The sequence below is a fragment of the Capnocytophaga felis genome (assembly GCF_009684755.1).
Classification (GTDB): Bacteria; Bacteroidota; Bacteroidia; order Flavobacteriales; family Flavobacteriaceae; genus Capnocytophaga; species Capnocytophaga felis.
This window is the reverse complement of record NZ_BLBC01000005.1, coordinates 346030-403700: the sequence shown is the minus strand read 5'-3', so window position 1 is coordinate 403700 and position 57671 is coordinate 346030. Positions and strand designations below refer to the sequence as shown.

The window sequence follows — 57671 nt, the reverse complement described above, 5'->3', positions numbered from 1 at the left end:
TGTTTTTGGATTATCAAAAAGATTATTTAAGGTATAGATTAAGCTCTCAACCTCATTTTTTCCTTTTGTACCATATATATTAATTACACCTAATGACTTATAATTATCCATTTGTACATTTTCGCCTTCGGTAAAAAATTCTTCGTAAGGTTTTTCACCCGTTGTATCACTTTTTGAAAAATATACTGGATATTTTTTAGCGTTTTTTGGTAATTTTTTTGCTTTTTCTAAGGCTTCTTCCTCACTTTGGCACTCTTCTACTGTATACCCCATTTCTTTTAGAAGTAGTGCTGCAATTTCTGAGAAGGTCATTACTTGCTCTTTTTTGAGTTTGGGGAAGTAAATCTGTCCCGTTTTTCCGAGTATACACGCCATCAGACAAATTTGTCCGCTTTCCTGAGGAGAAACAAAATACCTTGTAACATCACTCGGAGCGGAAATAGGTTGTTCTTTGGCTATACGTTCCAAAAATCCTGCTGGCAACGATCCGTTTGAAAAAGCAACGTTAGCAAAACGAGCTGTAGTCACGGGAAACTTGTCAGAATATGCCATAATCATATCTTCCATTATTTTTTTGCTCCCTCCCATAATATTGACGGGATTTGCCGCTTTATCGGTTGAAACACAGAAAAAATGCTTAGGTGGATATTTCTCTAATAAATCCAATAATATTTTGGCGTTAATAACATTATTTTTAAGAAGGGCTTCTACTGAAAATTTATCTTTTTCGCTGCGTACGTGTTTGTGAGCCGAAAAATTAGCCACAATATCAAAACCGCCACGGTAAATAAACATCTTGGTAAAAACACTGTCAGCATAACTCATTGGATACGTTATATAATCCTCTGGTAAAGTCCATTGGTTAGTACTTCGTAGCTCACGAGTAAGTTCTGTAAGTCCGTTTTCGTTGATGTCAACTACGACCAAAGAACTGGGCTTGAAAGGCAACAAAGCTTTGATAAAAGAACTCCCTATGGAACCAGCTCCTCCAATTACCAAAACTGTTTTTGCAGTAATCTTTTGCCGTAGTTCTTCCGAATGCTCAACAATATCTTGCTTGAACATACTTTCGGTCCGTTTTGTTACGTGTTTTGCTATAAATGACTCAATATTTATCATAAGTTTTTTGACTCTTCTAAAAATTTGCTTTTTGTACTTATCTTTTGTTAGTGGATTCAAAAAAATGTACTCTTTTACTTTTACTATAGGGAGTAGCTTTTAAATATCAATATTTTCAACTATCTTCTTGATATAATCCCTCACGCACTTTTTTGCTTTCCATCCTAAAGCTTCGGTTTTTTCGGTGATTACTTCGGAGGTCATTCGGTTGCCTTTGCGTGCCGGAAGCATTTCTATTTTTCCGCCGAACATTTCCGCAATTTCTAACACGGTGTAAGTTTCTGAATTTCCAATGCCAAACTCGTCTCCAAAACCTTTTTCTCCAACCAACAGCAAGCCCTCAACAATATCGTCAATGTGTGTGAAATTCCTTTGTTGCGTTCCGGGCGAAACCACTGTTAAAGGTTCTCCTTTTTTCATTTTTTCTGAAAATAGGGCAATAAGAGTGGCGTATTTTCCTTCACTGATTTCTCGCTTGCCGTACACGTTGTAAAAATATACAATGGCATATTTCAATCCGTACCATTCGCCGTAATTCTTAATTAATTCAGTATTAGAGGCTTTTGACCAAGCATATGGGCTTTGATTTCTTCCGATGCCACCATCTCCAAATTTTGTGCTACTGCCTGCATAAACCAGTTTACACTTGTGTCTTCGGCAGAATTCCAATACTTTTGACGTTCCTATTTTGTTGAATAAAAGAACTTTGTCAATGTCTTCGAAACTTTGCTCCACACGTGAGTATTCTCCCAAATGATAAACCAAATCGGGTGCAAAGGTAATCAATTCAAAGATATATTCTGTACTTCCTTCAATATATGTTACACCTTTAATGTGATTTTCGCGACTTCCGGTGAAATAATTATCAAGTGAAAATACCTCATTATTAGGGTTTTTGACTAAAGATTCACATAAATTAGAGCCTACAAATCCCGCTCCTCCGGTAACTAATATTTTTGTTTTTAATACTGATTGACAATCGTTATTGTTCATTTTTTCTCAAAAAGGAATTATTTTGACTGTTAATTTTGTTGTAGTTTTGTTAATAATCTACTTCTGAATTACATTTTTCTCAATTCACAACCAATCTGAATATATTCAAAACCTCTACTTGGCAAATCAAATGAATTGTATTGATTTCGTCCGTCAAAAATGATTTTTTCTTTCAGAAGTTTGGCGATTTCATCAAAGTCGGGTGAACGGAACTCTTTCCATTCGGTGAGAAGAAGCATTGCGTCGGCTCCTTTCAAAGCTTCATATTTGCTTTCAAAATACGAAATGTTAGGCAAATCTTTCAAATAACAAGCCTTTGCCTCGTTGATTGCTTTCGGGTCGTAAGCTCTGATTTTTGCTCCGTGTTTTATGAGTTCCTTGATGATGTAAATCGCGGGAGCTTCACGCATATCGTCGGTTTCGGGCTTGAAAGAAAGTCCCCAAATAGCGAAAGTTCTGTCGGATAAATCATTGCCATATTTTTTGATGATTTTCTGTGCAATGATGTATTTCTGTCTGTTATTTACATTGTCCACAGATGTGATAAGTTCGGCATTGTAGCCAACCTCTTCCGATAGTTTTTTCAGAGCCAAAACATCTTTAGGGAAACAAGACCCTCCGTAGCCACAACCCGGATAGATGAAGCTATAACCGATGCGTGAATCCGAACCCACTCCCAAACGCACTTTGTTTACATCGGCTCCTACTCGCTCGCAAATATTGGCTATTTCATTCATAAATGAAATTTTGGTGGCAAGCATTGCGTTAGAGGCGTATTTCGTCATTTCGGCAGAACGAACGTCCATTGTTATGAAGCGTTCGTGTTGCATAAAAAATGAAGAATAAAGGCTTTTCATTTTACGCAAAGCATATTCACTTTCTGCACCGATTACCACGCGGTCAGGCTTCATAAAATCTTGAATAGCCTTTCCTTCTTTTAAGAATTCAGGATTTGAAACTACATCAAATTTGATGGAAACATTTCTTTTTTGCAAGGCTTCTGAAATGGTGTTTTTTATCTTATCAACTGTCCCTACGGGAACGGTGGATTTGTTTACAATAATTAATTGTTTTTGCATTGATTCGCCGATTGATTTGGCAACGGAAAGCACATATTGTAAATCTGCCGAGCCATCATCTCCCATAGGAGTTCCTACTGCGATGAACACAATTTCAACATCTTCAATGGCTTGAGGCAAGTTCGTTGTAAAAGCTAAATTCTTGCTTGCTACATTACGTGTAACCATTGCTTCAAGTCCGGGTTCATAAATGGGGATAATTCCTTTTTTTAATTTGTCGATTTTTTCTGAATTGATGTCAACACAGGTTACGTGATTTCCTACTTCGGCAAAGCAAGTGCCTGAAACTAAACCTACATATCCTGTTCCTACTACGGCTATTTTCATTTATGTTTTAAATGTTTAAAAAAATGAAATAAAAGGTTATTATTTTTTTACTTTTTGCAAAGGTACATTTTAATTGTTAAATTTTAATCTTTAGGCTGAATTTTCTTTACAAAATGCAAAAAAAACGAATAATATGAGATGTAAGAAGAAAATTTTTATTTAACTTTGTAGGGATAATTTTTTCAAATTTTTTGTTATGCGAATGAAAGCTCGAAAAACAGTAATTATTGTATTTGCAATAGTTTTGGCGTTGTTGCTCAATTATTTTCTTCCTTATGAAGAAAAGGTAAATAAAGGTCTGGCATTGTTGTCGTTAGTTGCGATTTTATGGCTTACGGAAGTGATTCATATTACGGTTACGGCATTGTTAATTCCTGTTTTGGCAATCTTTTTTGGTCTTGAACAAACCAAACCGGCATTGCAGGCGTTTGCCAATCCTACCATTTTTCTATTTTTTGGAGGTTTTGCCATTGCAACAGCTTTGAGCGTCCAGAAGTTAGACCAATACATAGCCAATAGAGTAATTTCATTAGCTCGAGGAAATTTTACAGTAGCAATTCTGTTGTTGCTTTCTGTTACGGTTTTGCTTTCAATGGGGATTAGCAATACGGCAACTGCAGCGATGATGATTCCGCTTGGAATTGGAATGCTCAAGAATTTAGATTATGACTCCAATAAAGGAACTTATATGTTTGTTATTCTGGGGATTGCATACAGCTCCAGCATTGGTGGAATGGGGACTTTAGTAGGTTCACCACCCAACGCCATTGTAGCTTCGCAGTTGAATTTGACGTTTTCAGATTGGTTGAAATACGGAATTCCTGCAGTGGCCGGATTGATGCCTTTGTTTTTACTTGCTATGTATTTCATTTTCAAGCCGAAATTAAATATCAAAATAGATTCAAATACGCAAGTAGAAAAGCTAAATAAAAAACAATACATTACTATTGCTATTTTTGCGGTAACAGCTATTTGCTGGATTTTGGGAGAATATTTAAATAATTCAATTTCAGTGCTTTTAGGGATTGATAAAATAGGTTCTTTTGATGCCGTTGTGGCGATAGCAGCTTCGGTATTGGTTTGCCTTTCAGGAGTTGTGAGTTGGAAACAAATACAAGAAAATACCGATTGGGGAGTTTTGATGCTTTTCGGTGGAGGACTTACATTGAGTGCTATCTTGACCAATTCAGGAGCTAATAAAGCAATGGTAGATGCCGTTGTATTTCTTGTAGAAGGCAAGCATTTTTTCTTAATTGGGTTGCTCGTGGCTACATTCATAATTTTCCTTACGGAATTTACCTCAAACACCGCCAGTGCAGCTTTGTTAGTACCTATTTTTGTTTCAATTGCCGAAGCCTTGAATATGAATCCGTTAGGGCTTTCTTTGCTTATTGGTATGGGAGCTTCCTGTGCTTTTATGTTACCTGTTGCAACTCCCCCAAATGCAATCGCATACGGAACAGGAATGGTAGGGCAAAAAGATATGGTAAAAGCAGGATTAGTGCTTAATATATTGAGTGTGATATTCTTATCGATAATAGCTTATCTGTTTTGGTTTTGATAATTAACAACTGAAAAAATATTACAAATTTCCCAACGATTTTATTTTGTATGAAAATTCTCCTTCTTTCAGATACGCATTCTTACATAGATGATAAAATTTTGAATTATGCCAAACAAGTTGATGAAATTTGGCATTGTGGTGATTTCGGTTCTATGGAAGTAGTTGAGGCTCTTGAGAAAATAAAGCCGGTTAGGGGAGTATATGGCAACATTGACGGGGCAGAAATAAGGAGTAAATTTCCGGAAGTTAACAGGTTTTGTTGTGAGGGAGTTGAGGTTTTGATGATTCACATTGGCGGATATCCTGACAAATATACTTCTTTGGCTAAAAAAGAAATTATTTCAAAAACGCCTAAAATTTTTATTTCGGGGCATTCGCATATATTAAAAATAATGTATGACAGGAAATTTCAGCTACTGCATTTGAATCCGGGAGCCGTTGGCAAACACGGTTGGCAAACTGTCCGAACGATGATTCGTTTTGAAATTGATGGAGGAGAAATCAAAAATGTTGAAGTAATTGAATTTGAAAGATAGTTTTTGATTTTTTAAACGAGAAATCCAAAGCAGATTTGGGTTTCTCGTTTTTTTATTGTTTCAAAAAACAATCAAATGACCAATTTCATTTTTTGTCACTTTCTTCTTTTTTATGTATTTTTGCCAACATAATTCAGTTATTAGCAAATGTTAAAACAAAATTTACAACTCAAACTTTCACAAAAACTTTCGCCTCAACAAATTCAATTAATGAAATTGGTGCAGTTGCCTACGTTGGCTTTTGAACAGCGTATTAAGCAAGAATTGGAAGAAAATCCAGCTTTGGAATCGGGGCGTGAGGAAGATGAATTCGATGAGTTTGCAGATGAATTTGACAATTCCACAGACGAATATAACGATAGTGAAGTGATTGATATGGAGGATATTAATATTGATGAATACCTCAGTGATGATGAAATTCCCGAGTATCGATTACAAGCAAATAATTATAGTGATGACGATGAAGAAAAAGAAATTCCGTTTAGTGCTGAGGTTTCATTTCATCAATCGCTTTTAAATCAGTTGAATACATTTACACTTTCGGACGAAGATTATTTTATTGCTGAATTTTTAGTTGGTAGTATTGATGATAGCGGTTACATTCGCCGAACAATTCAAGATTTAACGGATGATTTGGCTTTTACTCAAAATATTTATACAGAGGAAGATAAGGTAAAACAAATTCGTGAGCAAGTTATTTTCAAGTTAGACCCTGCCGGAGTAGGTGCTTTTGATTTGCAAGAATGTTTGTTGGTTCAATTGCAACGAAAAAAAGCAACTTCTGCAATAAATTTGGCTATTGAAATTATAGAGAAAGGGTTTGAGCAATTTTCAAAGAAACATTATGCGAAATTGCAACAAAAATTTTCTGTGTCAGAAGATGAACTCAAAGAGGCTATACAAGAAATAGAGAAACTTAATCCCAAGCCGGGAAGTTCGTACTCGGGAAGTAGCGTGCAGGTGGAACAAATCATTCCTGATTTTACAATTCGGGTTGCTGACAATGAGTTGGAACTCAGCCTCAATGGCAGAAATGCTCCCGAATTACACGTGTCGAGGGAATATTCCACAATGTTGGATACGTACAAAAGGTCAAAAGAGAAAAGTGCTTCGCAAAAAGAAGCCGTCTTTTTTATAAAACAGAAACTTGATTCTGCCAAGTGGTTTATTGATGCCATCAAGCAACGCCAACAAACGCTTTTGGTTACGATGGGAGCCATTATGGAACATCAACGTGAATATTTCCTAACAGGAGATGAATTGAAAATAAAACCTTTGATTTTGAAGGATATAGCTGATAAAGTGGGAATGGATATTTCTACGATTTCTCGTGTGGCAAGCAGCAAATATGTTACAACGCCTTACGGAACGAAGTTGATTAAAGATTTCTTCTCCGAATCGATGAAAAACGACCAAGGTGAGGATGTTTCAACACACGAAATAAAACAAATTCTACAAAAAATCATTGCCACCGAAGATAAAGGTAAACCGTATCCTGATGATGAGCTGGCTCAACTTCTTAAAGATGAGGGCTATCCGATTGCTCGCAGAACCGTGGCGAAATATCGTGAACAGCTGGATATTCCCGTGGCAAGACTCAGAAAAGAGCTTTAAAAAATCATATTTTTCAAAGTAAATGAAATACGTTTTTTGGTTTTTCTGGAAAATATGGTTTTACGTGCTGGTAACCATCGTTATACTACTGCTGTCTCCCGTTTTGTTCGTTTTTACATTGCGAGAAAAATGGTATCCGCAATTTTATTGGGTGGCTCGCAATCTTTGGGCAAAACCGATTCTTTACGGAATGGGTTTCTATCCTGAAGTGTGTAAAAATCAATCGATTGATAAAGATGGAAGCTATGTGTTGATCGCAAATCACACCAGCGTGACGGATGTAATGTTGATGTACGTTTGTAGTAAAAATCCATTTGTTTTTGTGGGGAAGAAAGAACTTGCCCGAACTCCCGTTTTTGGTTATTTTTACAAGAGATTTGCTATTTTGGTGGATAGGTCAAATGCAGAAAGCCGGAAACAAGTGTATGCTTCTGCTAAAAAACGACTTAATTCAGGGCTGAGTATCTGTATTTTCCCTGAAGGAGGTGTGCCAGATGAATCTGTAATATTGGATAAATTCAAAGACGGAGCTTTTAGCTTGGCTATTGATTTTCAGATTCCTATTGTTCCGATGACCTTTTTTGATAACAAAAGGCTTTATCCTTTCCGTTTTTTTGCCGGAAGTCCGGGGAAGATGCGTGTGAAAATACATCCATTTGTACAAACAAACGGACTCACTTTCAGAGATAAAAATGCACTAAAGGAAGATGTTAGAAACACGATTCTTCAAGAATTGGAAGCAGATGCTAAGTCAAAATAAATAGTTTTTAACAAATTAAAAATCCTATTAGGCAGATAATGAAATAAATAGCTATTCCTCTGGCTCCGTCGTAATCTTTTGCTAAACGTTGCCCAAACAGAAAACAAAGCAATGTTGAGGACGCAATAACAAGTCCGTAGAAGCCATAATAAATTGATTTTAAACTAAACACTTCAAATATCCCGATTAAAAATAAAATCGTAGAAATTACTTCGGCTACAATGACAAAAAATAGAATCGGAGTGATGTACTTCTTTAAAAAAGTTTTTGAAAGATAATTTCTGTAATAAATTACTGATTCTTTGAAGTTTATGATTTTTTCAAAAGCACTATATCCAAATGTTATAATCAGAAACAGAAATACGAAAAGCAAGGCGAAATCCATAAAAATCAATTTATTTTGTGTGCAACAATCGAGTTAATTTTATGGATAAATCGGTAAAAATAATTTTTGCATTTCCGTTGCGTTCAATATGAAAGAGAGCTTCTTCCAGCTGTTCGTGTATTTGTTGTATGTTATTTCCGTGAACAAACGGAGCAAACTTTTTCAGGTCAAATGTAGGGTCTTTAAATTCGGAATATACCAAACTTCCTGAATTATAGTTCAGTAACAATGCTTGACGAAAAACTTCGATGCAGTACATCAAGAATTGTTTTTGTTTTTCGCGTCCTGTTGCTGCAATTTCCTCGCTCCATTGCAATAATCCGTGAATAGAAGATTTATTTCCTTTGGCTCTGTAAGCGGAACGAACCCAAGTGATGAACCACTTTTCAAAAACATTCTCTTCTTCCGCTTCTTCAAAAAAACGCAACGCTTTGTTGAAATTTCCTTGAGCCCGAACAGCTAATTTGGTTGCATCTCCTTCGGAAATTCCTTTCCGGATAAGTCCTTGTTTTATAGCATTTTCGCTTAAAGGAGGAAATCGTAGAATTTGACAACGCGAACGAATAGTGTCCAGGATAGAAGCCTCATCTTCAGTAATTAACAGAAAGATGGTTTGCTGAGGAGGCTCTTCTAATAATTTCAGTAATTTATTGGAAGATTCGATATTCATTTTCTCTGCCATCCAGATAATCATTACTTTGTATCCGCCCTCGAAAGCCTTTAATGATAGTTTTGAGGTGATATCTTTTGCTTCATTTACTCCAATATTTCCTTGTTTGTTCTCAATTCCGAGTTGTAAATACCAATCAAAGAGGCTTCCGTAGGGTTGTTCCTTGATGAATTTTCTCCATTCATCCAAAAATAACGAACTAATTGGGTCTTTTTTTACTTTTGCGGTAATGGCTGTGGGGAAAACGAAATGTAAATCAGGGTGGGACAGGTTATTACATTTAGTCAGGCAGGAATCATTATCCTCACATAAGATGTAAGAGGCGTAGGCAATAGCCATTGGTAGTGTTCCGCATCCTTCATTCCCCACAAAAAGCTGTGCGTGCGGAATTCGTTTGGCTTCCACGCTGTCTTTCAAGTGCTTTTTTATAGAATCGTATCCAAGTATGTCGTTGAATGTCATATTAGTAAGAAGATGTTTTGTGGTTTGATGTTTCTTTTCAAATTCTCAAAGGAAAGTAAAATTCAAGCCTCAAAGGTAAGAAGAATCACCGGAAGGTTAAAATTTATTTTCAAATCCACGTCGTTTTTTGCTATAAATATTTACAAATTAAGGTAGAAATTTATATTTTGATACAGAAAATCAAGTTAAAAAACACTATTTTTTTGAAGTTACGAAGTAAATTAATTACATTTGTACTTTCAAAAACAACCAAAATTGAATTTAGCGTTATGTATGGAAAAATAAAACAACATTTACAAGCTGAATTAGAGGCTATTAAAGAAGCAGGACTTTATAAAAGAGAAAGAATCATTACCTCAAAGCAAGGGGCAGAAATTAAGATTTCTTCAGGAGAAGAAGTATTGAATTTTTGTGCAAACAACTATTTGGGGCTTTCTGCTCATCCGGAAGTAATACAAGCAGCCAAAGATGCGTTGGATACACACGGATTTGGAATGTCATCAGTGCGTTTCATTTGTGGAACGCAGAATATTCATAAGGAATTAGAGAAAAAAATTGCCGATTTTTACGGGACGGAAGATACCATATTATACGCGGCAGCTTTTGATGCCAATGGAGGGGTTTTTGAACCTTTGTTTACAGATGAAGACGCTATCATTTCCGATTCGTTGAATCACGCCTCAATTATTGATGGAGTTCGTTTGTGTAAAGCTAAACGTTTCCGTTATGAGAATGGCGATATGGCAGATTTGGAAGCCAAATTAAAAGAGGCTAATGCTACCGGAGTTCGTTTTAAAATCATTGTTACAGATGGTGTTTTTTCAATGGACGGATTAGTCGCTCCACTTGATAAAATCTGTGATTTGGCAGAAAAATACGACGCTTTGGTAATGGTAGATGAGTGCCACGCAGCGGGTTTTATCGGGGCAACAGGAAAAGGAACGTTCGAAGCCAAAAAAGTAATGGGACGTGTGGATATCATTACGGGTACTTTGGGGAAAGCATTAGGAGGAGCAATGGGAGGTTATACGACAGGGAAAAAAGAAATTATTGAAATGTTGCGACAACGTTCACGCCCGTATTTGTTTTCCAATTCGTTAGCACCGGCAATTGTTGGAGCTTCGATAAAGGTTTTTGATTTGATATCGAAAGATACTTCACTTCGTGATAAATTAGAGTGGAATGCCGAGTATTTCAAAAAAGGAATGAAAGCCGCTGGTTTTGATATTATTGAGGGAGACAGTGCCATAGTTCCAGTAATGCTCTATGATGCCAAAGTGTCGCAGATAATGGCGGATAAACTTCTTGAAAAAGGTATTTATGTTATAGGGTTCTTTTATCCGGTTGTTCCCAAAAATAAGGCACGCATTCGTGTTCAGCTGTCAGCAGCACATTCTAAACAGCACTTAGACAAGGCAATACAGGCGTTTACCGAAGTAGGAAAGGAGTTGGGGGTTATTAAGTGAAGTTAAAAAAATAAAAAAAAAGAAAGAGATTTTGTAAATATATTAAAATAATATTTATATTTGTCGCAAAAATAAAGTAGTAATCAAAATTCATTTTTAAGTATGAAGAAAATCAAAGTAACTTTTATTGCTTTGGCTTCGGCTCTTACAGTTGGAGCTTATGCACAGGATGCAAATAATCCTTGGAAAATAGGATTTGGAGTTAACTCTGTTGACGTCCGCACACCAAGTGACGAGTTTGGTGAGTTTATGAAAGACTGGGCAGGGCCTAGCGACCTTAACATTCTTCCAGCTGTTTCTCGCCTTTCTGTAGGTAGATACATCGGAAGCGGTTTCTCTGCTGAACTTTCAGGGTCTTTAAACAAAATTGAAAAAGGCTATGGGTACACTAAAGATGTAGCTAAAGTAGATCAATCTTTCTGGGGAGTTGATTTAAGAGCTAAATATCACTTAAATTCTCTTTGGACAGGTGCAAGATGGTTCGATCCATATCTACAATTAGGTGGAGGATATGCAGCTATCGAAGATGAAGGAAAATTCAGAGCCTTAGGAGGTGGAGGATTAAACTTCTGGTTTACAGAAAATATCGGTTTGAACTTACAAACTGCGTTCAACTCTGCTTTCCAAAAAGATGAGAAGAAACAAGATTTCTTCCAACATTCAGTAGGTGTAGCTATCAAATTTGGTGGTAAAGATACTGACGGAGATGGTGTTTTCGATAAAGACGATGAGTGTCCAGAAGTTCCTGGTTTGAAAGAATTCAACGGATGTCCTGATACAGACGGTGACGGAATCGCTGACAAAAACGATGCTTGCCCAGAGGAAGCAGGTTTGAAAGAATTTAACGGATGCCCTGATACAGACGGTGACGGAATCGCTGATAAAGACGATGCTTGCCCTGAAGTAGCTGGTCCGAAAGAACTTAACGGATGCCCTGATACAGACGGTGACGGTGTTGCTGATAAAGATGATAAATGTCCTGAAGTAGCTGGTCCAAAAGAAAATGCAGGATGCCCTTGGCCAGATACAGATGGTGATGGTGTTCTTGACAAAGATGATGAGTGTCCTGAAGTAGCTGGTCCGGCTTCTAACAAAGGTTGCCCTGAGGTTACTGAAGAGGTACAAAAAACTTTGAACGAGTATGCTAAAACTATCTTGTTTGATACAGGTAAGGCTTCAATCAAACCTCAATCAGCTGCTGTGTTAGAGCAAATCGTTAGCGTGTTGAATCAGTATCCTAATTCTAAATTTACTATCGAAGGACATACTGATAGCACAGGAAACAAAGCTAAAAACCTTACACTTTCACAAGAAAGAGCTGATTCAGTAAGACTTTACTTAGTTCAAAGAGGTGTTTCTGACACTCGTTTATCTGCAAAAGGATATGGTGTTGAGAAACCAATTGCAAGCAACAAAAATGCAAAAGGAAGAGCTTTGAACCGTCGTGTTGAAATCAACCTAGTAAAATAATTTTATCAGATAAAGAAATTTAGATGAGAATGAAAGAGGTCACCTCAAGGGTGACCTCTTTTGTTTTTCTATAATGATGAAAATAAAATATTTAGCGTTTTTTTAACTTCTTTATGAATTGTTTTGTAAGTGTCTGATAGTTACTGTTTTATTGGTTGTTGGCTTTGGAAGGAATCTTTCTTATGATTCTAAATACAGATGTCAAAAATTGGTTTACAAAACAAAAATCCATAAATTTGGGCGTTAAAAACATTTCTTTATGAAACAAACAATTTTTTCAATCTCTTTTTTCTTGTTCTTTGCTCAAATTTTACTTGGGCAAGAAACAGAAATTTATACAAATTCTTCTGCTAATTTTGAGAAGGCGATGTCTTTGTATAATAGGAAAATTTACAAACCTGCACAACATTTGTTCAGAACGGAGCAAACGACTTCACTTGATGTAGAAAAACGAATAAAATCTCAGTACTATGTTGCTTCAATTGCGGCTATTTTGGGCGAAACGGGAGCCGATGTATTGATGAAGAAGTTTATTGAACAACATCCTGAATCTCCACTGAGTTCCGGAGCCTTTTTGCGAATGGCAGATTATTACTTTCAGAAAGGGAATTACAAGGAGGCTTTGGGGTGGTATAAGCAAGTGAATGATGCAAGTGTCAGCAGTGAGGAACGCACCAAATTTTATTTCCAAAAAGGATATGCTCTTTTTGCGGGAGGAAACCGAAAGGAGTCCGAAAAATATTTTAATCTGGTGAAAAACTCAAAGCAATTTGGAGCAGATGCTAACTATTATTTGGGTTATATTGCTTATGATTCAGATGATTACAAAAAAGCGGAAAGTTATTTTGAAAAAGTGCAGGCAGATGAAAGTCTGGATAAAAATGTTTCCTATTTTCAGGCAAATATGAAATTTAAACAAGGACTTTTTGAAGAGGCTATCCGTGAAGGACTTAAACAAAAGGATAAAAATAAAAACGCACAGGAACTTTCCGAACTCAATAAAATTATAGGGGAGAGCTATTTTAATTTAGAAAAATACAGCCAAGCAATTCCTTATTTGAAAGAATACAAAGGTAAAAGAGGAAAGTTCTCAAATACAGACTTTTACTATTTAGGATATGCGTATTATAAAAATAAAGATTATACAAACGCCATTGAGCAGTTTAACCAAATCATAAGTGGAAATGATGCAGTAGCTCAGAATGCATATTATCATTTGGCTGAATGTTATTTGAATACAGGGCAAAAACAACAAGCTTTAAATGCTTTCCGTAATGCGTACCAAATGAATTTTGATGCTCAAATTAAAAAAGATGCACATTTGAATTATGCTCGACTAAGCTATGAAATTGGTAATCCGTATGAGAGTGTTCCTTCCGTATTGCTCTCGTATTCAAAAGCATATCCTAATGATAAAAAAGAAGAAATTCAGTCGTTGTTGATTGATTCGTATATTTCATCAGGAAATTATCAGGCGGCTATTAATTTGTTAGAAAAATCAACAGACCCCAAAGACCAAGAGGTTTACAGAAAGGTGTCTTTTTACAGAGGTTTGGAATTATTCAATGAACTTCAATATGAAGAGGCACTCAAATATTTACAGAAATCTACCGAAAGTTCAGATGCAAGTATTTCAGTAAGAGCTTTATATTGGTTAGGAGAAACATCATATCTGTTGAAAGATTTTCAAAATGCTAAAAAATATTATACGCAATTTTTAAGTAAGCCAAATTCTTCAAAAACAAGTGAATATAAAAACATTTATTACAGTTTGGCGTATGCTGATTTCAATTTGAAAGATTATAAATCGGCGATTGAAAATTTTGAAAGATATTTGAAAGAAAAGCCAAAGTCAAATGCTTGGGCAAATGATGCCTTGTTGCGTTTGGCGGATTCTTATTTTGTTGAAGGGAAGTATTGGCCTGCAATGGAAAGATACAACAAACTCATCGCAAGTAACACATCAGACGAGGATTATGCGGCTTACCAAAAGGCAATAAGTTATGGTTTTGTTGACAGAACTTCGAAAAAAATAGAGGAATTGGAGAAATTCATCAAAAAGTACAAAAACTCAAATCTTCGTCCTAATGCTTTGTTTGAGTTAGGAAACACGTATGTTTCGGAAGGAAATACAGCGAAAGGCGTACAATATTACAAACAAATTCAAACAGAATATAAAGGTAATAATTTTGTGCCTCGTGCAATGTTGCGTGAAGGATTGGTGTATTATAACAAAAACCAAAACCAGAATGCATTGCAAGTTTTCAAAACCATCGCCAAAGATTATCCTAAAACGAATGAATCGGCACAAGCAGTAGCAACAGCCAAGCTGATTTACATTGATATGGGGAAAGTGAGCGAGTATGCTTCTTGGGCAAAAGGGCTTGGTTATGTAGAGGTTTCGGATTTGGAGTTGGAAAGTGCAACGTATGAAGCTGCTGAGCGTCAATACATACAACAAAATGAAAAAGAAGCAATTGCAGGGTTTGAAAAATATATCAAAGAGTTTCCTAACGGGATGCGTCATACAAATGCACAGTTTTATTTAGCTCAATTGTATTATGCTTCAAATCAAAAATCGAAGGCAGTTTCGTTGTATGAAAACGTAATCAAAAGTGGTGCTAATGAGTTTACGGAACAATCATTAACGAAGCTCACACAAATTCTATTAGATGCAGGAAGTTATTTGAAAGCCAAACCTTATCTGGAAGAATTGGAGAAAACGGCTACCATTGCTCAAAATAAAGTATATGCACAATCCAACTTAATGCGTGTTTGTTATAACGAAAAGCTTTATGACAAAGCCATTGAATATGCTAATAAAGTATTGATGGAGAAAACAATAGATACACGCATTAAAAACGATGCCTACAATGTGTTGGCTCGTTCGCATATTCAGTTAGGAAACGAAAATGAAGCCAGAAAAGCCTATCAGGAAGTGGGTAAAACAGCCACAGGAAGTTTGGCTGCCGAGGCAATGTACTACGATGCATACTTTAAACACAAAGATGGAAAATTTAAAGAATCAAATGAAGTTATTCAGAAATTGGCAAAAGACTACGGAGGTTATAAAGAGTTTGCAGCCAAAGGATTGGTGGTAATGGCAAAAAATTTCTACGGATTGAAAGATTCGTATCAAGCTACGTATATTCTTGAAAGTGTGATTAATAATTTTAAAGATTATCCTGATGTGGTTACCGAAGCTAAAAAAGAGCTTGAAATAGTAAAAGCCGAAGCTGCGAAAAGTAATTCCTCAGTTAAAATGTAATTTCGTAACCAAAAAATGACGATGATGAATAAAAATATATTTCAATTTAAAGTTTTGTTAATCACTTTTTTAATGTGTTCTTCTGTGTCAATTGCACAAAGCAAGAAAGATAGTTTGACAACAAAGGTGATTGATGTGGTGAAATCGTATGCACCAACCATTGCAGATGCTTATAAAAAAAGGGAAGATGCAAACATCAAAAAAGATTCTTTATCCTTGACAAAGAAGCAGATAACATATTCGATTTATTCCATTCCGGTGGCTTCTACCTTTGTACCCGAAAAAGGAAAGGCTACGACGATGAAAAAAACTATCAAAAGAGAATATTATCCTGATTCATACGTTGGGGGAGCTTTTGGAAATTTGAATACGTTGTACGGTGATGCTTCTGTCAATTTACCTGTTACGGATGAAAGTAATTTGGCTTTTCTGTTTAATCACTTGTCTTCCAACGGAGAAGTGAAAGATGTGATTCTGGATAATGAGTACGCAAAAACCAAAGGCGAGGTGCGTTACGACTATTTGGATAAGGACGTATATTGGGGTGTTAATGCCGATTTCGGAAGACGTGCTCACAATTGGTATGGTATACAAAAGGATTTTTATACAGATGAACAAATCAAGCAGCTAACAAGCCTAAAGCAAGTATATATTGATTACGGATTGGGCGGATATTTGAAACTTCCTGATTCCTATTTTGAGGGTGTAGATGTTTCATTTAGAGGGCTTTCTGATAAATTTAATACCAGTGAAATGAACTTCAGATTAGCTCCGTCACTTCAAGTTCCTATCAGTAAGGGGGAACATAAAATTCACTTGAATCTTCTTTTGGATTATTACTCGGGAACTTTTGAAAGAGGATATTTAACGGCTGTTGAACAAAAAAACAAATGGCTGTTGATGGCTGCAAATCCGTCATATCATTTTACTACTAATGAATTGGAGTTAAAATTAGGAGCAACGATAGCTTATGCGGGAGCCAACCCAACACAGGAAAGCAATTTTAAAGCTTTTCCTGATGTGGAAGTTTTGTACAAATTTTCAGGAGGAAGTACAATTTTGCACGGAGCTATTCGGGGGATGTTTCAGCAAAACACATTTGAGAAATTAACGAAAGTGAATCCGTATTTAGCTCCAACACAAGTGATTAATCCTACAAATGTTAATGTGGATATTTCTGCGTCTATCAAAGGAGAATTAGCAACAGGATTATATTACAAATTGCAAGGAATTTATAAGCAATATGAAAATCTTCCTTTGTTTACAAGCAATTCGGAAGCGGGGACAGCCTCACTAACATTAGCTTATCAACATAATAATTCGTTTAAATTGGTGTATGATGAGGTAAAAGAATTCGGATTTGCAGCAGAAATAGGTGGTAATATAAACGATGTGTTTTTCTTTGATTTGGAAGGAAAAATTAACGGGTATTCAACTAAAAATCAGGAAGAAGCGTGGAATTTACCTCGAACAAGAGTTTCTTTATTTACAGACGTAAAAATTATGGACGGACTATTTGCAGGAGTAGATTTGTTTTATGTAGGAGACCGATATGAGAAGGATTATGTTTCTTCTATACTAACTCCGCCGGGGAAATTGAAGCTCGAAGGATATTTTGACCTAAATCTTCACGCAGATTATACAATCAACAAAAAGTGGATGATTTTTGCAAAAGCAAATAATTTGACATCAAATAGTTATAATCGTTGGGCGTATTATCCTGTTCAAGGACTTCAGATATTTGCCGGAGTGAAGTATTTATTTGGTTTGAGTAAAAAATCAAAGTAAAATCAAAAAAATGTCATTTTTAATTTTTTGAGTAAAAAAAGTTTCTATTTTTGCCGAAAAATTGATTAAAGATGAATGCACTAGAATTACAAAAAATGTTGGATGACCATTGTCGGGAAATGAAGGATAATATGCCGGGTTTCTTGTTCTATGGTATTTTGAGTGTTTCTGACGGGACTACATTGTCTAAGGCACAAGCTGAAGATAATCCGTTGGCAGAAAATATTGAAAGTGGGTCTGCGTTTCATTTGACCATTTTGAACCAAGTAAAAAAGGTGGTTGATAGTAATGCAGAGGCGAATTTGGAAATTGATGATATTATCATTGAAACTAATAAAATAGTGTTTATTATTATGGTTTCAGCCTTAGGTAAATTCTTCTCAGTTACTGCACTTGAACGTGAACACTCAAATTTGGGTATAACACGGGCACTACTTTATCGTTGCAAGGCAGAGTTTGGAACTATGTTAGATGATTATTTTGGTTAAAATAACTTCATCTAAACGGAAGTAAAGAAAAAGCTTATGGTTTTGTTGTAGATTGCCAATTTTTAGAAGGATATTATGAAGAGTTTGAAGATTTTGTTGGTTGATGATGAACCCGATGTTCTGGAAATTGTAGGATACAATTTGGAACGGGAAGGTTTTCGTGTATTTACAGCAAAAAATGGATTGGAAGCCATTAAAAAAGCGGAGAAAGAGCAGCCTCATCTCATTATTATGGATGTGATGATGCCGGAAATGGACGGAATTGAGGCTTGTGAACTTATCCGAAAGCAACCTGAATTGTCAAAAACAGTAATAGCTTTTTTGACAGCCAGAGGTGAAGATTATTCTCAACTTGCTGGTTTTGAAGCAGGAGCTGATGATTATATAACAAAACCGATAAAGCCTAAAGTACTTGTAAGTAAGGTGAAAGCTTTGCTGCGTCGCTTTAATACCGATGAAGAAAATGGTTCAATCCTGAAAATGAATAATCTCATTATTGATAGGGATGAGTACAAAGTAACTTATAAAGGTGAAGAAATGGTTCTGCCACGTAAAGAATTTGAACTTTTATGGTTATTAGCTTCACAGCCGGGGAAAGTCTTTAAGCGAGAGGACATTTTAGATAAAGTTTGGGGCAGTGAAGTTGTTGTTGGAGACAGAACCATTGATGTTCACATCCGTAAGCTGAGAGAGAAGATAGGAGATGATTACTTCAAAACGGTTAAAGGCGTGGGTTACAAGTTTGTAGCATAATAAATGGAATTTTAAAATTGGGGATTAGCTCTTTTGACTAATCCCCTGTCTTTTTTAGAATATGTGGAAATTGAAAAAATCATATCGGTTTGCGTTAAGGTCTTCTTTCTTTGTTACGATTTTTTCCGGCTTTTTGCTCGGGATTGTGATTTTTATATTTGAAAATATCCCTTTTTGGATTGTAATTCCTTATGCTTTAGCTTTGTATGTAGTTTGTTTTTTCATACTGCAGTATCGTGTAGAAAAATTTATGTACAAACGGATTAAGAGAATATACCAAGATGTTTCTCTTCTGGAAAGTTCCGGTGTTGGAAATAAGCCCATTACTGCAGATGTCGCTTCTTTAAGTAAAGAAATAAACAGATTTGCACGTCGGAAAAAACTTGAAATTGAGACGCTTAAAGACCAAGAGAAATATCGAAAAGAATATATTGGGAATATTTCACACGAGTTAAATACGCCACTTTTTACGGTGCAAAGTTACATTTTAACGCTTTTAGATGGGGCAATAGAAGATAAATCTGTTCGTAAAAAGTACCTTTCGCGTGCGGCAAAGGGAGTTGAACGATTAATTTATGTGGTTAAGGACCTTGAAATGATTTCAAAATTAGAAACAGGGAAATTAAATCTTGATTTTGAAGAATTTGATATTATTGAATTGATTCAGAATGTGTTTGAAATGTTTGAGATGCAAGCCACCAAAAGGGAAATATCACTTATTTTCGATAAGAAATATCCTCCGATGTATGTTTATGCTGATCGTGAGCGAATACAGCAAGTGGTTGCAAATTTGATAGTTAATTCTATAAAATACGGAAAATATAACGGAACGACGGAAGTCAGCATTGAAAGTTTGCCAAAAGGAAAAATAATCGTTCGAGTTATGGATAACGGTGAAGGTGTCATTGAAGAAAATCTTTCTCGCTTGTTTGAACGCTTTTACCGAGTTGACAAAAGTGGAAGTCGCAAAGAAGGTGGTTCAGGTTTGGGGCTTTCCATCGTAAAGCACATCATTGAAGCCCATAAACAAAAAGTTTTCGTAGATAGTGTTTATGGGGTAGGTTCCGAATTTTCTTTTACGTTAGATGTTCCAAAAAGAGAAAAATAATATAAAATCAATTGATTAAATCGTTCATTTTTCTTCTCGTACTTCTCCATATTTAGAGAAATTATGTCCGGAAGGTTCTTGAAACAATCTCAGATTGAAAGTCGGTACAATAGCAAGAATATGGTCAAAAATATCCGCCTGTATCTGTTCATAAATAGCAAATTCTTTAACTTTGGAGAACATATAAACTTCAATCGGGATTCCTTTTTCTGTCGGTTGTAATTGTCTGACAACAAACATCATATCTAAATTTACAAAGCCTGATTCTCGAAGATAATTTTCCACATATTTCCGAAAAGTTCCAATATTTGTGAGTCGTCTTTGGTTGAAATGTTCCGTTTCATTAGCATTTACTTCACGGATTATTTTTACTTTTTCTTCAATATAATCTGAAATTAATCGTATTTTTTTGAAAGTTTCGATTTCTTGTTCGGACAGAAAGTGAATTGATTCAATATCAACGTTAACGTGTCTTTTAATTCGCCTTCCTCCCGATAGTTCCATTCCTCGCCAGTTTGTGAATGATTCGGAAGTGAGTTTGTAGGTAGGAATTGTAGTTATGGTTCTGTCCCAATTTTGGACTTTCACGGTGGTCAGCCCAATATCAATTACAGTTCCATCAGCTCCGTCTTTTGGAGATGCTATCCAGTCACCAACGAAAAGCATTTTATTTGCAGATAGCTGAATGCCAGCAACAAATCCCATAATCATATCTTTGTAAACGATTAACAAAATGGTAATCATTGCCCCTAACCCTGTAAGGATATCAATAAAATTTTTTATTTGCAAAAATGGAAATGATGGCAACCGCTCCTAATGAGTAAAGTATGACTTTTGCAAGCTGGATATATATTTTGATAGCTATTTCTGTGCCTTTTATGTGAATATAAAGTTGTTCTATAGCGTTTAGTACGGCATTTAGGAATAATATTAAAACTACAATGAAATAGGTGCTTATCAAGGTTTGAATAAGCCATCGTAATGATTCAGAGGCGATAACATTGTATGAAGAAAGAACTAAAAGTCCGGGTAAGAAATGTGCAAATTTAGCAAAAACCAAGTTCTCCATAAAGATATCGTCCCATTGAGTGGCAGTGTGTCCAACTAATTTTGGCACGGTTCGCCTCATAATAAAGGTTGCCAGCTTGTCTATTAACCAAGCCATAGCCAATATGATGGCAAATGTGATAACAGATTGTACTACAATAGCCCATACATTGCTAAATCCGTATTCTTCAAGTATTTGTACAGTTTGGTTTCTCAAATTTTCCATAGCGTTTCAGTAAGAGATTGGTTGAGTAGGGTTAATCATACAATTCATTTATTTTGTCATAAACCAAATCCGATTCCCATCCACGATAGAGCAGATAATCAGCAAGTTTACGTTTTGTTTTATAAGTATTTTTTTCCTTTATTTCAGTTTGTTTTTTCTCTGCCAAAGCGTCAAAAACTGAGATATATTCCTCATCATCAATCTCTTTTAAAGCTGATTGGATGATATAAGCTGAAAGCCCTCGATGTTTCAGTTCTCGTTGGATGCGGATACGTCCCCACTTTTTGTATCTGAATTTCCCTCGGGCAAAGCTTTTGGCAAAACGTTCTTCATTTAAAAAATTATTTTGGATTAAATGCACTACAATTTCATCAATGGCAATAGGAATCATACGCATTTTTTGGAGCTTATCAATTACTTCTTTGTGATAACGTTCTTGATAAGCACAAAAAGCTTCTAATTTTCGCTTTGCTTCTTCAACGGTGTAAGTTTTGACTGTATCCATAGAAAGCAAAGGTACGAAAATTTTGGATGCAAGTGATAATTTCCGTTAACAAGGGTTGCAACCGTAATTTTTTACTATTTTTGCATCATTATTAACTCAATTGATTTTTTAAAGATGAAGAAAGTAATTTTACTACTATTTGCCACTATTGTAGCTGTTGGATGTTCAAAAAAAGAAGATAACCAAAGTACACCTTTTCCTTTAAATGACTTGTACGGAAAATGGAGAATTACTCACATTCAGCAGGAAAACGGAGGAATGTTTGACATAACTTCCGAAATTGCGGAAAGAATATTCAAGCCAACGTATGCAACATTTAATAGCGACGGGACGTATTCCGGAGAAGGTTATTTTGGGACAGGAACTGGTACTTACAAGACTTCAGGGAGAACGATAACTTGTTACATTCAAGGACAAGAATATTTAAAATATGAAGTCCTTGATTTTTCTAAAACAGAAGCGACGCTGGATATGCGTATGACAGGGGAAAAATCAGCAACCCGAATAAAGGTTAAAAAACAATAATCTAAAAAACACAATCCCTATAACATTGTAGGGATTTTTTTAAAAATCTTCTCTTTGTTTTTTCTTTCCATAAACAAAGATTCCAGCTAAACCTATAATTGTTGTACTTCCCAAAACTTTCGCTACCGATTCGTGTCCTTTCATAGCAAGGTCGTATGAGGCAAATAATACACCCCCAGCAATAAGCAAACCAAAAACCTGTCCTAAAAGACTTTGAAAGTTATTCCAATTGACAACCTTACTTTCTATTTTTCGGCGATGATTGCCTTGCTTTTCTACTTGTTGCATAAGTCTTTCACCGCCATTAGGGATAATTTCATCATATCCTTTAAGTGTTTCTACATCTGGAAGAGGTCCTGAATGCATCTTTGTTACGGACACAACGCCCATATATGCTTGTAATAACTCCTGACGTTTTTTAGGATTAATGTTTTTTAGTGACGGATTTACACTGATAACTTCCTCATCTAATCTTTGAAGTTCTTGCTTAGAGGCTTCTTTGTCCATTACCTGATGTTTAAAACTTTTTTAAAATCATTTCCAACCATTGTCCAATCACAAGTAATAGCTTTTTTGTCTGCTTGTTCAGTAGTTTTGGAATAATTGTAGGTGAAGTATACACCAAAAATATTCAACACACTTCCTACACCAATCCAAAAGTTTTTTTTGGGTAGCAAGAAAGTTGTTTTATCATTTTGTTTTCTTTTTGCTACTTTATTCATAGGTTCATTTCAATTAGAATAATCACAATATATTTGGCACAAAGATACATAACATAAAAAACATATACAAATTTATATTCTATTATTTATTTAATTTCAAACACAAAACATTGAAAATGAATTAAGTTATAATTTTTAAAAATGCACTTTTTTATTTATCAATAACTTGTAAATAACTCTTTCTTTCATTTTACGTGTATTGTAGTAATACAAAATATTTTTGCTGAAAATACAAATAATGAAACTCCAGAATACAGAAAAATCATCATATATCGATAAAAATTAGGATGATTTTCTTTCAAATAGACTTTAATTGTGTCTAACTCGGATTTTTCGAGAATTAAACGTGGAGCTTTAATTACTTTCTTTGGATAAACATCTCTTGTAACATTACTTTCGCAGCATTCATATTCAATAAGTTCACGATATAAGGATGAAACATAGATGACGAACTTATTATAATATTTATCGGGCAATTGTAGCCAGTCAAGCATTTTTTTTAAATCAACCCTTTTTAAATCTTTTATTTTGATGTTTTGCATTTCAAGAGCTTCCGATGCTTTTTGAATGCGATTGACGGCACAACTAATATCATAGAGGTGTCTTTTATTGCTTTTTTTTGAGATAAAGCTCTTTTGAATGCTTCAATAAAGGGTAAATCAGGATGAAGTCCCTCTTTTTGAACACAAGGATATTTTTTTAGAATAGGATTAAATCCCTCATTAAGTTGCTTGGGGAGTTTTTTTAGTAGAAAGGAAATAACAGCCTTACGCTTTTCAATGGTTTTAGGCTTGTTCACTCTCTTTCGGTATGGAAACCCTTTGGGATACTTTTTTTGGAAACGAGGGTCAAAAAAGGCACATTGAACGTACCAATCTTTCTCTAAGTCTTTTTTAGTGGCTTTTTGCCAATTCGGAGGGGGTACCCAAAATTCGGAATAGCTACACCCGTCAATAGTTTTTGTGGTCATATCTGTAATTATTTTACCTTGCCGTTTACCTTGCTGGTAACAAATAATTACAAACGAAATTTTTCACTTATAAATTACTGTAACTCTTTCAGTGGAAGTGAGTTACATTCTTGTGACCGCGAGAGGATTCGAACCCCTAACCCTCAGAGCCGAAATCTGATATTCTATCCAGTTGAACTACGCGGCCTCCTAAAATAGTATGCTATGACAATAAATTTTTTACAACAGTTGAAATGAGTTTTCCGTCAGCTTTTCCTGCTAATTTCTGCGTGGCAACTCCCATAACTTTGCCCATATCTTTCATTCCCGAAGCCCCAACACTTGATATAATTGCAGAAATTTCTGCAATGATTTCCTGTTCGGAAAGTTGTTTCGGTAAGAACTTCTCAATAACAGCAGCTTGTGCCAATTCGGGTTCTGCCAAGTCATTACGTCCTTGTGAGGTGTACAAAGCAGCACTGTCATTTCTCTGTTTTACTAACTTTTGCAGAATTTTTAATTCTTCTGTTTCTGAAAGTTCTTCAGAGGCTCCCGCTTCTGTTTTGGCTAATAAAATAGCTGATTTAATAGCTCGTAATGATTCCAGAGCTACACTGTCCTTAGCCTTCATTGCTTCTTTCAAAGCATCCATTACTTTTGTTTGTAAACTCATCAGACTTAATCTTAAAAGATGTGCAAAAGTAATATGTTTTGAGATAAATAACAAGTTATTTTATAAAAAAACTCGGAAAAAAGAAAGATTGAAAGGTTCAAAATTTCTCTACCTTTTTTACAATCAAATGAATGGGAGTTTTTCTACTCTTTAATTCTTGTTTTTCGTTTGTTTTCGTTACGTTCTATTTTGTGTGCGGGGCGTGTCCATTTCGGATTTTCACCTAAATCGGTGTATTGTGAATCTTCAGCTTCAACCGTTGTAGGTTGTGCGTGTTTTTCAAAAGGCTTTTGCGGACGCATTCCTAACATTTCAAACATCATCATATCTTCATTGATGTTAGGGTTAGGAGTTGTTAATAGCTTGTCTCCAGCGAAGATAGAATTAGCTCCCGCAAAGAAACACATTGCTTGTCCTTCTCTGCTCATTTGCGTTCTTCCTGCTGAAAGGCGTACCTGAGTTTCAGGCATTACGATTCGTGTGGTAGCAATCATTCGTACCATATCCCAAATTTCCACAGGCTTTTGGTCTTCCATCGGTGTTCCTTCCACAGCAACCAAAGCATTTATCGGAACAGATTCAGGTTGAGGATTAAGTGATGACAAAGCCACAAGCATTCCGGCACGGTCTTCCAAGGATTCCCCCATACCGATGATTCCTCCGCTACATACTGTGATGTTTGTTTTTCGCACGTTTTCAATGGTTTGTAGTCGGTCTTCATAACCTCTTGTCGAGATTACTTCTTTGTAATATTCTTCCGATGTGTCCAAGTTGTGATTATAGGCATACAAGCCGGCTTCGGAAAGTCTTTTTGCTTGGTTTTCAGTAATCATTCCTAAAGTACAACAAACTTCCATATTTAATTTGTTGATGGTACGTACCATTTCCAAGACTTGGTCAAATTCTGGTCCGTCTTTCACGTTACGCCAAGCGGCACCCATACATACTCGTGAAGCTCCGGAAGATTTTGCTCGTAAGGCTTGTGCTTTTACGTGTGAAACGCTCATCATTTCTTCAACTTCTACTCCTGTATGGTAGCGGGCTGCTTGTGGGCAATATCCGCAATCTTCGGAGCATCCGCCTGTTTTTATTGAAAGCAAGGTTGATACCTGTACAATGTTGGGGTCGTGATGTTTACGATGTACTGTGGCTGCTTCATAAAGCAAATCCATCAGGGGTTTTTTGTAAATAGCAATAATTTCGTCTTTTGTCCAATTATGTCGAGTTTCACACATATTCTTAATGAATTTATTTTTTATTATACAATGAAAAATATCAAAGACAGAATGAATTCTTGATAAAACTTTTTCAATTTGCAAAAATAATAAATATAATGAGTTGTTAATTCTTTTTGATAAGTTTTATGTAAAAAAGTCAAGACACCTAAAAAATCAATTTAAAATAATTTTGATTGTAATTTTTTTAAACATCTTATAATCAGTATTTTGTTTTTGATATCATTAAGAGAATTAATCCACTGAAGGTAAAACTTTTTATTTTTAAAATTAAATTCTCTACCTTTGTAGCTTGTGAAATTGTTAATAAAATATAATAATATTCAAAAATATGGGGCTTGTAAGTGCGAAAGAGGTGGCTAAGGCTATAAAGCTTGATAAATATGGCTTTATGGGAACTTTTGGAGGCTGGGTATTGATGAAATTACTTCGACTTTCAAAACTTAATGCTATTTATAACAGAAACAGACACTTGCAGGGGCTTGATTTTTTAAATACCATTTTAGACGAATTTGAAATTCAGTTTCAAATTCCGGAAGAAGATTTACGAAACATTCCTAAGGAAGGAGCTTTTATCACAATATCCAATCATCCGTTGGGAGGAATTGACGGAATATTATTATTGAAGTTGCTTTTGGAAAAACGTCCCGATTTCAAGATTATGGCGAACTTTTTATTGCAACGTATTGAACCTTTGGCTCCGTACGTAATGCCCGTCAATCCGTTTGAAAATCACAAAGATGCAAAGTCGAGTGTTATGGGATTTAAGCAAACTATCAGACATTTACAGGAAGGAATGCCTTTGGGACTTTTTCCTGCAGGAGAGGTTTCTGTTAGCAGGGAAGGCAAACTTGTGGTTGATAAACCTTGGGAAGAAGCAGCGATGAAGCTTGCCAAAAAGGCACAAGTCCCCATCATCCCTATTTATTTTCACGCTCAAAACAGCAAACTGTTTTATACACTATCCAAAATCAGCGATACATTACGTACGGCAAAATTGCCATCGGAATTGCTAACGCAAAGAAAAAGAGTGATTTATATTCGTATAGGAAAGCCAATATCTTTGAGCGTGCAAGAAGAATATCAAGATATTGAATCATACACGGAATTTTTGCGTAAGAAGACATATATCTTGGCAAACACATTTGAACAGGACAAAAAATTTATTCCTCTGGCAACTGTTTTAAAGGCAAGTAAAGCTCCAAAAACTCCTCAAGAAATTATACAACCTGTAGGGACTGAACTCATAGAGAAGGAAATAGAATCAATTACGCAAAAAGGGCATCGTTTGCTAAAAGCAAATAATTATGAAGTTTTTTTGGCTCCGTGTAAAGATATTCCCAACATAATAAAAGAAATCGGAAGACTTCGCGAAATAACTTTTCGGGAGGTAGGTGAAGGAACAAACGCTTCGATTGATTTGGATTCATTTGATGAGTATTATCATCATTTATTTCTGTGGGATGCGGAGGCTAAGAGAGTTGCCGGTGCTTACCGTATGGGATTGGGAGCCGAAATTTTTCCGAAATATGGCATTGATGGTTTTTATACGCACGATTTGTTTCGTTTTGAGCCTGAGTTATACGATATGATGAGTAAAACCATTGAAATGGGAAGAGCGTTTATCATTCCTGAATATCAGCAAAAACCAATGCCGTTATTCCTTTTATGGAAAGGGATAGCACACACTACGTTACGTTACCCTGAACATCATTATTTGTTGGGAGGAGTGAGTATAAGCAATCAATTTTCCAACTTTTCAAAATCCTTGATGATTGAGTTTATGAAATCAAACTTTTACGACCCATATATAGCTCAGTATGTGCGTCCTAAGAAAGAGTTTAAAGTAAAAATAAAAGATGCGGATAAGGATTTTATCTTTGATGAAACTCAAGCTGATCTCAATAAATTTGATAAAATTATTGATGAATTAGAACCCGGAAATTTACGCTTGCCGGTTTTGATTAAGAAGTATATTAAACAAAATGCTAAAGTAATTGCTTTTAATGTGGACCCAATGTTTAATAATGCGATTGACGGTTTGATGTATATCCGCATTGCCGATCTGCCCGAGAGTACAATGAAGCCGGTTATAGAGGAATTTCAGGCAGAATTGGAAGCAAAAATGAAAGCAAATGAGTCTGATAATCAAACTGCTAAATAGTTTCTATTTTAATGAAAGTGTATATAAACTACAGATTTAAAACGCCTCTGATTTTTTTGTTTATGCTGTTTGTTAATAGCATTACAGCACAGCAAAATTCGGGACTTTTTCATATTGAGAACAATATTCTTAAAGGTTGTGATTTTCAAAAAATTCCTGCTGATGGAAAAGTAACAATTCCTTATTTTGTAAAAGTGATTGAAAAAGAGGTGTTTAAAGATTGTAATCGCTTACAATATATTGTAATTCCTAATACGGTAGAAATTATTGAGGACAAAGCTTTTTTCAATTGCACTAATTTGGCTTCGGTAGATATTCCTGATTCAGTTATCCGAATAGGAAAGAACGCATTTGATTCCTGCTTGAATTTAACTTCTGTAAAGTTTGCGGAATCGTTACAAGTTATTGAAGATGAAGCTTTCAAGTCCTGTTATAATATAGAAAATATGAAACTTCCAAAGTCCGTTACTTCATTAGGAAAAGGCGTGTTTGCGGAATGTTTCAACTTGAAAAATGTGGTAATTTCGGACAAAATTTCAGAGATTCCACATAGAGCATTTTATGAGTGTAAGAGCCTTAAATCCATTGAAATACCAATAGGTGTAACTCATATAGGTGCGAGTGCTTTCGCTTTCTGTGAATCACTTGTTTCTGTGAAAATTTCAGAGACAGTGGAATATGTGGGTAATGATGCTTTTGAGCAATGTAAGTCGTTGAAAGATATTCGTTTGCCTGATTCTGTAAAGTATCTTGGGGTAAGTGCTTTTTACGGTTGTTCTCGGTTGGAATCAGTAATTCTCCCGAAGTATCTGACGCAAATTAAAAACGATACATTTTTGGATTGTCATCGTTTGAAAACGATAACTTTCCCTGAGAAATTAGAAAAAATAGGAATGCACGCATTTCGTAAATGCCAAAGTATCACGCATATAACGCTTCCTCGTACTGTTACAGACATACTCTTCGGAGCTTTTAATGAATGTGTAAGTTTGGAAGAAGTAAAATTGCCCAAATTATTGAGTCATATAGGTGCTTTCGCGTTTGCTAATTGCTTGAATTTAAAAAGAATAAATATTCCTGATTTGATAACTGACATTGGTGATAAGGCTTTTTATGACTGTAAAAGTTTGACTTCAGTGAAATTGTCAAAGCAAACTCAAGTTGTTGGGGTTCAGTCGTTTTATGGATGTTCTTCCTTGAAAACCATAAAAATTCCTTCTACTGTTACAAAAATTGGATTGGAAGCCTTCCGAGATTGTTCTTCATTACTTGAAATGCGTTTGGATGCCACAACACCTCCCGAAATAACACGAACAATAGGCTACAAAGGAATTATAATCGTTCCCAAGAAAAGCAAAGAAATTTATCAGGAAAATCCACTTTGGAAAGATAATATTTTTAAGTGAGAAATTCGTAGATTTTATTTCAATAAGTGTTATGTTGTTTGTAGTCAGATGTTTGAGCTCAGTTGTTTGATTATTTTCGCCTTGCTTTAATAATTCCGTTGAGGGCAATAGCCAAAATCATCACGGCAGAAGCCACATAAAAAATGGGATTCATATGCTCTGATTCGCCAAAGATGAGATAAGCGAAAACAATTCCGTAAACGGGTTCCAGATTTACCGCCAAAACCAAAGTAAAGGGCGAAATATAACGCATCAAACGAATGGATTCAAACATCGGATAGGCAGTGAAAACACTTGCCAGAAGCAAAACCCACCAAAAATCATTTGATGAGATTTCTGAAATTCCGTTTAAATCTCCTGTAAATAGAAAATAAATGGTAAGAACCAAAAAACCGCCAAAAATTTCATATGTAATGATATTTCCCGAAGATGTTTGTCCGTGTAATTTTCCGTTAAAAACACTAAATAATGCTCCGAAGGCAGCACACAAAATTCCGTAAAAAATCCCCTCTTTGTAGCGAATTTCTGTCTTAAAAATAAGCAACATACAAACGGTTATGATAACGCCCAACACAATTTCAGACCAGTCAATACGTCTTCGGAACACCAAAGGCTCAATAAGTGCAACAAACAGTGTGGCAGTGGAAATACAAGCCAGCGTAATGGATACATTTGAAACTTTTATGGAATGGAAAAAGAATAGCCAATGGATAGCCATCAAGCAGCCAACACCAATGAGTTTGATAGCCAGTGATTTATTTATGAAGATGTTTCTTTTTTGAAAGATACTTACAAAAGCAATCAAAAAACAGGAAGTTAATAACATTCTGTGCCACACAAGGTGATTTGCTTCTAAGGAAATTAATTTTCCTAAAATAGCTGTAAATCCCCATAAAAAAACGATGAAGTGTAAACGTAATTGAGTTAACATTTATTAAGCTTAATTTCTGTAATAATTAAACGAAATCGCGAAAATACAAAAACTTTGGAAAAAAGATTGATTATAGGTCAAATTCAGTATCTTTTCTCATATAGAGATATCCTGATTTTTGTTTTCCGTCTTCAAAGGTAATTATAAAGAAGTAAGTGCCGTTAGGTAATGGTTTTTTGCTTACGGTTCTTTCGTGTTGAGAAAATCCTTGGAAACGTTGATCATCCAACATATAATTTTCTTTTTCATACACTTTTGCTCCCCAACGGTTAAAGATACGGACGGTATTTTTCTGGTTACAATTTATGTAGTATTTTTTGAGGTCTTCAACTTCCCAAGTGTCATTAACGCCATCGTTGTTTGGAGAGAATCCATTTGGTATAAACATATTCTCAAATAGGTCATCGCAAGGTGCTTTGATTATCACTTCTAAAAGAAGAGTTATTGCCTCGCTTTGGCAACCTTTATCGGTTTTACAAACCACGTAATAAATCGTGTTTTGGGTAGGATTGATTTCGGAAGTCGTAATTTCTTGAGTAAGAGCCGCGTCGGTAAACCATTGCACTTGGTCTTCACCGCAGCTAACTCCTGCCAAACTCACCGATTCCCCAATGTAAATTCGAGTAGGGAAGTTTGAGGTGTCGGGCGAATTAGGCTTGGTATTTCGTTCGATACTTACTTCAGTACGTGAGCTTTGCACACCATTAACGCTTTGCTGAACCCAATATGGCATAGTATTTCCCTTAGGAATGTTATGAGTATCAACCTCAATGGATTGGGTAGTTTCGCCTGTACTCCAAAGCAAAGTTCCTGTGTATTCTGATGCTTCTAATTGGGCAGTGCCTTTATGGCAATCGTACGTAATTTGTATTTTAGGTGGGGTAATCTCACCGGTAATGGTAATAATTCCTATTTTGGTATTGGTAGAACACCCATCGTTGACGCTTACTTTGTAGTAATAGGTTCCTGCTTCGAGCCATTGTACTTGTACTTGTGGGCTGTTATTTTCGCCTATGAAAACAGCTTTTGAGGGTGGACAATTACCAGCAGTTTTGGCGAAATCAACCGATGAATCGTATAATTCCCAAACATATCCATAGCCAGTTTTAGGTAATACGGAAAGTGTGGTTATTTCACTTACCTTAGCGGTTTGTGAAAAGGTAACCACGCTCGCCATAAAGCAAACGCTAAATAAGATATGTTTGAGAAATTTGTACAATTATTTTTGTTTTTATGGTTGTGAAGGCATAAAATTTAAACCATTTCCTGTAATAGTAGCTCTTGCTTTTAGGGTTTGGATAGCCTTGTCAGCAAACTCGTCTTCTTCTGTACAGTCGGTTTTAACGTCTTTAATATTGCTACTTGTGGTTGCGTCTGCGGATAAGGTTATTTGTTGGTCATTAGTACCTTCTACTTTTCCGTTTTTGATAGCCAATTCTAAATAAATGGAAACGCCTTCGGAAGGGGTAGCAGTTTCTTCCGCCGTAATTTGAGGCAGTGTAATGGTGTTTCCAGTATGCGTTATTGTATTACTTAATTCTGTTGATATGTTTTCCTTTGAATAGCCCCATTTCAAAGTAGCTGTTTGTCCTTCTTGAAGTCCTTCTATTTTTATTTGGGGAGTAAAAGTTTTATCGTAATTTACGGCAATAAACTCGTAGAAAAGAGATTGTTGCCCATAGTCATATGCAATTTGGTCGCCTGTTAATACGGCAGATTTAATTTGTCCTAAGCAAACATCAACATTACTTGTTGTACTTAATGCCTGTGTTTGTTTATCTTTATCCATATTGCGTAATTCTATAAAAAACGCATTTTTAGGTTGGATTTTTAGTACCTTTAAGTTATTTGTTGTTGTACAACCAGTTTTTGGGCTATGGTTTACCACTAAATAAGAAGTTGAAGCAGCTGCATTAGTCCAAGTGATGTCAATGCTTTTTTCCTCTGAATTCGCATTGTTATAACTACCTGCTCCCACGTTTATCTGTCCGTTGCCTTCCGTGTACGCCCCTGAGGTTGCTAAGGCACCATTATCAATGAAAGTGCCGTTATCTGTTGCAAAAAAATGATATTTTCCCTCTGGACCATTAATAGTGTAGGTGTATCTTTTACCAACAATAGGATTTTGAGCGTTGTCTGTACAAGTAACATTTTGTGTAGGAGCAGTCCCCTTTACAGCTTTGTTAGCAGGTGCTCCCTGTGCATAAACACCTACCGATATGATGGCAAAAGCCATACTAAAAATTAACTTTCTCATAATTATAAAAATTTAAAAATGAATATCTTGTATTTAATTGTTTACGTTAAAAACTACTTGTATTATAAAATTCTGATTGTTAGGCTGAGCGAAGTCGAAGCCTTTTAGTGATGAGGCTTCGACTTCGCTCAGCCTGACAAAAATTACTTGTTTTTCGACATCATACTTTTTTACATCACTTCTCAAAATCATTCAAACTCAATAACGGGGCGAGGGGTAATCCGTACCTGTCGTGTAGTTTGGTGGCTATAACTTTGTCCGTTGCATTCCAACCAATAATAAATGGTGTAAATTTTATCGGTGGCGGTATTGTTTTCAAAAGAAATAGTACCTGCAAAAGCAGAGGGTTGTCCGGTTCGTACGTTGCTTAAATCGTTATTGATTGTCCATTTTAATACAGGGTTTGGGCAACAAGGCACGGGGTTTATGGTTACGTCCAAATCCTTGGAACCTCTTACTAATGTGTATGCATTCTCTGAGATATTCACATCACCATTACTTTGGTAAATAGCTTGCGTGATTTCCGGCAGACACCAAGTAATGTCTTGAGGAGTTGTTATGGATGGTTTTTCTACATTAACCATTATCTTTTTATTGGAAAACAACGTTTTACAGCCGTTATTATCTCTGACCCATAAAAGTTCGTAAGTAAATTCTCCCTCGTCGTTGGGGTTATGCTCTATTGTTAAACGATTTTCATTATCTTCCAGTGTTATCTCTTTTTCTGAGGAACTCCCTCCTGTTTTGGTGCCTCTTATTCTTACGGTAAAGGGAAGTTCTCCTGTAAAGGTAACCCACGGAATTCGTGTCTCAGGAGTATTTAAACACAAAGTAGTGTTTTGTCCTGAAAAATCAGCAGTGGGTAAGGGGTTAATTGTAATTGGATCAATTGAATGTAGTTTAGTTATACAGTTATTACCGTCAGTAATAGAAATATACTTATATTCAAACGTTCCTGCTTGGGAGGTGTTGATGGGGATTTCAAAAATATGATTATTGCTATGAATTGGCGGTTGCGTAACACCATCAATTGTATAATTAAAAGTAAAAGGAGGTTGCCCACCACTACCGTTATTTACTGTTACTATGATTTTAGCATTATCATCTCTTTGACAAAATGATTTTTTATTAGGTTTCGCCTTAGCGGTTAGCTGTTTTAGTACATCTATTTTTATAAAATCAGACATAATGCTTTCCGTTTTAGGGACAACACCTATGTTGTTGATAGTTATTCTTGCCTCTCGGAAAAAATAATAACTACCTGCTTGATTAAAAGGGGAGGTGTTGGTATTGACCTCATAGTATTTTGTGTTGCCTCCGATAGGGTGTTTAACTCCCGTAGGGCTTGTAGCATAGTACCACTGATAGACTGGATTGGTAAAGGTATTGGGCAAAGCTGTAGCGAAGCCATCACCATCAAGGGTGGTGTTTTTGCCCATACAAATTTTCGTTCCGTTGGATGATGTTAATGTTTTATTTTCGATGATTTTATCGGTAGGGCTTATCTCAAAAACATATTGCAGTGGTATGTTATTGTTGAAATATTCATATTTGAGAAGGTCATTCCCGGTGAGTTTTATGGCTTGATTTTTAACGGAATAATCTCCGGTAGGATTCCATCGGTCATACACCTTTTCGTCATTTATAAAAAGACGTGTTCCGTCATCAGCACCTAATCTTACATAATAAAATCCTTTATATTGTATATTTTGCATAAAGGAACGTGCCGAAAAATACCGAAGAATACCCGCTCTTATATTTCCTTGCGAATAAATATCTATGGGGGTAGAGTCACCGTTTGGGTCTTTATGTTCGTGAAATGAATGGCTGTTATAGTCTTTATACCCCAAATAATTGGTGAAATTATCTATTTCTCTGTAAAAATGTGTTCTCCATCGGTTACTCTGAGGGTGATATGAATTTTGAGCGTCAATATTGTTTGCTCCTCCGATTATTTTTATTCGCACACCGCTTTTCCCACCAGTGTAATATACGCGTACTTGCCCAGAAACTTCTGCCGTGAATCTTGTGTAAGCAGAAGACCAATTACTCTCATCAATAGAGTGCTCTCCTCCGCTGTCGCGACATATTGTTATCCAATACGCATTTATCTCGTACTGAACTCCTTTTATAACTTTTACCAAAGCATATTGCCCTGATGACATATCGGGAATAGGCACTCCTGGATCATTTTGACCTTCTCCTCTCCAATAAGGCGTAACAACGCCACCACGCACCTGCTTTCCAGTACCGCACTGAGCAGATAGTAACTGCGTTCCAAAAAGGAAGAATATACAAAGTAAATATGTAGTTATCTTGGTTGAGTTAGTCATTTTTGGATTGTAGTATAATGCACAATCGGGCTGCAAAGCTAAATCAAAAAAATAAAATGACAAAATATTAATATTGTTAAAAAGATAAAAAATGCTTTCTGTAAAATTGTTGTACAGAAAGCATTTTTTTTAACAATTTATATAACAATTATTTAGCGGTTGATTAATTCTTCAATCGGGATTTTTTGGAAAAGCAAATCACCCGCCCCTTCGAACAAGATTCCGATGTATTTATCATCAATGATTGACATACAAGAGTATCCGAAGTTTTCATTGCTGTAAAGTTTTATTTGAGGGAGTTTATCCCACGTGTTGCCGTCGTCATTGCTGGCTTTGATGGTAATGTTAATGCGTTTGCCAGCATCTGCCGGATTCGAGAAAAATAAATATTTCTTTCCGTTTTTATCAAACGAAATGATGCTTGCCATACAATTGGGTTCTGTCAAAACTGTACGCGATGTATTATGTTCCACCCAAGTTTTCCCCAAATCGTGGGTGATGGCAACCGAACGTCCGTGAAAGGCATCGGATAATTTGTAGTTTTGGCGGTTGCGGTCGTCACGCATATTGAGCATAATGCTTCCGTCAGAAAGTTCAACTACTTGGGCTTCGGTGGTGTGCGATTTGGCTCCCGTTCCGCAGTGCCACGTTTTTCCGTGGTCTTCACTGTATATTAAGGTAGAATGCGGCACTTGATTTTCGTCTTTGTATTGTGCTGCGAACATTATTTTTCCGTCTTTAAGAGTAATTCCGCTGCCGGGACCATTAAAGAAAAGATACCATTTCGGGTCTTTGGTTTGCGGAGTGATGCTGATGGGTTCGCTCCACGTAACGCCATCGTCTTCACTTTTTACGAGCATCAGCTGACCGGTTTCGTGAGGCGTCATTCCGGGACGAGAAGCCCACCACGCCATTTTGTCTTTGTCGTGCCCGTGTAGCCAAAGTGCCGCTACCCAAATGGTGCCTGTGGTTTTATCGACCAATACGGCAGGGTCGCCAATTCCGTTAAGCTGATTTGACAATCCGCCCCATTCGCCCAAATCCATAATTTCCTTCATCGGCTCCCACGTTTGTCCGCCATCGGTGCTGCGGCTCATTCCTACGTTTACGTCTTCCTGCAAGTCTTTACAATTGTTATAACGATTGTCATACACGGCGATGAGCGTACCTTTGTTGGTCGTTGCCAGTCCGGGAATACGATAGCACTCAATGCCATCTTGTTTTTTGTCCCGAACGGTCACTGCAAAACGCTGTGCCGGATTTTTGATGTCTTTCGTGATGATTTTGTGCGAATTTTCCAAATTCACTTCCATTTGGGTAACCTTTATTTTATTTAAAAGATTCGGATTGGCAACTGTTTTTGCCACTACCCACACATAAAACATCTTTTCATTGGAAGAATAATTTCCGTTGAAGGTGTTTTTGCTTTTGATTTGATTTGTTTTCCCGAATGAAGTTCCGTTTTTAAACTCATTTTTATTGGTGATATAGATTTCGATTTCATTTAAGTCGAAAGAATTGGTTTCCGATTTCAAACCGAAAGCGATTTTGTTTATCGAAACAGGTTTTTCACAACGGATTATGGCTTTTGCCAAGATATTATCCCGATTTGTTTGCAACGGCATTTCAGGTTGTGTTACTTCCATCGAAATTGATGATGTCATCAAAGAGCTTTTACAGGCACTTGCCATAAAAATCATTGCCACAAGGCATAAAATATGTTTTTTCATTTGTATTGATGTTATTATTTTTCAATGTTTATTTCCTATTGGTAATTAATAGTTGTCAAACTACGGATTACAAAGATTTATTATTGGTGAATTACGGCTGTATCTTTGTTATTTTTGCTTTCCTTTGTTTGCTTTTTTTCTTTCTTTTGTTGATTTATGAGTTGATTTTTCATTGTTATTGTCTCAACGGAGCGTATTTGGTCGTGCTAAAAAGTATGATAAAAGTTCCGATTGTCAGGCTGAGCGAAGTCGAAGCCTTATTATTACAAGGCTTCGACTTCGCTCAGCCTGACAAAGACACTTTCTTTTTAAAGGTATCATACTTTTGCGTCACTTCCGTATATTTCACACTCGACGGAGCGTATTTTACACTCAACAGAATATTATTTATCTCTCCAAAATTCTTTTTTAAATGTTTGCTCCTCTATTAACTAACAACTAATCACTAATTGATAACTATTAATTATTGTTTTCTTATTTTCCCATCTGTTCAAAGGTTTTCCAGCATTGGAACATTGCACGCGGAACGTGGAAACAGCCTTTCCATTTGCCTCCTTTGAGTGTCAGTAGGGGTTTTCCTTCCCGATTTAGGTATCCGAACCATTCACCGTGCTCAGGGTCGGCGAAGTGCGACCACGCATACTCGTGAACCAGCTCATACCACTCCCAAATTTCGGCGTTTTGGGTGTTCAGATAAGCTTTGGATAGGGCGACGAGCGTTTCCAGATGTACCCACCAAAGTTTTTGGTCCCATTCGAGTTGTTGCGGCGGATTTGCTTTGGCATCCATAAAATAGAAAATACCTTGATGAGTGTCGTCCCAGCTGTAATTGAGTATGTTAAGAATGGTTTGCGTAGCTTGTTCGATAAGAGGAGCGTTGCCTCTGCGAACCGCAATGTCAATCATAAACCACATTGCCTCAATGCCGTGTCCGGGGTTGAGTAGGCGTCCGTTAAAACTGTCTTCCTTGCTTCCGTCGGGTCGGACGTTTTCAAAAATAATTCCTGTTTCGGCATCTAAAAACACATTCATCACCTCGTTGATGCTGAAATCGATAGTTCGGTTTATTTCTTCTTCCGGAAGAACGTTTTCCAATTCTAAAACCAAATTCGACAAAATCATAGGAAGCGAAAAACCTTTGAGCGGACGAACGCCCGTTGTTTTTTCGTATTTTCCCTTTGGATTGTTTTGTTTTTTAAGAATATTATGATATGTGTTGATAGCCAGCTTTTTGTAGGTTTCATCGCCCGAAGCCTTTGCATATTGGCTGAATGCCATTGCGGCGAAACAATCCGAAAAGATGTTATAAGGCTGTACCAAAGGTTTCCCTTCGCGGGTTAACGAGAAATAAAAATTCCCGTCGGCATCCATTGCGTTTTTTCGCAAAAATTCGACTCCCGATTTGGAAATTTCGAGCCATTTCGGATTTTTTTCCACTTGGTTGTAAAGCACGGCGAACATCCACGCTTGTCGCCCTTGTAACCAGATGAATTTGTCGGTGTCAAAAACGTTTCCTTTTTGGTCAAGACAAGTGAAATAACCGCCGTATTGCTTGTCCAACGAATGTTTTTCCCAAAACGGAATGACGTCTTCCAATAATGTTTTCTTGTAAAGTTCGCTGTATTTCATAAAAGGTAAATATAAATTTTGTTGTCAGCATAAAATTATGATTCGTTTTTCCTCAGAAAATTTGCTTTTCAGAAAGAAAATATTAATTTAGCCTTGCCGTTTTTTCTGATGTGAAAACGATTTTCAAACAAGGCAAAAATAAGAAAAAAATTAGTAATTCTTTAAAATTAACACGTTAAACTATTAAATTGATAAATATTATTCTTTTTGTATTTTGATTATGAAGATAAAATTGGAACCGCTGGAAAGCATAACGTTGGTTGACCGAATTGAACAACGTATTGTTGATTATATCAGGGAAAATAATCTAAAACCGGGCGATTCACTGCCAAAAGAGATAGAATTTGCTAATTGGTTGGGAGTGAGCCGAACAGCTATTCGGGAAGCCTTGGTGCGAATGCGTACTATGGGGCTTGTTGAATCAAAAAAACATCGGGGAATGATTTTGAAAGAACCCGATTTGATTTTTAACATTCAAAAAACGCTCAACTCCAAAATGTTGGATGAGAATACACTACAAGACCTTTTTGAATTTCGATTGATGTTTGAAATCGGTATGGTGGATTTCGTTTTTGCTCGAAAAACTGATGAGCAGGTTCAAGAATTGGAAACATTGGCAAAACGAGCAAATTATGAATATGTTGATAATTATTTTTCGTTAGAAGATGAATTTGCTTTTCACAGTACACTTTATAAAATGGCAGGCAACCAAACATTGTTACGGTTTCACGAAATATTACTTCCTGTTTTTCAGTACGTTCACGATTCGCAAGCGAAAGAAATTTCTAATTTGAATAAGATAAATCAATTGGTTACACATCTGGATTTGGTGGAAGAACTCAAAAACGGCACACCACAATCGTTCAGAGAAGCAATGCGTACGCACTTAAATCCTCATTTTGAGAGAATTGATAAAATTAATGAAGAAAATATAAAAAAATATTATTGATGTAGTTTTTTCTCTTTCTAATTGTCTTTAAGTAAAATATATCAATTAATTTTTAGAAATAATCAACCTGTAAACCAAAATGAATAAGAATTACGCACTACTATTATGGCTATTGGTAAGCTTTTCTGTTTTCTCTCAGCAGTTTACCGTTACCGGGAAAGTCTATGATAAAACTACCGAAAAACCGCTCGAAGCCGCCACGGTGTTTTTGAAATCGGTAAAAGATTCTTCCCTTGTGAATTACACTATTTGTGATAATAAAGGCGTTTTCACTCTGAAAGCCAAAAACCAAGAACCCGAATTGGATTTATTTATCACCCATATCGGGAATGCTCCCTACAAAAAGCGTATAACCACTTCGAAATCAATATTGGATTTGGGAGTTATTTCGATGGAAACGCAAGCCGAAGAATTGGAAGCCGTAGAGGTACTTTCCGAAGCCATTCCTATTACTGTAAAGAAAGATACGCTTGAATTTAATGCCGATGCCTTCAAACTCCGCCCCGATGCTACGGTGGAAGAATTGCTTAAAAACCTGCCCGGCGTGGAAGTTGATGCTAAAGGAAATATCACGGTAAACGGAACGCCCGTAAATGAAATTTTGGTCAACGGAAAACCTTTTTTTGATGACCCCAAAATCGCTACAAAAAATCTTACCAAAGACATCGTCAAGAAAATTCAAGTAAGCGACACCAAAACCAAAGAACAGAAATTCACCAAAGAAGAAGGCGACCCAAACAATAAATCGATAAATATCGTTCTGAAAGAAGACAAAAACAAAGGCTATTTCGGGCGAGCAACGGTGGGTTACGGCAACAAAGACCGCTACGAAATCAACGGTTTCGGGAACTATTTTAAAGACAAAACCCGCGTTTCGGTATTGGGCAGTTCCAATAATATCAATGCTTTAGGTTTTGAATTTGATGAAGTTTTTGGAATGATGGGTAATATACAAAGCCTTTCTTTTTCAAATGGAGCTATATTGGCTGATGGAATAAATTTTGCGGCTGGTGGAGACGGTTTTAACCAATCACACACTGCAGGAGCTAGTTATGTAGATGAGTATGGTAAAGACCTGAAAGCAGACGCCAACTATTTCTACACGTACAACGATAACGAAAGCCATTCGCGTAGCGACCGTGAAACCACACTGCCCGACCGCCATTATTTTTCACGTAACGAACGATGGGGCAATGCGTGGGGAGATTCGCACCATCTGCGAGGTGGACTGGAATACGAAATCGATTCGCTGACACAAATTTCGGTGCATCCGCGAATTTCCATAAGCAGAAATAACAGCCATAACAAAAGCGAAGAAGCCTCGTACGACAGTAACAGAAACCCTGTAAATCAAAGTCTTTCCAAAAGCAATTCGCACAATCATAATGTGAATTTTGAGAATCGGGTTTCTTTCAATCGGCGTTTTAAAGGGACAAAAGGTTCGTGGGGCGTTTCTTTGGCAAACACTAACAGCCGTTCAGAAAGAGAACAAGAATTGTACAACAAACGCGAAATTTTCGGAAGCCATCCTTCCACGCAAATCCGCGATCAACACCAAGATACCGATAATCGAAGCGATCATTATTATCTTCGGGCAACTCTTCGTTATCCGCTTTTTAAAGATTTTTTATTGCGGGCAGGATATAATTTGTCTAAAACCGATGCTAAAAATAACGTAAACACCTATGATGCAGATACAAACGGAAATTATGTTGATTTTAATACGGAACTCAGTTCCGACTTTCTGACGGAAAACACTCGGCATAAACCCGAATTGGGATTTGAATGGAGTACAGGGAAATTTCGTTTCAATGGCGATGTGGGAATAGTTTACAATAGACTTGAAAATCAGGATTTTATTCGGGATTTGGAGCTGGATAAAACGTTCCGAAATTCTGATTTTCGATTTCGGGTGAATTACGAAATAAAAAAAGGATCAACCCTTAGCTTCAATTACAACACTAATACTCGTGTGCCGAGCGTAAGTCAATTACAACCCATTGAAAATGTGAATAATCCGTTGCATACCTTTACCGGAAATCCGGATTTGAAACCTACTTTTTCGAATTTCTTTCAAATAAATTTAAGTAATTACAATTGGGAGACTCGTTCGGGAATATTTCTTTATTTTAGTGCTGATTTTCAGAAGGATAAAATTACTTCTGTAACTCTGACTAACGATGATTTAACTCGAAAAACGACTTATACCAACATTGATGGCGATTTTTCTATTCACGGAAACGGCAAATTTAACAAATCGTATAAGCTGGATAAAAACAAAATCGGATATCAATTGAGGTTTTTCGGTAATATTGGTAAAAATAACCTCTTTAGCAACGGAACTCGTTATGCCATAACTAATTACAGTATATCACCATCCGTAGGTTTGGAGTATAATTACGATGAAAAAATAGATTTGAATTTGAGTTATTTGCCTTTATTTAAAAAAGCAACTTATAATTTGGATATATTTAAGGACCAAAATTATTCAGAGCAACGTGCCTATTTAAAAATTACGACATATGTGCCTAAAAATGTGGTTTTTGGAAACGATATTGAATTCTCGCACCATCCATATATGGGTAAAGGCTTTAGAAAATCATATTTGTATTGGAATATGAGTTTGGGATATAAGTTTTTAGGCGAAAAAGCCACCTTACAACTTAAAGTCTTCGATTTACTCAACCAAACCGTAGATGCTTGGCGAACTATCACCCAAGATTACGTGGAAGATTCGCAAAAACTGATGCTCAAACAATATTTTATGCTTAGTTTCTCGTACAAATTCAATAAAGTAGGCGGTAAAGGCAAGACGAAGTAATATCCGAGTTTTTAGGTAGCTTTCAGGAGGAAAAATAATTTAATAGAAGGTAAAGAATTTTGTTTTTGGCTTTAAATTAATATTTTTGCACTACTAATTTTAACAGAAATTTTATTTATGAAAAAATGTATTATTTTTCTACTACTAATTTCTTCTTTAGTGATGTACTCGCAGGAAACTTCAGGAGAGTTAAACCCGGAATTTAAAAGGAATGAACTTAAGTTGAATGCTCTTTTCTTACTTTTTGAAGGAGTGGAGTTTTCATACGAACGTACCTTGAATTATGACTGTTCAATAGGAGGTTCTTCTTTAATTTTTACATACAAAGATTCCGATTTAGACTCAGGAATGAACTATAATGTAACTGCCTTCGGAAGATATTATTTTGGTAAGAAACCCGTGTCGGGCTTCTTTGGCGAAGTCTTTACGACGTTTCTTAATAGGGATTATTTTGTAGATGACTATCCGGGAGCATACCGCTCAAGAAGACAGAAAGAAACAAATATAGCTTTCGGTTTAAGCCTCGGGGTAAAATGGATAAGAAATCGATTTAGTTTTGAGTTGAGTTCTGGGTTGGGACGTATTCCACGTTCAGCTTCTAACGATTATACTCCTTTCATAGGTAGGGGAGCTTTGGCTGTTGGTTATCGATTTTAATTTAGGATATAAATTTTATAAATTACCTGAAGAATAATAATATATTTTGTTGTTTTTCAGGTATTTTTTATTTTTGTGATGAATTGAAGCAAATTATGGATAAAAAACTACTAAAGTCTGAATTAATTTCGGGAAAGAAAATTGAAATTTCGGGTTCAAAATCCGAAACGAATCGTTTGTTGTTGTTGCAAGCTATTTATCCTGAGATTGTTATAAAAAACGCTTCTGATTCAGATGATTCTGAAGTAATGAAAAAAGCACTTCTAAAGCAGGCTGGCAAAATTGACATTCATCACGCAGGGACTGCGATGCGTTTTTTAACCGCATTTTTCGCTTCCCAAAGGGGAAAAGAGGTGATTTTGACAGGTTCAACCCGAATGAAACAACGCCCGATTCACATTTTGGTACAAGCTCTTCAAGATTTGGGAGCAGAAATTTCATATTTGGAAAATGAGGGCTGCCCACCATTATATATAAAAGGAAAAGAATTGAAAGTCAGTGAGGTGTGTATGTCTGCTGATGTAAGCAGTCAATATATTTCGGCTTTGTTACTGATTGCACCATCGCTTTACAAAGGTTTGAAAATTAATTTGATAGGAGAAGTAACTTCAGCCCCTTATATCAAAATGACATTGGCTTTACTTTCTGAAATTGGCGTAAGTTCTGATTTTGAGGGGAATACAATATATGTACGACCGTTAAAGAATCTTCATAAAAAGGAAATTACTGTGGAGTCGGATTGGAGTTCTGCTTCGTATTGGTATTCTTTTGTGGCTTTGTCAGCAGTGGGAACTTGTTTAAAATTAAGCAGTTATAAGGAACATAGTTTTCAGGGAGACAGTATTTTATCAGAAGTTTATACTTTTTTTGGTGTGGAAACCATTTTTTCTGATAATGAAATCGTAATTCGAAAGATTCAATCGGTTGAAAATGTAGTTTTTAAGTATGATTTGAGAAATGCACCCGATATAGCTCAAACCATCGCTGTAACTTGCTTCGGACTGGGGATAGGTTGCGAACTTACGGGGCTTCATACGCTGAAAATCAAAGAGACTGACCGATTGGAGGCTTTAAAAACCGAATTGAGGAAATTGGGTGCGAATATAGAAGTTTCTGACAAGGATTTGTTTTTAAAATCGGGAGGAACAATTAATAAAAATGTATCTGTTGAAACTTACAATGATCATCGTATGGCGATGGCTTTTGCTCCGCTGATGCTTAAAACGAATGTCATAATTTCTGATTCTGAGGTGGTTTCAAAATCGTATCCTAACTTTTGGAAAGATGTGGAGAATGTGATAATTCAGAAAAAAGGCGATTAAGGGAAGCAATTTTTGATGTTTAAACGATGTTTTTAAGTTGTTGATAATTAATTTTTTGTGATGCAATTTTGTTTAAAACTGCTAAAAATGAGGGGTTAAATGAAAAAAAAATGCTAACCTTGTGTTTTTTAAATAATTAATTTGTATCTTTGCACTCCGATTTTATTTAAAAATATTAATATAAAAAAAAATATATAAAATGACAAAAGCAGAAATCGTATCAAAGATCGCTGATAAGTTAGGTCTTGATAAAAATGACGTTCAAGCAACAGTAGAAAATTTTATGGAAGAAGTAAAAGCTTCTTTGGAAAGTGGTAACAACGTGTATTTAAGAGGTTTTGGTAGCTTCATCATCAAAACAAGAGCAGAGAAAACAGGAAGAAACATTTCTAAAAATACAACATTGAAAATTCCTGCACACAACATTCCTGCTTTTAAACCGGCAAAAGTATTTGTTGATGGAGTAAAAACAAAAGTTAAAGTAAAATCAAGTAAAAAGAAATAATTAAAAAAAATATAAGCTATGCCAAGCGGAAAAAAAAGAAAAAGACATAAAGTAGCGAATCATAAACGTAAAAAAAGAGCGAGAGCTAATCGCCATAAGAAGAAAAAGTAGTTTTTAACTACTTTTTTCTTCTTTTTGAGAAATGTTCTTTGAAAAAAAACTGATGTGAATAAAAAGTGTTCACAATCAGTTAAATAGTGTTTAACAAAAATCCAAAAAAGAGTGAATAAAGAATTAATCATTCGTTCTGGTTCCTCTTATGTAGATTTTGCTTTATTGAAAGAAGGAAGGCTGATAGAGCTTCACAAAGAAGAAGGTTCAAACGGATTGGGAGTAGGTGATATTATGCTTGCCAAGATACGTAAACCTATTCAGGGGCTTAATGCCGCTTTTGTAGATGTAGGTCACGAAAAAGATGCTTTTTTGCATTATCACGATTTGGGTCCTCAACTTGCCTCATTGCTAAAATTTGTGAAGCAGGTAATTTCAGGGAAACAAAAAGATTATTCTTTGAAAGATTTCCCCTTGGAACCGGACATCAACAAAGATGGCAGTGTGGTTGATGTTTTGAAGGCAAATCAGCCTATTTTAGTCCAAATTGTGAAAGAACCAATATCGACCAAAGGTCCGAGGATAAGTTCGGAACTATCCATCGCAGGAAGATATTTGGTTTTGGTTCCTTTTTCGGACAGAATTTCCATCTCTCAAAAAATAGAAAGCAAAGCTGAGAAAGAGAGACTTCGACGACTTCTGCAGAGCATAAAACCCAAAGGATTTGGGGTAATTGTTCGCACTGTTGCAGAAGGTAAGAAAGTTGCAGAACTAGACAAAGACTTGCAAGTTTTATTCGAACGTTGGGTTTTGATGTGTAGGAAAATACATAAGGCGGTGTTTCCGTCGAAGGTGATGAGTGAAATTAACCGAACGGGAGCTATTCTCCGTGATATGTTCAATGACACTTTCACCGGGATTCACGTAGATAATGACCTATTGTATGAACAGGTTGTAAAATATGTTCAGAATATTGCACCAGGTAAGGAAAATATCGTTAAACATTACCGCTCGTCGGTTCCAATTTTTGAAAAATTCCATATTGAGCGACAAATAAAAACAGCCTTCGGACGCACTGTTTCAATGACAAAAGGAGCCTATTTGGTTATAGAACACACAGAGGCTCTGCACGTTATTGACGTAAACAGTGGAAATCATTCAAATAAGGCTAACGACCAAGAGTCCACAGCTTTGGCTGTAAATTTGATCGCCGCCACAGAGATTGCAAGGCAACTCAGGTTGAGAGATATGGGAGGGATTATCGTGGTGGATTTCATCGATATGTCAAATACGGATAATCGAAGAATTCTTTTTGATCATCTCCGTAAAGAAATGGGAGAAGACAGAGCAAAACACAAGGTGTTGCCTCCGAGTAAATTCGGGCTGATTCAGATTACACGTCAGCGGGTACGCCAAGAACTAAACATCAAAACTAAAGAAGAAAATCCAAGTAAAGAAGGTGAAGTAGAAGCACCTATTGTTCTGATTGATAAAATTAATACAGAACTTGAAGGCATTATTAAAGAGGGAACTTACAAAGGAAGAATAGTGCTTAATGCACATCCTTTTATTGCGGCATATTTAACTAAAGGTTGGAATTCCATTCGTTTTAAATGGTTCTTAAAATACAAACGATGGATTCAGATTATGCCACGTGACGCATATTCTTATTTGGAATATCGTTTTAAAACAAAAGCAGGAACTCCTCTTTAAAAGATTATAAAAAGGCTTTGCGAGCAATCGCAGAGCCTTTTTTGGTTTTTTATCAATTCGGAGCATTTTGTATTTATTGAAATAAAAAACAAAAACGGCTCGAAAAGTGAAAAATAATTTATTACCTTTGTCAGAACCAATTATTAATATTCAAAAAATAAACTACAACAATTTACACAATGAATACACCAGAAAAAATATCTCTTTTAAGAAAGCAAATGCAAGCTGAAAATATTGATGCATTTGTAGTTTTTAGTGCTGACCCGCATTTGAGTGAATATTTGCCGGCAGAGTGGCAAGAACGAGTTTGGATTTCAGGCTTTACGGGTTCAGCGGGTTTTGTGGTCATAACTAAGGATAAAGCCGGACTTTGGACAGATTCGCGTTACTTTGTACAAGCTCCTATTGAATTAAAAGGCTCAGGCATCAATTTATTCAAAGAGGGAGTGGAAGGAACGCCCGACTATACCGAATGGCTTATTGCAGAACTTCCAAAAGGAGCTACGGTGGCTTTGAATGCTTTGGCAACATCGCATTTGGCTTGGGAAAAGTTAGAAAAGGCTTTGAAAACCAGCAATATAAAACTCGTAAATAATCCATTGTTGAAGCAAATTTGGACAAACAGAAATAAAGAAGCGATTAATCCTATTTTTGTACATCCTGACAAATGGGCGGGGCAATCAGTAGCAGATAAGCTAATGTCTATTCGTAAGAAAATGGCAGAAAAGAATACTGATTTGCATATAATTACAGCTCTCGATGATGTGGCGTGGACTTTAAATCTCAGGGGAAGTGATGTGGCTTATAATCCGGTTTTCTTAGGATATGTTGTGTTATCCGAAAAAGAGGCTGTTTTGTTTGTGGATAAAACAAAAGTGAATAATGAAGTAGAAAACCACTTAAAATCAGCAAATGTAACAATAAAAGAATATGATGATTTTTTCAAATATTTGGCAGAGATAAAAAATCAAAAAATATTAATTTCTCCTAATTCCAATCAAGAGATTTTCAATGTTCTGCAAGGAGAAAATACTTTGGTGCAGGCTCCGGCTCCCGGAAATTTGATGAAAGCAACTAAAAATGAAACAGAGTTAGAAGGCTTCAGAACGGTAATGGTGCGTGATGGTGTAGCAATGGTAAAATTTTTGTATTGGCTTACACATCAGGTGGGTAAGGAGCCAATGACGGAATACAGCATAGGCAAGAAGTTACGCGATTTTCGTACTGAAGGAAAGAATTTTGTGGGAGAAAGTTTCGGAAGTATTGTTGGTTATCAAGGAAATGGAGCAATTGTACATTATTCTGCACCTAAAGAAGGAAGTAAAGAAGTTTTTGCAGAAGGAAGTATTTTGGTGGATTCAGGAGGGCAATATTTGGAAGGAACGACAGACATCACACGTACTATTCCGCTTGGTAGGGTTTCACAAGAATTTATTGATGATTGTACATTGGTGTTGAAAGGAATGATTCAACTTGCTATGGTTCAGTTTCCTAAAGGAACTAAAGGCGTGCAATTAGACGCCTTTGCACGTATGTCTTTATGGAAAAATAAAAAGGATTACGGACACGGTACGGGGCACGGCGTAGGTAGTTTTATGAATGTACACGAAGGACCTCAAAACATCCGAAAAGATATGAATCCGCAAGAATTGCTGGTGGGAATGGTTTGCTCAGATGAACCGGGTTTTTATCTGGAGAATAAATATGGCATACGTCACGAAAATTTAATCGCTGTGCGTGAGGTGGAAAGCAATGAATTTGGAACATTCTATAATTTTGAAACCTTAACTCTTTGTCCGTTTATGACTAATTCAATCAATGTGAAATTACTTTCTGAAGAAGAAAAACAATGGTTGAATAATTATCACAAAACTTGTCAGGAAAAATTAGCTCCACATTTGGAAGGTGCTGTAAAAGAATGGTTTTTGGAAATTGTAAAACCAATTTAAAATTTCAAACAATAGAAATAAAAAAGCCTTTGAAAATCAGTTCAAAGGCTTTTTTATTTAGAAAACTAGAAGCGAAAAATTCCGCCTATTCCTAAGATAGTTTCAAAAAAGAAGAATTTTTGGTTTGCTTTATCAGCAATATTGTTGGTCGTACGAATATCATACATATTGATGTATCCGCCTTTAAGTTCGCCAACAAGCAAGAAATGCTTGAAGAAAACCAAATGAAGCCCTGCTTTAGCACTCAAACCATAGCCGGCAATATGAAATTCATCGTAACGTTCCTTATTAAGTAGTTTTGTATTTGAACGCGGATAAAGAACTCCGGTGCCTAATCCTTCGGTTAAATTAACTTGAAATGTGTCCGTATTTCTGATACCAAATAATCTTGAAATATCGTCAACTCGTGAAAATTCTATTGTAACATAATTTAATCCATCGGTATGTTCAAAAGTTAGAAAGTCTTCAGTAAGTACTTTATCTTCATTGTTGTATGTTCCGTCGTGAGGAGTTCCGCTTCCGCTAATGTAACCATTTATTTTGACGGTTTGGTCTTGTTTCATCACGTATTTCATATGGTCAACTCCTGCCGAAACGGAATAGTCATCACTAATGAAATATCCTATTCTCGCATTTGTTTGAGGAATGGTCATTCGTAAAGGATTGATGTAGTCAATGTGCCATCCTTTGGGTCTGTCAATAGCAGAAACATCACGGAGAGTAAAGTTGTAATCACTGCCTTTGAACTGAATGTCTGACTTGCTGTAATATCCTCTGTTTCCTCCCCAATAGACGAAAAATTTACCTTTGTTATGAGCAGTATATCGCTCAGGGCTTACTTGTTTTGTTTGGGCAAATGCAGAAAAGAAACTTACACACCCGATAAAAAATGCAATTATGCTTTTTTTTATACGTAAAAAATTAAAATTAAGGCGTGCAAAAGTATCATATTTATGTTTAAAAGCAAAATGAATTGATTAAATAAAAAAAGGAGACTTTTGAGCCTCCTTTTGTGTACTTAGTTTTTTTATTCAGTCCATTCGAAGTCGTCGATAACAACCTGTCCCTGAGTAGATTTAATAGTTATTGTAACACTTCCGTTTTTATTAATATTCATAGTATGAGTGCCTGAGCCGTCTTTTGGTATTGAAACTTCACTTAGCTTTTTATTACTCGTTTCATCACCTTCATATATGACTAACTTTCTTTCTTTAGAGTTGTAGGCTGCTTTATACTTGAATTTTAGTATTTTAACTCCTTTTGAAAAAGTTATTTTAATATAAGGATTATCTTTATTGTGCAACATCAATCCTTTTCCGTTGATAGCAAATTTATCCATATCCAAACGGGCTTTATAGCTAATTGTTACGTTGCCTACCGTTAAATTTCCCGTGTTGGTGTACTTATTTGAGTTGCTTCCAGTTGTTGTAAGATTTTCAAAATCAAAAGTATTTCCTTGTGAGTTCGTTCCTCCGGAGTTGCCACCGTCATTGTTGTCTGGTGTAGCTCCAAAAACTAAATCGGCTTCTTTTTCGTAAACGATTTCTTTTATGGTAGCATTTGTTTTAGGATTGGTGTAATCTTTAAAAGTTCCGGTTACTGTGATTTCTTGTCCTTCAAGTTTTAGTTTATTTTTTACTTCTTCCGAAAGATTTTTAAAAACAGCACTTGAAGCAAAAATTTGAATCATTGTTCCGTCCGATAATCTGAAATGAGGTTTGTTTTTATCAATAACAATTTTTCCGTGAAGTTTTACTTTTTTTCCTACTGCATAATCGGAAGAAGTTGCTTTTGAGTCTTCTAACTCGGTAACCGTAGTTGTTTCAGAATTACTTCCACCACCAACAGAGATAATATCTTCCTTAGGATTATTTATCATAAATTGATATGTAGAACCGAATTTTGTTAAAACTCCCGTTACGTCCAAAAGACCTGAAGCTACGGTTTCATTAATGAATTTTGCATACTTACTGGTTCTGAATGTGATAGTTTTACCATTGGCATCAATCAGATTGTAATTGGTTCCGTTTTGCTTGTCGTTGGCAACTATATGATAGGTTTTTCCGGAAGCATTGCTCTCAAATGAAACATTTTTTAATGTAATTAATTGATTTACATTTGCATTTGTTTTCAAAACGTCAATTGAAGTATCCGATTTTGTAAGCTCAGCTCTTGTTTTTAGAGGTTCTTGCAGATTGTAAATGTGTTTTTTATAGATAGCTTCAGCCATTTGTCCTACACTTTTCCTACCGCTTCCGCTGGTGTAAATGTCATATCCTATTTCTAAACCTCCGTTATTGATTTGTGTGGTTAGTCCCTTCAAACGGATTTGAACTTTAGCTCCCACAGGAAATTCTGTGTACAATCCACTTTTATTGATGGATACCGAAACCCCTGCCGTTTTGTCTGCATTTTGGATATAAATTTTCTTGTAGAAATTTCCACCCTCATCGCTCGAAACTACATATCCTTCAATGGCATCATTGCTTGTGTAAGGAGTTACATTTGTGGTTGCAGAAGCCGTTGCTTGAGCAAAAGTTACTATGTTTCCGTCAAAAGAAGGAATGTCTTTTTTTAAGTCTTCCAAGTTTGGAAGCTCGTAATCAGTGTCTTTTACGCAGGAAATAATCCCGATAGTTGAAAGTAAAAGTACACCATAAATTGAAATTAGATTTTTCAGTTTCATAATCTTATCTGATTAAATTACTCAATAATTCAAAAAATATTTTAGTTATTACATACTTACAGCCAAATTGACCATATATGTTCGTCCGTAACCTACAAAATAACGCGGACCAAACGAAGGCACGCCATTGGCATTATCCCGAACCATATCGCCGTAATTGGCAGTACGAGATTGTTCAAATCCGCCCGAAACAAATTCTTTTCCAAGAACATTGTTTATGCTGGCAATCAGGCTGATATAAGTTTTCTTCACTCTCCACGATTTTCCACCTACGATGTTTAGTAAAAAGACATCATCCAAGCGTTCTTGTTTTAGTAAGTTACGAGCAAGAGTTTCATCAATATTGGTGAAATAATTTTTCGTGTCAGGGTCAATAAAAAAGTTTCTGGTGCGATTGATAGCAGAAAGAGAAATGTAATTTCGAGCTAACAAATTCGCTGTTGCTCCCACCCACCAATATTTTGGGTCGCGATATTCCAAACCTAAGGAATACGCTTGCTGCGGGCCACTTGGTACGCGATAGTTTTTCAAGTGCACTTGGTCTATTTCAACCACACCAATTTCTCCTGAAGAAACGTACATTTTCGGGTTGTTTACATAAGTGTGCTGACCGATTGCCGCAACTGCTGTTAATTTTAAAGTGGGAATAATTTGAGCTTCTGCCCCAAACTCCAAACCAAAATGTCTTTTTTTGATGTTATCAACCGTTTGAGATACAAAATCACTTGATATTTCATCAGTTAATGTGGTCTCGGTAAAGAAGAAATTCGTTTCCGAAGTATTCTCAATATGAGTGAAATAACCTGTTAATCGTGATTTGAAGTAAGGCATTCTCAAAATATAGCTTCCGTCAACAGTATAGGCTGTTTCGTTTTTTAAATTCGGAAGTAATCTGTTGGAATTTCGTATATTAGCGAATGTATTTCGCACTGATTGCGGAGTGTTCAGGTATCCTGTGTTTAACTGAAATACGTGACGACCAGTAAGGGCATAGGTAAGTCCTGCTTTGGTACTCACGCCATTAAAGGTTTGTTTAGTACTTTTTCCGTAAGAATCAGCGAAAAGAGGATAATTAAATTTTCCTTCACGTTGATAATCAGTATAGTGGTAACGACCAGCCACAAAAAGTTCTAATTTTTTGAAATTGAATTCCAATTGTGTGAAAAACTCGCCTACGTTGCTTTTCAATCCGTAAAAATAACTCCATTTATCACCTACTTTTTTCTGAAAATCAGTGTCATTTGCGTCATAAGGCTTGTTGGCGAAGTAATCATAATTCATAAAATGCGAGCCTCCTAACAAATCATCAACTTCAGCATAATTTTCAGAAGAAATATTTCGGTAAACAATGCCCGAGGTCCATTTTATTTTCTCGTGAATTGGCGTAGAAAAGTTGATGTTTCCCGTGAAAGTACGTTCGTCATTCACATCGTTGCTTATGATGAAAGCACTTCGTCCGTTAGTTGTGTTACTGTTTGCGTAATAGATTGAATTCCAGTTTAATTGCGAATTATTCAAGAAATATTCCTTTTGTAGATTTGCCAAATTCCAATTTGCTCCCGATTCTTGATTGATGTAATAACTTGGCAAATTTTTGTAGTAGTTTGGCTCAGGATTTTGAGCGTTTGCGTAGCTAAGTCGCGTATTTCCAATCTTTCCGAATTGGTAACCCAAATCAATATTCAAGCGAGTATTGTCCTTGTTATAATTGTACGACAAAACAAAAATAGGCTCGGAAACGATTCTATTTCTTGAATTTCGGATATCGCCACCTTGTTTTCCCCAATAAGGATTGTACTGATATCCGACCAAGTCAATCACTTCGCGAGTTAGCGGAGAAGTTTTTCCTCTGCGAATGGGTGAAAACATTCCGATAGCATTGATACTGTGATGGTTATTAAATTGATACTCCAAAGCTCCAAAGAAAGAATAGGCATTGTAAAGCGTTCCATCAACCCAGCTTCCGTTTGCAGCCCAACGACGCGATGCGGACAAACTGTAAGCCAGTCCGTTAGATTGAATTCCGGAATTGTAAGTAGCCATAATTCTTCCTACATAGCTTCGGTTTCCTGCAGAGGTAGAAAAACGAAGACCCGTGCGATTCAGTGACGGACGAACATTGATGTAATTTGAACCCGACATCCCCCCGAAAGTGTAATCCGATTTGTTAATTCCTTGGCTAAGTTCCTGATTTCTGGTAACATCGTTTAATCCTCCCCAGTTAGCCCATTGTGCTCTTCCGTTTTCAACACGATTCATCGGGATTCCGTTGATAAGCACTGTAACATCTTTAGAATCATAGCCTCTTGGTTTGAAAAAAACAGAACTAAAATCATAAGCCGCACGTCTCATAAAAATATCCTGAGAGCTTTGCAGCAAGCCCGAAATCATATCAGCTCCACTTTCGTCATCTTCCAATTCAGTTTCGGATATAACAACAAGTTGCTCGGCTTCTCGTGCCAAATCAGGCTCCAAATAAATTTTTGAAATGGTAATTTTGGGGCTGGAAGCGTTTATCGGCATTCGCATTTCGTTAAATCCATTAAGTGAAAAACGAAAAACGTAACTACCTTCAGCAAGTTGTATGGAAAAATATCCGTTGCTATCCGTAAAACTTTCAATTGAAGTTTCCTCTACAACAATTTTGACATTTTGCAGAACCTCTTTTGTCTGATAATCAACAACTGTTCCTTCTACAACGGACTGCGAAAAAACAGGAGCCGACAAAAGCATCATTAAACAAAAATAAAATATTCGATACATATTAAATAAATTTTTTAAGTATTTATCATTTAAAAGAGCAGAACGTAGTTCTACAAAGTTAAATCAAAACCGCGTCAATTCCAAATATTTAACATTGTTTTGGGTTTGTGAAAAATATGTTTTTGGAAAAAGGCTCGCAAAGGTAAGTAAAAAATACGATTGACTTATAATGTAAAAGCAAGAAATTTGTCAGAAAACAGATTGCACGAAAGATAAAAATTAATTCTGTTTTAAAAAAATTAGAAAGAGATTCTTTTCTATTTATGTTGTAATTTTGCTTTTGAAAAAGTGAGAAATCAATGATTTTAACAGTGTTATCAAAATAATTTGAGGTTTAATAGAGAAAAAGTGATGATAAATAAAAGGAAATTTCGGCTGAAATTACAACATTGAGTTGATTTTTTTGAAAAAAGTATTGTTAATTAAATAAATATCACTACCTTTGCCCCTTGAAAAATTTAAGAAGATAAAAAATATACATTGCAATGAAAAAAGGAATACATCCAGAGTCTTACAGATTGGTAGCTTTTAAGGATATGTCAAACGAGGACATCTTCATTACAAAGTCCACCATTGATACGAAAGAAACTATTGTAGTTGACGGAGTTGAGTACCCATTAGTGAAATTGGAGATTTCAAGAACTTCACACCCTTACTACACAGGAAAATCAAAACTTATTGATACTGCCGGACGTATCGACAAGTTCAAAAGCAAATATGCTAAATTCAAAAAATAAGAATTACTTAAAACATAAAAAAACCTCCCTTTTCGGGGAGGTTTTTGTTTTTATACCGATACGCTGTATTCTCGTAAGGCATCATTTAAAGATGTTTTTTTATCGGTAGATGCTTTTCTTTTCCCGATAATTAAAGCACAAGGTACTTGAAATTCTCCGGCAGGGAATTTTTTGGTGTAGCTTCCCGGTATAACTACCGAACGCTCAGGTACGTAACCTTTTAATTCTACTGGGGTTTCTCCTGTAACGTCAATGATTTTGGTTGAGGCAGTAAGTACCACATTAGCCCCCAGAACAGCTTCTTTTTCAACACGAACGCCCTCAACCACAATACAACGCGACCCAATAAAGGCTCCGTCTTCAATAATCACAGGTGAGGCTTGCAATGGTTCCAGAACGCCACCAATACCAACACCACCACTCAAATGCACATTTTTGCCAATTTGAGCACAACTACCTACAGTAGCCCACGTGTCCACCATTGTGCCTTCATCTACATATGCACCAATGTTTACATAACTCGGCATTAGGATAACTCCCTTTGAAATATATGCTCCGTGACGTGCAACCGCATTGGGAACTACACGGATGCCTTTTGCTTCGTAGTTTCTCTTCAAAGGTATTTTGTCGTGATATTCAAAAATGCCAGCTTCAAGGGTTTCCATTTTTTGGATAGGGAAATAAAGTACTACGGCTTTTTTTACCCATTCGTTCACTTGCCAGCCGTTTTCGGTAGGTTTGGCTACACGTAACTCGCCACTATCCAGCAGATTGACAACTTCTCGGATGGCTTCTTGTGTGTCTTCTTCTTGCAGAAGTTCACGATTTTCCCAAGCATTTTCTATCTTTTTACGTAATTCTGTCATAAACAATTAATGATTAATATTTCAATAAATAAGTTTTTTAATATTTCAAAATGCTGAAAACATCGTGATTTTTCAGTTTTTTTATGCCATCAAGAAATGTTAATTCTATCAGAAAATTTAATTGTACGATATTTCCGCCGAGTTTTTCAACCAATTTAACAGCAGCTTCCGCAGTGCCTCCCGTTGCCAAAACATCATCGTGTATGAGTACGTTTTCTCCCTTTTTGATGGAATCGGAGTGGATTTCAAGTTGGTCTTGACCGTACTCCAAATCGTAAGTTTGAGCGAGTGTTTCAAACGGAAGTTTTCCCGGCTTGCGAACGGGTACAAATCCGGCGTTTAATCGTTGAGCGAGCAGTGTTCCGAAGAAAAAACCACGGCTTTCCATCCCTACAACTTTGTCAATTTTCACATTTCCAAGATGCTTCAAGAACAAATCCATAGCTTTGTTCATCGCCTCTGGGTCTGATAGAATTGGTGTAATGTCCTTAAAAACAACGCCTTCCTTTGGGAAATTTTGTATGTCTCTGATTTTATTTTTTAAATAATCTACTTCGTTCATTTATATTTATGATTTAAAGCCTGAATCGGGCTTTTTTAAAAAATTTCTCTTCCTGAAAAGTGGAAATTACTTTCTATTTCGGCATTTTCATCGCTATCCGAGCCGTGAACGGCATTTTCAGTAACAGATGTTGCGTATTTTTTGCGGATGGTACCTTCGGCGGCTTCGGCAGGATTTGTTGAACCGATTAATTTTCTGAAATCTGCTACAGCATTTTCTTTTTCAAGAACTGCAGCCACGATAGGACCTCTTGTCATAAAAGTAACTAAGGTTTCAAAAAATGGACGTTCTTTGTGGATTGCATAAAAATTTTCCGCATCACGACGTGTTAATTGTGTGAGCTTCATTGCTTTAATTTTGAATCCGGCTTCGGTAATTTGATTGAGAATAGCTCCAATATTTCCGCTTTCAACGGCATCGGGCTTAATCATCGTAAGTGTTCTATTTGTTGCCATAAGATGAATGTTTAAAATTTTGTTATTATTTTTTTTGCATCAAAATGCTGTAAATCAATTCTTATTTTGAGCTTTTTTCTTCTGAAGAAGAAATTTTCGACCTACAAATATACACTTTTTTCTTAAAAAAAACTTGCTTACTAAATAAAAGTATGTATATTTGCACCGGCAAGTCCTACACGACCAGCTCCTACAAAATCCTCCAGGGTGGGAACACAGCAAAGGTATGTGGTTGTAGCGGTGCGATGTAGGTAGCTTGCCATTTTTTATTGGATTAGATTCCTCTTTCTTTCAATATTTGTTCATAGGCTTTCTGCACTTGTTTGAACTTTTCTTCAGCACCTTTTTTAATAGCTTCATCTTGTGTTATCACTCTGTCAGGATGATATTTTTTAGCCATTTCGCGGTATGCTTTTTTTACTTCGGCATTGGAAGCATTTCTGTTGATTTCCAGGATTGTATATGCGTCACGAATACTTTCAGTTTGATTATGAACGAACATTGCTTTAATGCTTTCAAAATCACTGTATGAAATTTGAAAATAGCGAGCTATTTCGTGTATTTGTTGAATTTCAGAATCGCTTACAATTCCGTCTGCTTTTGCGATACCAAATAGAAAATGAATGATTTGCAAACGTGTTTCGTAAGGAGTTCTCGTCTTCAAATAAGTACTTACTCTGAAGGCAGAAATTTCCCGACCTTTTACAAGCTCGTTAAAAGTGCGAAAAACAGCATTGGCACGTTCTTTTCCGTACATCTCTACAAAACGTATGCGTACAAAATCCAATTCGGCTTGGCTTACCTGTCCGTTTGCTTTTATTACTAAGGAGCATAATGACAGTAAGTTAACTTCAAAATCAGCAGGGCTTGCACTCTGATTTTGATGATTTTGGAAAGTAGGGCGAAAAGTAGAACCACCAATATTAATTTGGGAATTCTTAAGGAAAAGACCTAAAATGAAACCCATAACAGCTCCGGGGAGCTTGAAAAATAAATAACCTATTATGGCTAAAATCCACTGCATTTTCTAATTTTTTTTGGCAAATATAAGCTTTTTACGCTATCTCGTACAATTTTAAAAGATAGGTTTCCTTGTTTTGCAATATTCTCCCGGGGAAACGCCTCTGATTTGTTTGAAAATTCGGGAAAAATGGTATCTGTCGGCAAAACCTAACTGGTGTGCGACTTCTTCAATGGAAATGTCATTATGGTCAAAAAGCCCGCACGCATTATTGATTTTTCTTTGTTTGATGAAAAGTTGCAACGGAGTTTTCATCACATCGTGAAAAAGCCTTGCAAATGAGTTTGTTGCCATATGCACGAGCGAAGCCAAATGCTCGTTGGTGTGATTTTGAGCAATGTTGCGGTCAATATAACGTATTACGGTAAGAACCCGATTATCCATCCGAGCGGAATTCCATAATGATTTGTCTAACAATGAAATAAATTCAAA

The 57671-nt window shown here is 36.1% G+C and carries 52 protein-coding genes, 1 tRNA gene and 1 other RNA gene (2 of these 54 only partly in view); 24 read left to right on the top strand and 30 right to left on the bottom strand.

Features of this window, described 5'->3' with window-relative positions:
• The 3 genes from GN105_RS03035 to GN105_RS03025 all read right to left on the bottom strand — a co-directional run.
• On the bottom strand, positions 1–1119 hold the 5' portion of the coding sequence (locus tag GN105_RS03035) for a UDP-N-acetylglucosamine 4,6-dehydratase (RefSeq protein ID WP_155283957.1). Its footprint begins 90 nt before the window's first position; 1119 of the gene's 1209 nt are visible here — the first part of the coding sequence; its start codon is at positions 1117–1119; its stop codon lies beyond the left edge, outside the window.
• Between the two features lie 99 nt (positions 1120–1218).
• Positions 1219–2112, bottom strand: a complete 894-nt coding sequence (locus GN105_RS03030) for an NAD-dependent epimerase/dehydratase family protein (RefSeq protein ID WP_155283956.1) — start codon at positions 2110–2112, stop codon at positions 1219–1221.
• A gap of 68 nt (positions 2113–2180) precedes the next feature.
• Positions 2181–3518, bottom strand: a complete 1338-nt coding sequence (locus GN105_RS03025; RefSeq protein ID WP_155283955.1) for a UDP-glucose dehydrogenase family protein — start codon at positions 3516–3518, stop codon at positions 2181–2183.
• 196 nt (positions 3519–3714) lie between these two features.
• Here GN105_RS03025 and GN105_RS03020 point away from each other — a divergent pair, with 196 nt between their 5' ends.
• The 4 genes from GN105_RS03020 to GN105_RS03005 all read left to right on the top strand — a co-directional run bounded on the left by GN105_RS03020 (position 3715) and on the right by GN105_RS03005 (position 7992).
• Positions 3715–5079, top strand: coding sequence for an SLC13 family permease (locus GN105_RS03020; RefSeq protein ID WP_155283954.1), 1365 nt, complete (start codon positions 3715–3717; stop codon positions 5077–5079).
• Positions 5080–5129: 50 nt separating this feature from the next.
• Positions 5130–5618 carry a metallophosphoesterase family protein gene (locus GN105_RS03015; RefSeq protein ID WP_155283953.1) on the top strand — a complete coding sequence of 163 codons (489 nt, stop codon included), beginning with the start codon at positions 5130–5132 and terminating at the stop codon, positions 5616–5618.
• 147 nt (positions 5619–5765) lie between these two features.
• A complete protein-coding gene (rpoN, locus tag GN105_RS03010; RefSeq protein WP_155283952.1) occupies positions 5766–7232 on the top strand; it encodes an RNA polymerase factor sigma-54 in 1467 nt (488 codons plus the stop codon).
• 22 nt (positions 7233–7254) lie between these two features.
• Positions 7255–7992, top strand: a complete 738-nt coding sequence (locus tag GN105_RS03005) for a lysophospholipid acyltransferase family protein (protein WP_155283951.1) — start codon at positions 7255–7257, stop codon at positions 7990–7992.
• 7 nt (positions 7993–7999) lie between these two features.
• Here GN105_RS03005 and GN105_RS03000 read toward each other — a convergent pair whose 3' ends face one another.
• A complete protein-coding gene (locus tag GN105_RS03000) occupies positions 8000–8377 on the bottom strand; it encodes a hypothetical protein (RefSeq protein WP_155283950.1) in 378 nt (125 codons plus the stop codon).
• 10 nt (positions 8378–8387) lie between these two features.
• The gene (locus GN105_RS02995; RefSeq protein WP_155283949.1) at positions 8388–9509 is read right to left on the bottom strand and encodes a DNA polymerase III subunit; all 1122 of its coding nucleotides are present in this window, start codon (positions 9507–9509) and stop codon (positions 8388–8390) included.
• A gap of 269 nt (positions 9510–9778) precedes the next feature.
• Here GN105_RS02995 and kbl point away from each other — a divergent pair, with 269 nt between their 5' ends.
• From kbl to GN105_RS02960, 7 genes are all read left to right on the top strand, one after another.
• Positions 9779–10975, top strand: a complete 1197-nt coding sequence (gene kbl, locus GN105_RS02990; protein WP_155284315.1) for a glycine C-acetyltransferase — start codon at positions 9779–9781, stop codon at positions 10973–10975.
• A gap of 102 nt (positions 10976–11077) precedes the next feature.
• Positions 11078–12445: an OmpA family protein gene (locus GN105_RS02985; RefSeq protein ID WP_155283948.1), complete on the top strand. Its 1368-nt coding sequence runs from the start codon at positions 11078–11080 to the stop codon at positions 12443–12445.
• Positions 12446–12704: 259 nt separating this feature from the next.
• A complete protein-coding gene (locus GN105_RS02980) occupies positions 12705–15713 on the top strand; it encodes a tetratricopeptide repeat protein (RefSeq protein WP_155283947.1) in 3009 nt (1002 codons plus the stop codon).
• An 84-nt stretch (positions 15714–15797) separates the two neighbouring features.
• A complete protein-coding gene (locus GN105_RS02975) occupies positions 15798–17501 on the top strand; it encodes a TonB-dependent receptor (protein ID WP_306452381.1) in 1704 nt (567 codons plus the stop codon).
• A 71-nt stretch (positions 17502–17572) separates the two neighbouring features.
• Positions 17573–17989 carry a hypothetical protein gene (locus tag GN105_RS02970; protein WP_155283945.1) on the top strand — a complete coding sequence of 139 codons (417 nt, stop codon included), beginning with the start codon at positions 17573–17575 and terminating at the stop codon, positions 17987–17989.
• Positions 17990–18064: 75 nt separating this feature from the next.
• Positions 18065–18742, top strand: coding sequence for a response regulator transcription factor (locus GN105_RS02965; protein WP_155283944.1), 678 nt, complete (start codon positions 18065–18067; stop codon positions 18740–18742).
• A gap of 61 nt (positions 18743–18803) precedes the next feature.
• Positions 18804–19850, top strand: coding sequence for a sensor histidine kinase (locus GN105_RS02960; protein WP_155283943.1), 1047 nt, complete (start codon positions 18804–18806; stop codon positions 19848–19850).
• 24 nt (positions 19851–19874) lie between these two features.
• On the opposite strand, the gene GN105_RS12925 is transcribed toward GN105_RS02960, so the two are convergent.
• Genes GN105_RS12925 through GN105_RS02950 form a run of 3 tightly spaced genes read right to left on the bottom strand, consistent with a single transcriptional unit; the run spans position 19875 to position 21628 of the window.
• Positions 19875–20639, bottom strand: coding sequence for a mechanosensitive ion channel family protein (locus GN105_RS12925; RefSeq protein WP_227977328.1), 765 nt, complete (start codon positions 20637–20639; stop codon positions 19875–19877).
• Complete coding sequence (locus GN105_RS12920) at positions 20617–21123, bottom strand: hypothetical protein (protein WP_227977329.1); 507 nt, start codon at positions 21121–21123, stop codon at positions 20617–20619. Before GN105_RS12920 ends, GN105_RS12925 begins: the two co-directional genes overlap by 23 nt.
• Positions 21124–21154: 31 nt before the next feature.
• Positions 21155–21628: a regulatory protein RecX gene (locus GN105_RS02950; protein ID WP_155283942.1), complete on the bottom strand. Its 474-nt coding sequence runs from the start codon at positions 21626–21628 to the stop codon at positions 21155–21157.
• Between the two features lie 114 nt (positions 21629–21742).
• Between GN105_RS02950 and GN105_RS02945 the strand changes: the two genes are divergently transcribed.
• Positions 21743–22153: a lipocalin family protein gene (locus GN105_RS02945; protein ID WP_155283941.1), complete on the top strand. Its 411-nt coding sequence runs from the start codon at positions 21743–21745 to the stop codon at positions 22151–22153.
• Between the two features lie 39 nt (positions 22154–22192).
• On the opposite strand, the gene GN105_RS02940 is transcribed toward GN105_RS02945, so the two are convergent.
• From GN105_RS02940 to bioB, 7 genes are all read right to left on the bottom strand, one after another.
• The gene (locus GN105_RS02940) at positions 22193–22660 is read right to left on the bottom strand and encodes a DUF2335 domain-containing protein (RefSeq protein ID WP_155283940.1); all 468 of its coding nucleotides are present in this window, start codon (positions 22658–22660) and stop codon (positions 22193–22195) included.
• Positions 22660–22875, bottom strand: a complete 216-nt coding sequence (locus tag GN105_RS02935) for a hypothetical protein (protein WP_155283939.1) — start codon at positions 22873–22875, stop codon at positions 22660–22662. Before GN105_RS02935 ends, GN105_RS02940 begins: the two co-directional genes overlap by 1 nt.
• A 185-nt stretch (positions 22876–23060) precedes the next feature.
• A complete protein-coding gene (locus GN105_RS12915; protein WP_227977330.1) occupies positions 23061–23369 on the bottom strand; it encodes a hypothetical protein in 309 nt (102 codons plus the stop codon).
• A gap of 29 nt (positions 23370–23398) precedes the next feature.
• Positions 23399–23845 (bottom strand): hypothetical protein, encoded by a 447-nt coding sequence (locus tag GN105_RS12910; RefSeq protein WP_227977331.1) that lies wholly within the window; start codon positions 23843–23845, stop codon positions 23399–23401.
• A 113-nt stretch (positions 23846–23958) separates the two neighbouring features.
• Positions 23959–24032 (bottom strand) — tRNA-Arg (locus GN105_RS02925).
• A 15-nt stretch (positions 24033–24047) separates the two neighbouring features.
• Positions 24048–24497, bottom strand: coding sequence for a GatB/YqeY domain-containing protein (locus GN105_RS02920; protein ID WP_155283938.1), 450 nt, complete (start codon positions 24495–24497; stop codon positions 24048–24050).
• A 143-nt stretch (positions 24498–24640) separates the two neighbouring features.
• A complete protein-coding gene (gene bioB, locus GN105_RS02915; protein ID WP_155283937.1) occupies positions 24641–25732 on the bottom strand; it encodes a biotin synthase BioB in 1092 nt (363 codons plus the stop codon).
• Between the two features lie 331 nt (positions 25733–26063).
• Here bioB and GN105_RS02910 point away from each other — a divergent pair, with 331 nt between their 5' ends.
• Both GN105_RS02910 and GN105_RS02905 read left to right on the top strand, forming a co-directional pair.
• Complete coding sequence (locus tag GN105_RS02910; RefSeq protein ID WP_373279389.1) at positions 26064–27896, top strand: GNAT family N-acyltransferase; 1833 nt, start codon at positions 26064–26066, stop codon at positions 27894–27896.
• A gap of 11 nt (positions 27897–27907) precedes the next feature.
• Positions 27908–29302, top strand: coding sequence for a leucine-rich repeat domain-containing protein (locus tag GN105_RS02905; protein ID WP_155283935.1), 1395 nt, complete (start codon positions 27908–27910; stop codon positions 29300–29302).
• Positions 29303–29372: 70 nt separating this feature from the next.
• On the opposite strand, the gene GN105_RS02900 is transcribed toward GN105_RS02905, so the two are convergent.
• From GN105_RS02900 to GN105_RS02875, 6 genes are all read right to left on the bottom strand, one after another.
• On the bottom strand, positions 29373–30233 hold the full coding sequence (locus GN105_RS02900; protein WP_155283934.1) for a DMT family transporter: 861 nt from the start codon (positions 30231–30233) through the stop codon (positions 29373–29375).
• Positions 30234–30303: 70 nt separating this feature from the next.
• The gene (locus GN105_RS02895) at positions 30304–31452 is read right to left on the bottom strand and encodes a T9SS type B sorting domain-containing protein (RefSeq protein ID WP_227977332.1); all 1149 of its coding nucleotides are present in this window, start codon (positions 31450–31452) and stop codon (positions 30304–30306) included.
• 12 nt (positions 31453–31464) lie between these two features.
• On the bottom strand, positions 31465–32490 hold the full coding sequence (locus tag GN105_RS02890) for a hypothetical protein (protein ID WP_155283933.1): 1026 nt from the start codon (positions 32488–32490) through the stop codon (positions 31465–31467).
• Between the two features lie 33 nt (positions 32491–32523).
• Positions 32524–32676, bottom strand: a complete 153-nt coding sequence (locus GN105_RS02885; RefSeq protein WP_155289077.1) for a hypothetical protein — start codon at positions 32674–32676, stop codon at positions 32524–32526.
• A gap of 2 nt (positions 32677–32678) precedes the next feature.
• On the bottom strand, positions 32679–34823 hold the full coding sequence (locus GN105_RS02880) for a PA14 domain-containing protein (RefSeq protein WP_155283931.1): 2145 nt from the start codon (positions 34821–34823) through the stop codon (positions 32679–32681).
• Between the two features lie 152 nt (positions 34824–34975).
• Positions 34976–36553 (bottom strand): sialidase family protein, encoded by a 1578-nt coding sequence (locus GN105_RS02875; protein WP_227977333.1) that lies wholly within the window; start codon positions 36551–36553, stop codon positions 34976–34978.
• Between the two features lie 215 nt (positions 36554–36768).
• On the opposite strand from GN105_RS02875, the gene GN105_RS02870 reads away from it, so the two are divergent.
• Complete coding sequence (locus GN105_RS02870) at positions 36769–36984, top strand: hypothetical protein (protein WP_155283930.1); 216 nt, start codon at positions 36769–36771, stop codon at positions 36982–36984.
• A gap of 43 nt (positions 36985–37027) precedes the next feature.
• On the opposite strand, the gene GN105_RS02865 is transcribed toward GN105_RS02870, so the two are convergent.
• Complete coding sequence (locus GN105_RS02865) at positions 37028–38182, bottom strand: n-acyl-d-glucosamine 2-epimerase (protein ID WP_155283929.1); 1155 nt, start codon at positions 38180–38182, stop codon at positions 37028–37030.
• 220 nt (positions 38183–38402) lie between these two features.
• On the opposite strand from GN105_RS02865, the gene GN105_RS02860 reads away from it, so the two are divergent.
• From GN105_RS02860 to GN105_RS02830, 7 genes are all read left to right on the top strand, one after another.
• Positions 38403–39131 (top strand): FadR/GntR family transcriptional regulator, encoded by a 729-nt coding sequence (locus tag GN105_RS02860; protein ID WP_155283928.1) that lies wholly within the window; start codon positions 38403–38405, stop codon positions 39129–39131.
• 79 nt (positions 39132–39210) lie between these two features.
• Complete coding sequence (locus GN105_RS02855) at positions 39211–41952, top strand: outer membrane beta-barrel protein (RefSeq protein WP_155283927.1); 2742 nt, start codon at positions 39211–39213, stop codon at positions 41950–41952.
• 117 nt (positions 41953–42069) lie between these two features.
• Positions 42070–42609, top strand: a complete 540-nt coding sequence (locus tag GN105_RS02850; protein ID WP_155283926.1) for a DUF3575 domain-containing protein — start codon at positions 42070–42072, stop codon at positions 42607–42609.
• 95 nt (positions 42610–42704) lie between these two features.
• Entirely contained in the window at positions 42705–43931 is a 1227-nt protein-coding gene (locus GN105_RS02845; RefSeq protein ID WP_155283925.1) for a 3-phosphoshikimate 1-carboxyvinyltransferase, read from the top strand.
• A 199-nt stretch (positions 43932–44130) separates the two neighbouring features.
• The gene (locus tag GN105_RS02840; protein ID WP_095895310.1) at positions 44131–44436 is read left to right on the top strand and encodes an HU family DNA-binding protein; all 306 of its coding nucleotides are present in this window, start codon (positions 44131–44133) and stop codon (positions 44434–44436) included.
• Positions 44437–44658: 222 nt separating this feature from the next.
• Complete coding sequence (locus tag GN105_RS02835; protein WP_155283924.1) at positions 44659–46200, top strand: Rne/Rng family ribonuclease; 1542 nt, start codon at positions 44659–44661, stop codon at positions 46198–46200.
• Positions 46201–46379: 179 nt separating this feature from the next.
• Positions 46380–48149 carry an aminopeptidase P family protein gene (locus GN105_RS02830; protein ID WP_155283923.1) on the top strand — a complete coding sequence of 590 codons (1770 nt, stop codon included), beginning with the start codon at positions 46380–46382 and terminating at the stop codon, positions 48147–48149.
• Between the two features lie 65 nt (positions 48150–48214).
• Here GN105_RS02830 and GN105_RS02825 read toward each other — a convergent pair whose 3' ends face one another.
• The 3 genes from GN105_RS02825 to GN105_RS02815 form a co-directional block, all read right to left on the bottom strand.
• Positions 48215–49033 carry a hypothetical protein gene (locus GN105_RS02825; RefSeq protein WP_227977339.1) on the bottom strand — a complete coding sequence of 273 codons (819 nt, stop codon included), beginning with the start codon at positions 49031–49033 and terminating at the stop codon, positions 48215–48217.
• A 143-nt stretch (positions 49034–49176) separates the two neighbouring features.
• Complete coding sequence (locus GN105_RS02820) at positions 49177–50835, bottom strand: DUF5689 domain-containing protein (RefSeq protein WP_155283921.1); 1659 nt, start codon at positions 50833–50835, stop codon at positions 49177–49179.
• A 48-nt stretch (positions 50836–50883) separates the two neighbouring features.
• Positions 50884–53598: a carboxypeptidase-like regulatory domain-containing protein gene (locus GN105_RS02815; RefSeq protein WP_155283920.1), complete on the bottom strand. Its 2715-nt coding sequence runs from the start codon at positions 53596–53598 to the stop codon at positions 50884–50886.
• A 485-nt stretch (positions 53599–54083) separates the two neighbouring features.
• Between GN105_RS02815 and GN105_RS02810 the strand changes: the two genes are divergently transcribed.
• Positions 54084–54335: a type B 50S ribosomal protein L31 gene (locus tag GN105_RS02810; protein WP_095895301.1), complete on the top strand. Its 252-nt coding sequence runs from the start codon at positions 54084–54086 to the stop codon at positions 54333–54335.
• 50 nt (positions 54336–54385) lie between these two features.
• Here the strand turns inward: GN105_RS02810 and GN105_RS02805 are convergent, their stop codons facing one another.
• Genes GN105_RS02805 through GN105_RS02795 form a run of 3 tightly spaced genes read right to left on the bottom strand, consistent with a single transcriptional unit; the run spans position 54386 to position 56218 of the window.
• Complete coding sequence (locus GN105_RS02805; RefSeq protein WP_155283919.1) at positions 54386–55201, bottom strand: 2,3,4,5-tetrahydropyridine-2,6-dicarboxylate N-succinyltransferase; 816 nt, start codon at positions 55199–55201, stop codon at positions 54386–54388.
• Between the two features lie 37 nt (positions 55202–55238).
• Positions 55239–55763, bottom strand: a complete 525-nt coding sequence (locus GN105_RS02800; RefSeq protein WP_095895297.1) for an adenine phosphoribosyltransferase — start codon at positions 55761–55763, stop codon at positions 55239–55241.
• 35 nt (positions 55764–55798) lie between these two features.
• Positions 55799–56218, bottom strand: coding sequence for a nucleoside-diphosphate kinase (locus tag GN105_RS02795; RefSeq protein ID WP_155283918.1), 420 nt, complete (start codon positions 56216–56218; stop codon positions 55799–55801).
• A 166-nt stretch (positions 56219–56384) separates the two neighbouring features.
• Between GN105_RS02795 and ffs the strand changes: the two genes are divergently transcribed.
• Positions 56385–56483: signal recognition particle sRNA small type (ffs, locus tag GN105_RS02790), an RNA gene on the top strand.
• A 9-nt stretch (positions 56484–56492) separates the two neighbouring features.
• Here the strand turns inward: ffs and GN105_RS02785 are convergent.
• Positions 56493–57242 carry a tellurite resistance TerB family protein gene (locus tag GN105_RS02785; protein WP_155283917.1) on the bottom strand — a complete coding sequence of 250 codons (750 nt, stop codon included), beginning with the start codon at positions 57240–57242 and terminating at the stop codon, positions 56493–56495.
• Between the two features lie 51 nt (positions 57243–57293).
• Positions 57294–57671: the 3' portion of a helix-turn-helix domain-containing protein gene (locus tag GN105_RS02780; RefSeq protein WP_155283916.1), read on the bottom strand. The gene runs 528 nt beyond the window's last position; only the last 378 of its 906 coding nucleotides appear in the window; the start codon falls outside the window, past its right edge; its stop codon occupies positions 57294–57296.

Coding starts and splice junctions, on each gene's coding strand:
- GN105_RS02945 (WP_155283941.1), top strand. CDS start 21,743: ATGAAGAAAGTAATTTTACTACTATTTGCCACTATTGTAGCTGTTGGA.
- GN105_RS03020 (WP_155283954.1), top strand. CDS start 3,715: ATGCGAATGAAAGCTCGAAAAACAGTAATTATTGTATTTGCAATAGTT.
- GN105_RS02855 (WP_155283927.1), top strand. CDS start 39,211: ATGAATAAGAATTACGCACTACTATTATGGCTATTGGTAAGCTTTTCT.
- GN105_RS03015 (WP_155283953.1), top strand. CDS start 5,130: ATGAAAATTCTCCTTCTTTCAGATACGCATTCTTACATAGATGATAAA.
- GN105_RS02940 (WP_155283940.1), bottom strand. CDS start 22,660: ATGGACAAAGAAGCCTCTAAGCAAGAACTTCAAAGATTAGATGAGGAA.
- GN105_RS02860 (WP_155283928.1), top strand. CDS start 38,403: ATGAAGATAAAATTGGAACCGCTGGAAAGCATAACGTTGGTTGACCGA.
- GN105_RS02910 (WP_373279389.1), top strand. CDS start 26,064: ATGGGGCTTGTAAGTGCGAAAGAGGTGGCTAAGGCTATAAAGCTTGAT.
- bioB (WP_155283937.1), bottom strand. CDS start 25,732: ATGTGTGAAACTCGACATAATTGGACAAAAGACGAAATTATTGCTATT.
- GN105_RS02935 (WP_155283939.1), bottom strand. CDS start 22,875: ATGAATAAAGTAGCAAAAAGAAAACAAAATGATAAAACAACTTTCTTG.
- GN105_RS02960 (WP_155283943.1), top strand. CDS start 18,804: ATGTGGAAATTGAAAAAATCATATCGGTTTGCGTTAAGGTCTTCTTTC.
- GN105_RS02920 (WP_155283938.1), bottom strand. CDS start 24,497: ATGAGTTTACAAACAAAAGTAATGGATGCTTTGAAAGAAGCAATGAAG.
- kbl (WP_155284315.1), top strand. CDS start 9,779: ATGTATGGAAAAATAAAACAACATTTACAAGCTGAATTAGAGGCTATT.
- GN105_RS02815 (WP_155283920.1), bottom strand. CDS start 53,598: ATGTATCGAATATTTTATTTTTGTTTAATGATGCTTTTGTCGGCTCCT.
- GN105_RS02980 (WP_155283947.1), top strand. CDS start 12,705: ATGAAACAAACAATTTTTTCAATCTCTTTTTTCTTGTTCTTTGCTCAA.
- GN105_RS02985 (WP_155283948.1), top strand. CDS start 11,078: ATGAAGAAAATCAAAGTAACTTTTATTGCTTTGGCTTCGGCTCTTACA.
- GN105_RS02840 (WP_095895310.1), top strand. CDS start 44,131: ATGACAAAAGCAGAAATCGTATCAAAGATCGCTGATAAGTTAGGTCTT.
- GN105_RS02950 (WP_155283942.1), bottom strand. CDS start 21,628: ATGGATACAGTCAAAACTTACACCGTTGAAGAAGCAAAGCGAAAATTA.
- GN105_RS03005 (WP_155283951.1), top strand. CDS start 7,255: ATGAAATACGTTTTTTGGTTTTTCTGGAAAATATGGTTTTACGTGCTG.
- GN105_RS02965 (WP_155283944.1), top strand. CDS start 18,065: ATGAAGAGTTTGAAGATTTTGTTGGTTGATGATGAACCCGATGTTCTG.
- GN105_RS12920 (WP_227977329.1), bottom strand. CDS start 21,123: ATGGAAAATTTGAGAAACCAAACTGTACAAATACTTGAAGAATACGGA.
- GN105_RS02865 (WP_155283929.1), bottom strand. CDS start 38,182: ATGAAATACAGCGAACTTTACAAGAAAACATTATTGGAAGACGTCATT.
- GN105_RS03030 (WP_155283956.1), bottom strand. CDS start 2,112: ATGAACAATAACGATTGTCAATCAGTATTAAAAACAAAAATATTAGTT.
- GN105_RS02785 (WP_155283917.1), bottom strand. CDS start 57,242: ATGCAGTGGATTTTAGCCATAATAGGTTATTTATTTTTCAAGCTCCCC.
- GN105_RS02795 (WP_155283918.1), bottom strand. CDS start 56,218: ATGGCAACAAATAGAACACTTACGATGATTAAGCCCGATGCCGTTGAA.
- GN105_RS02995 (WP_155283949.1), bottom strand. CDS start 9,509: ATGACATTCAACGACATACTTGGATACGATTCTATAAAAAAGCACTTG.
- GN105_RS02890 (WP_155283933.1), bottom strand. CDS start 32,490: ATGAGAAAGTTAATTTTTAGTATGGCTTTTGCCATCATATCGGTAGGT.
- GN105_RS02805 (WP_155283919.1), bottom strand. CDS start 55,201: ATGACAGAATTACGTAAAAAGATAGAAAATGCTTGGGAAAATCGTGAA.
- rpoN (WP_155283952.1), top strand. CDS start 5,766: ATGTTAAAACAAAATTTACAACTCAAACTTTCACAAAAACTTTCGCCT.
- GN105_RS02870 (WP_155283930.1), top strand. CDS start 36,769: ATGATAAAAGTTCCGATTGTCAGGCTGAGCGAAGTCGAAGCCTTATTA.
- GN105_RS02875 (WP_227977333.1), bottom strand. CDS start 36,553: ATGAAAAAACATATTTTATGCCTTGTGGCAATGATTTTTATGGCAAGT.
- GN105_RS02800 (WP_095895297.1), bottom strand. CDS start 55,763: ATGAACGAAGTAGATTATTTAAAAAATAAAATCAGAGACATACAAAAT.
- GN105_RS02810 (WP_095895301.1), top strand. CDS start 54,084: ATGAAAAAAGGAATACATCCAGAGTCTTACAGATTGGTAGCTTTTAAG.
- GN105_RS03025 (WP_155283955.1), bottom strand. CDS start 3,518: ATGAAAATAGCCGTAGTAGGAACAGGATATGTAGGTTTAGTTTCAGGC.
- GN105_RS02830 (WP_155283923.1), top strand. CDS start 46,380: ATGAATACACCAGAAAAAATATCTCTTTTAAGAAAGCAAATGCAAGCT.
- GN105_RS02970 (WP_155283945.1), top strand. CDS start 17,573: ATGAATGCACTAGAATTACAAAAAATGTTGGATGACCATTGTCGGGAA.
- GN105_RS02845 (WP_155283925.1), top strand. CDS start 42,705: ATGGATAAAAAACTACTAAAGTCTGAATTAATTTCGGGAAAGAAAATT.
- GN105_RS02900 (WP_155283934.1), bottom strand. CDS start 30,233: ATGTTAACTCAATTACGTTTACACTTCATCGTTTTTTTATGGGGATTT.
- GN105_RS12910 (WP_227977331.1), bottom strand. CDS start 23,845: ATGACCACAAAAACTATTGACGGGTGTAGCTATTCCGAATTTTGGGTA.
- GN105_RS02850 (WP_155283926.1), top strand. CDS start 42,070: ATGAAAAAATGTATTATTTTTCTACTACTAATTTCTTCTTTAGTGATG.
- GN105_RS12915 (WP_227977330.1), bottom strand. CDS start 23,369: ATGCTTGACTGGCTACAATTGCCCGATAAATATTATAATAAGTTCGTC.
- GN105_RS03000 (WP_155283950.1), bottom strand. CDS start 8,377: ATGGATTTCGCCTTGCTTTTCGTATTTCTGTTTCTGATTATAACATTT.
- GN105_RS02880 (WP_155283931.1), bottom strand. CDS start 34,823: ATGACTAACTCAACCAAGATAACTACATATTTACTTTGTATATTCTTC.
- GN105_RS02905 (WP_155283935.1), top strand. CDS start 27,908: ATGAAAGTGTATATAAACTACAGATTTAAAACGCCTCTGATTTTTTTG.
- GN105_RS02820 (WP_155283921.1), bottom strand. CDS start 50,835: ATGAAACTGAAAAATCTAATTTCAATTTATGGTGTACTTTTACTTTCA.